The 56781-nt window shown below is 72.3% G+C and carries 54 protein-coding genes (2 of these 54 running past the window's edge); 25 read left to right on the top strand and 29 right to left on the bottom strand.

Annotated elements, in window-relative coordinates; translation table 11 throughout:
• The 3 genes from FHU40_RS09745 to FHU40_RS09755 all read left to right on the top strand — a co-directional run.
• A protein-coding gene (locus FHU40_RS09745; protein ID WP_183591989.1) for a sensor histidine kinase crosses the window boundary here: on the top strand, window positions 1-733 show its 3' portion. Its footprint begins 413 nt before the window's first position; only the last 733 of its 1146 coding nucleotides appear in the window; the start codon falls outside the window, past its left edge; its stop codon occupies window positions 731-733.
• Complete coding sequence (locus FHU40_RS09750) at window positions 730-1407, top strand: response regulator transcription factor (protein WP_183591990.1); 678 nt, start codon at window positions 730-732, stop codon at window positions 1405-1407. Before FHU40_RS09745 ends, FHU40_RS09750 begins: the two co-directional genes overlap by 4 nt.
• A 377-nt stretch (window positions 1408-1784) precedes the next feature.
• Entirely contained in the window at window positions 1785-2741 is a 957-nt protein-coding gene (locus tag FHU40_RS09755) for a DMT family transporter (protein WP_343057807.1), read from the top strand.
• Between the two features lie 91 nt (window positions 2742-2832).
• On the opposite strand, the gene FHU40_RS09760 is transcribed toward FHU40_RS09755, so the two are convergent.
• The 3 genes from FHU40_RS09760 to FHU40_RS09770 all read right to left on the bottom strand — a co-directional run bounded on the left by FHU40_RS09760 (window position 2833) and on the right by FHU40_RS09770 (window position 5038).
• Window positions 2833-3324: a type III secretion system chaperone family protein gene (locus FHU40_RS09760; RefSeq protein WP_183591991.1), complete on the bottom strand. Its 492-nt coding sequence runs from the start codon at window positions 3322-3324 to the stop codon at window positions 2833-2835.
• Window positions 3321-4595 (bottom strand): D-inositol-3-phosphate glycosyltransferase, encoded by a 1275-nt coding sequence (mshA, locus tag FHU40_RS09765; RefSeq protein ID WP_183591992.1) that lies wholly within the window; start codon window positions 4593-4595, stop codon window positions 3321-3323. Before mshA ends, FHU40_RS09760 begins: the two co-directional genes overlap by 4 nt.
• 62 nt (window positions 4596-4657) lie before the next feature.
• On the bottom strand, window positions 4658-5038 hold the full coding sequence (locus tag FHU40_RS09770) for a hypothetical protein (RefSeq protein WP_183591993.1): 381 nt from the start codon (window positions 5036-5038) through the stop codon (window positions 4658-4660).
• 100 nt (window positions 5039-5138) lie between these two features.
• Here FHU40_RS09770 and FHU40_RS09775 point away from each other — a divergent pair, with 100 nt between their 5' ends.
• Window positions 5139-5897: an SDR family NAD(P)-dependent oxidoreductase gene (locus FHU40_RS09775; protein WP_183591994.1), complete on the top strand. Its 759-nt coding sequence runs from the start codon at window positions 5139-5141 to the stop codon at window positions 5895-5897.
• Window positions 5898-5988: 91 nt separating this feature from the next.
• Here FHU40_RS09775 and FHU40_RS09780 read toward each other — a convergent pair whose 3' ends face one another.
• The 3 genes from FHU40_RS09780 to FHU40_RS09790 all read right to left on the bottom strand — a co-directional run bounded on the left by FHU40_RS09780 (window position 5989) and on the right by FHU40_RS09790 (window position 8338).
• Window positions 5989-7305: a protealysin inhibitor emfourin gene (locus FHU40_RS09780; protein ID WP_183591995.1), complete on the bottom strand. Its 1317-nt coding sequence runs from the start codon at window positions 7303-7305 to the stop codon at window positions 5989-5991.
• 83 nt (window positions 7306-7388) lie between these two features.
• The gene (locus FHU40_RS09785) at window positions 7389-7856 is read right to left on the bottom strand and encodes a lecithin retinol acyltransferase family protein (protein ID WP_183591996.1); all 468 of its coding nucleotides are present in this window, start codon (window positions 7854-7856) and stop codon (window positions 7389-7391) included.
• On the bottom strand, window positions 7853-8338 hold the full coding sequence (locus FHU40_RS09790) for a GtrA family protein (RefSeq protein WP_183591997.1): 486 nt from the start codon (window positions 8336-8338) through the stop codon (window positions 7853-7855). Before FHU40_RS09790 ends, FHU40_RS09785 begins: the two co-directional genes overlap by 4 nt.
• A 121-nt stretch (window positions 8339-8459) precedes the next feature.
• On the opposite strand from FHU40_RS09790, the gene typA reads away from it, so the two are divergent.
• From typA to FHU40_RS09805, 3 genes are all read left to right on the top strand, one after another.
• Window positions 8460-10340, top strand: a complete 1881-nt coding sequence (gene typA, locus FHU40_RS09795) for a translational GTPase TypA (protein WP_183591998.1) — start codon at window positions 8460-8462, stop codon at window positions 10338-10340.
• Window positions 10341-10626: 286 nt separating this feature from the next.
• Complete coding sequence (locus FHU40_RS09800) at window positions 10627-12648, top strand: InlB B-repeat-containing protein (RefSeq protein ID WP_183591999.1); 2022 nt, start codon at window positions 10627-10629, stop codon at window positions 12646-12648.
• A gap of 318 nt (window positions 12649-12966) precedes the next feature.
• The gene (locus tag FHU40_RS09805) at window positions 12967-13902 is read left to right on the top strand and encodes a LysR substrate-binding domain-containing protein (protein WP_183592000.1); all 936 of its coding nucleotides are present in this window, start codon (window positions 12967-12969) and stop codon (window positions 13900-13902) included.
• Here the strand turns inward: FHU40_RS09805 and FHU40_RS09810 are convergent.
• Together FHU40_RS09810 and FHU40_RS09815 are read right to left on the bottom strand one after the other, a co-directional pair.
• Window positions 13871-14527, bottom strand: coding sequence for a DUF1989 domain-containing protein (locus FHU40_RS09810; protein ID WP_183592001.1), 657 nt, complete (start codon window positions 14525-14527; stop codon window positions 13871-13873). The genes FHU40_RS09805 and FHU40_RS09810 overlap by 32 nt on opposite strands.
• Window positions 14528-14556: 29 nt before the next feature.
• Window positions 14557-16017, bottom strand: a complete 1461-nt coding sequence (locus tag FHU40_RS09815; RefSeq protein ID WP_183592002.1) for an APC family permease — start codon at window positions 16015-16017, stop codon at window positions 14557-14559.
• Window positions 16018-16291: 274 nt separating this feature from the next.
• On the opposite strand from FHU40_RS09815, the gene FHU40_RS09820 reads away from it, so the two are divergent.
• Window positions 16292-17272: a sulfotransferase family protein gene (locus FHU40_RS09820; protein WP_183592003.1), complete on the top strand. Its 981-nt coding sequence runs from the start codon at window positions 16292-16294 to the stop codon at window positions 17270-17272.
• Window positions 17251-18168 (top strand): glycosyltransferase family 2 protein, encoded by a 918-nt coding sequence (locus FHU40_RS09825; RefSeq protein ID WP_183592004.1) that lies wholly within the window; start codon window positions 17251-17253, stop codon window positions 18166-18168. The genes FHU40_RS09820 and FHU40_RS09825 overlap by 22 nt, the downstream gene beginning before the upstream one ends.
• Here the strand turns inward: FHU40_RS09825 and FHU40_RS09830 are convergent.
• Window positions 18157-20295, bottom strand: a complete 2139-nt coding sequence (locus FHU40_RS09830; protein WP_183592005.1) for a glycosyltransferase — start codon at window positions 20293-20295, stop codon at window positions 18157-18159. The genes FHU40_RS09825 and FHU40_RS09830 overlap by 12 nt on opposite strands.
• Before the next feature lie 198 nt (window positions 20296-20493).
• On the opposite strand from FHU40_RS09830, the gene FHU40_RS09835 reads away from it, so the two are divergent.
• From FHU40_RS09835 to FHU40_RS09845, 3 genes are all read left to right on the top strand, one after another.
• Entirely contained in the window at window positions 20494-22332 is a 1839-nt protein-coding gene (locus FHU40_RS09835; protein ID WP_183592006.1) for a glycosyltransferase family 2 protein, read from the top strand.
• Window positions 22329-23783: a glycosyltransferase gene (locus tag FHU40_RS09840; RefSeq protein ID WP_183592007.1), complete on the top strand. Its 1455-nt coding sequence runs from the start codon at window positions 22329-22331 to the stop codon at window positions 23781-23783. Before FHU40_RS09835 ends, FHU40_RS09840 begins: the two co-directional genes overlap by 4 nt.
• Window positions 23784-24013: 230 nt before the next feature.
• On the top strand, window positions 24014-25777 hold the full coding sequence (locus tag FHU40_RS09845; protein WP_183592008.1) for a hypothetical protein: 1764 nt from the start codon (window positions 24014-24016) through the stop codon (window positions 25775-25777).
• A 39-nt stretch (window positions 25778-25816) separates the two neighbouring features.
• Here the strand turns inward: FHU40_RS09845 and FHU40_RS29435 are convergent, their stop codons facing one another.
• Window positions 25817-26971 carry a family 16 glycosylhydrolase gene (locus tag FHU40_RS29435; protein ID WP_183592009.1) on the bottom strand — a complete coding sequence of 385 codons (1155 nt, stop codon included), beginning with the start codon at window positions 26969-26971 and terminating at the stop codon, window positions 25817-25819.
• Entirely contained in the window at window positions 26968-28152 is a 1185-nt protein-coding gene (locus tag FHU40_RS09855) for a glycoside hydrolase family 16 protein (RefSeq protein WP_183592010.1), read from the bottom strand. The genes FHU40_RS29435 and FHU40_RS09855 overlap by 4 nt, the downstream gene beginning before the upstream one ends.
• 150 nt (window positions 28153-28302) lie before the next feature.
• On the opposite strand from FHU40_RS09855, the gene FHU40_RS09860 reads away from it, so the two are divergent.
• A complete protein-coding gene (locus FHU40_RS09860; protein WP_183592011.1) occupies window positions 28303-29346 on the top strand; it encodes a sulfotransferase family protein in 1044 nt (347 codons plus the stop codon).
• A 5-nt stretch (window positions 29347-29351) separates the two neighbouring features.
• Window positions 29352-30347, top strand: coding sequence for a glycosyltransferase family 2 protein (locus tag FHU40_RS09865; RefSeq protein WP_221199547.1), 996 nt, complete (start codon window positions 29352-29354; stop codon window positions 30345-30347).
• Window positions 30348-30387: 40 nt separating this feature from the next.
• Here FHU40_RS09865 and FHU40_RS09870 read toward each other — a convergent pair whose 3' ends face one another.
• The 10 genes from FHU40_RS09870 to FHU40_RS09915 form a co-directional block, all read right to left on the bottom strand.
• Window positions 30388-31017 carry a hypothetical protein gene (locus FHU40_RS09870; RefSeq protein ID WP_183592012.1) on the bottom strand — a complete coding sequence of 210 codons (630 nt, stop codon included), beginning with the start codon at window positions 31015-31017 and terminating at the stop codon, window positions 30388-30390.
• 61 nt (window positions 31018-31078) lie between these two features.
• Window positions 31079-31993 (bottom strand): LLM class flavin-dependent oxidoreductase, encoded by a 915-nt coding sequence (locus tag FHU40_RS09875; protein WP_221199548.1) that lies wholly within the window; start codon window positions 31991-31993, stop codon window positions 31079-31081.
• 5 nt (window positions 31994-31998) lie between these two features.
• On the bottom strand, window positions 31999-32868 hold the full coding sequence (locus tag FHU40_RS09880) for a M23 family metallopeptidase (protein WP_183592013.1): 870 nt from the start codon (window positions 32866-32868) through the stop codon (window positions 31999-32001).
• 76 nt (window positions 32869-32944) lie between these two features.
• Window positions 32945-34342, bottom strand: a complete 1398-nt coding sequence (locus FHU40_RS09885; protein WP_183592014.1) for a glycosyltransferase family 2 protein — start codon at window positions 34340-34342, stop codon at window positions 32945-32947.
• 76 nt (window positions 34343-34418) lie between these two features.
• Window positions 34419-35525 carry a hypothetical protein gene (locus FHU40_RS09890; RefSeq protein ID WP_183592015.1) on the bottom strand — a complete coding sequence of 369 codons (1107 nt, stop codon included), beginning with the start codon at window positions 35523-35525 and terminating at the stop codon, window positions 34419-34421.
• Complete coding sequence (locus FHU40_RS09895) at window positions 35518-36675, bottom strand: adenylyl-sulfate kinase (protein ID WP_183592016.1); 1158 nt, start codon at window positions 36673-36675, stop codon at window positions 35518-35520. The genes FHU40_RS09890 and FHU40_RS09895 overlap by 8 nt, the downstream gene beginning before the upstream one ends.
• 48 nt (window positions 36676-36723) lie before the next feature.
• Window positions 36724-37317, bottom strand: a complete 594-nt coding sequence (locus tag FHU40_RS09900) for a dihydrofolate reductase family protein (protein WP_183592017.1) — start codon at window positions 37315-37317, stop codon at window positions 36724-36726.
• A 24-nt stretch (window positions 37318-37341) separates the two neighbouring features.
• On the bottom strand, window positions 37342-37908 hold the full coding sequence (locus FHU40_RS09905) for a class III extradiol ring-cleavage dioxygenase family protein (protein WP_183592018.1): 567 nt from the start codon (window positions 37906-37908) through the stop codon (window positions 37342-37344).
• Complete coding sequence (folP, locus tag FHU40_RS09910) at window positions 37905-38768, bottom strand: dihydropteroate synthase (protein ID WP_215525377.1); 864 nt, start codon at window positions 38766-38768, stop codon at window positions 37905-37907. Before folP ends, FHU40_RS09905 begins: the two co-directional genes overlap by 4 nt.
• Entirely contained in the window at window positions 38765-39640 is an 876-nt protein-coding gene (locus FHU40_RS09915; protein ID WP_343057808.1) for a glucosyl-3-phosphoglycerate synthase, read from the bottom strand. The genes folP and FHU40_RS09915 overlap by 4 nt, the downstream gene beginning before the upstream one ends.
• Window positions 39641-39743: 103 nt before the next feature.
• Between FHU40_RS09915 and FHU40_RS09920 the strand changes: the two genes are divergently transcribed.
• The 3 genes from FHU40_RS09920 to FHU40_RS09930 all read left to right on the top strand — a co-directional run bounded on the left by FHU40_RS09920 (window position 39744) and on the right by FHU40_RS09930 (window position 43837).
• Window positions 39744-42362 (top strand): OmpA family protein, encoded by a 2619-nt coding sequence (locus tag FHU40_RS09920; RefSeq protein WP_183592019.1) that lies wholly within the window; start codon window positions 39744-39746, stop codon window positions 42360-42362.
• Between the two features lie 152 nt (window positions 42363-42514).
• Window positions 42515-43123 carry a TetR/AcrR family transcriptional regulator gene (locus FHU40_RS09925; protein ID WP_183592020.1) on the top strand — a complete coding sequence of 203 codons (609 nt, stop codon included), beginning with the start codon at window positions 42515-42517 and terminating at the stop codon, window positions 43121-43123.
• Window positions 43124-43210: 87 nt separating this feature from the next.
• Window positions 43211-43837: a TetR/AcrR family transcriptional regulator gene (locus FHU40_RS09930; RefSeq protein ID WP_183592021.1), complete on the top strand. Its 627-nt coding sequence runs from the start codon at window positions 43211-43213 to the stop codon at window positions 43835-43837.
• Here FHU40_RS09930 and FHU40_RS09935 read toward each other — a convergent pair.
• Window positions 43830-44585 (bottom strand): N-acetylmuramoyl-L-alanine amidase, encoded by a 756-nt coding sequence (locus FHU40_RS09935; protein ID WP_183592022.1) that lies wholly within the window; start codon window positions 44583-44585, stop codon window positions 43830-43832. The genes FHU40_RS09930 and FHU40_RS09935 overlap by 8 nt on opposite strands.
• A gap of 61 nt (window positions 44586-44646) precedes the next feature.
• Here FHU40_RS09935 and galE point away from each other — a divergent pair, with 61 nt between their 5' ends.
• Window positions 44647-45618, top strand: a complete 972-nt coding sequence (gene galE / locus FHU40_RS09940) for a UDP-glucose 4-epimerase GalE (protein ID WP_183592023.1) — start codon at window positions 44647-44649, stop codon at window positions 45616-45618.
• A gap of 37 nt (window positions 45619-45655) precedes the next feature.
• Here the strand turns inward: galE and FHU40_RS09945 are convergent, their stop codons facing one another.
• Genes FHU40_RS09945 through FHU40_RS09955 form a run of 3 tightly spaced genes read right to left on the bottom strand, consistent with a single transcriptional unit; the run spans window position 45656 to window position 47060 of the window.
• Complete coding sequence (locus tag FHU40_RS09945; RefSeq protein WP_183592024.1) at window positions 45656-46219, bottom strand: TIGR03086 family metal-binding protein; 564 nt, start codon at window positions 46217-46219, stop codon at window positions 45656-45658.
• Complete coding sequence (locus FHU40_RS09950) at window positions 46216-46704, bottom strand: SRPBCC family protein (protein ID WP_183592025.1); 489 nt, start codon at window positions 46702-46704, stop codon at window positions 46216-46218. Before FHU40_RS09950 ends, FHU40_RS09945 begins: the two co-directional genes overlap by 4 nt.
• Entirely contained in the window at window positions 46701-47060 is a 360-nt protein-coding gene (locus FHU40_RS09955) for a metalloregulator ArsR/SmtB family transcription factor (protein WP_183592026.1), read from the bottom strand. Before FHU40_RS09955 ends, FHU40_RS09950 begins: the two co-directional genes overlap by 4 nt.
• Window positions 47061-47263: 203 nt before the next feature.
• Here FHU40_RS09955 and FHU40_RS09960 point away from each other — a divergent pair, with 203 nt between their 5' ends.
• The 4 genes from FHU40_RS09960 to FHU40_RS09975 all read left to right on the top strand — a co-directional run bounded on the left by FHU40_RS09960 (window position 47264) and on the right by FHU40_RS09975 (window position 50900).
• Window positions 47264-47413, top strand: coding sequence for a hypothetical protein (locus tag FHU40_RS09960; RefSeq protein ID WP_183592027.1), 150 nt, complete (start codon window positions 47264-47266; stop codon window positions 47411-47413).
• Between the two features lie 71 nt (window positions 47414-47484).
• A complete protein-coding gene (locus tag FHU40_RS09965; protein ID WP_183592028.1) occupies window positions 47485-48939 on the top strand; it encodes a sugar transferase in 1455 nt (484 codons plus the stop codon).
• Between the two features lie 25 nt (window positions 48940-48964).
• Window positions 48965-49945, top strand: a complete 981-nt coding sequence (gene gmd, locus FHU40_RS09970) for a GDP-mannose 4,6-dehydratase (protein ID WP_183592029.1) — start codon at window positions 48965-48967, stop codon at window positions 49943-49945.
• Between the two features lies 1 nt (window position 49946).
• Complete coding sequence (locus FHU40_RS09975) at window positions 49947-50900, top strand: GDP-mannose 4,6-dehydratase (RefSeq protein ID WP_183592030.1); 954 nt, start codon at window positions 49947-49949, stop codon at window positions 50898-50900.
• A gap of 156 nt (window positions 50901-51056) precedes the next feature.
• Here the strand turns inward: FHU40_RS09975 and rfbA are convergent, their stop codons facing one another.
• A complete protein-coding gene (gene rfbA / locus FHU40_RS09980; RefSeq protein ID WP_183592031.1) occupies window positions 51057-51920 on the bottom strand; it encodes a glucose-1-phosphate thymidylyltransferase RfbA in 864 nt (287 codons plus the stop codon).
• A 61-nt stretch (window positions 51921-51981) separates the two neighbouring features.
• On the opposite strand from rfbA, the gene rfbB reads away from it, so the two are divergent.
• Together rfbB and FHU40_RS09990 are read left to right on the top strand one after the other, a co-directional pair.
• Window positions 51982-52995: a dTDP-glucose 4,6-dehydratase gene (rfbB, locus tag FHU40_RS09985; protein WP_183592032.1), complete on the top strand. Its 1014-nt coding sequence runs from the start codon at window positions 51982-51984 to the stop codon at window positions 52993-52995.
• Window positions 52995-54389: a sugar nucleotide-binding protein gene (locus FHU40_RS09990; RefSeq protein ID WP_183592033.1), complete on the top strand. Its 1395-nt coding sequence runs from the start codon at window positions 52995-52997 to the stop codon at window positions 54387-54389. Before rfbB ends, FHU40_RS09990 begins: the two co-directional genes overlap by 1 nt.
• On the opposite strand, the gene FHU40_RS09995 is transcribed toward FHU40_RS09990, so the two are convergent.
• From FHU40_RS09995 to FHU40_RS10005, 3 genes are all read right to left on the bottom strand, one after another.
• On the bottom strand, window positions 54373-54666 hold the full coding sequence (locus FHU40_RS09995; RefSeq protein ID WP_215525388.1) for a DUF2516 family protein: 294 nt from the start codon (window positions 54664-54666) through the stop codon (window positions 54373-54375). The genes FHU40_RS09990 and FHU40_RS09995 overlap by 17 nt on opposite strands.
• Before the next feature lie 398 nt (window positions 54667-55064).
• The gene (locus tag FHU40_RS10000) at window positions 55065-55703 is read right to left on the bottom strand and encodes a hypothetical protein (protein WP_183592034.1); all 639 of its coding nucleotides are present in this window, start codon (window positions 55701-55703) and stop codon (window positions 55065-55067) included.
• A 6-nt stretch (window positions 55704-55709) separates the two neighbouring features.
• The gene (locus FHU40_RS10005) at window positions 55710-56084 is read right to left on the bottom strand and encodes a helix-turn-helix domain-containing protein (protein ID WP_183592035.1); all 375 of its coding nucleotides are present in this window, start codon (window positions 56082-56084) and stop codon (window positions 55710-55712) included.
• Between the two features lie 160 nt (window positions 56085-56244).
• Between FHU40_RS10005 and manA the strand changes: the two genes are divergently transcribed.
• On the top strand, window positions 56245-56781 hold the 5' end (the start) of the coding sequence (manA, locus tag FHU40_RS10010; RefSeq protein ID WP_183592036.1) for a mannose-6-phosphate isomerase, class I. Its footprint extends 702 nt past the window's final position; only the first 537 of its 1239 coding nucleotides appear in the window; its start codon is at window positions 56245-56247; its stop codon lies beyond the right edge, outside the window.

Consider the following 56781-nt stretch of genomic DNA (forward strand, 5'->3'; position numbering starts at 1 on the left):
CCGCACCCGCGAGCGCCGGGTCGAGGCCGTGCGCCGCGACTTCGTCGCCAACGTGAGCCACGAGCTGAAGACGCCGGTCGGCGCGATCCGGCTGCTGGCCGACGCCGTGCACGACGCGGCCGGCGATCCCGATGCGGTCAAGCGGTTCTCGGCGCGGATGCTGACCGAGAGCGACCGCCTCACGCGGCTGGTCCAGCAGGTGATCGAGCTGTCCCGGCTCCAGGGCGACGACCCGCTGGAGACGCCGGTGCCCGTCTCCATCGCCGAGGTGATCCGCATCGCCGTCGACACCAGCGCGATCGACGCCGCCTCTAAGCAGATCTCGGTGGTGACCAGCGGCACGCACGACCTCGACGTGCTCGGCAACGAGGAGCAGGTGACGGCCGCGGTCGCGAACCTGGTCGCCAACGCAGTGTCGTACTCCGAGCCGGGCTCCACGGTGCTCGTCTCCACCAAGGTGGACGACCAGCATGTCTCGATCTCCGTCGTCGACCAGGGCATCGGCATCCCCGCCGACGAGATCGACCGGATCTTCGAGCGGTTCTACCGGGTCGACCCGGCCCGGCACCGCTCCACGGGTGGCACCGGCCTCGGCCTGTCCATCGTCAAGCACGTGGCCGCCACGCACGGCGGGGACGTCCACGTATGGTCAGTCGAGGGTCAGGGGTCCACGTTCACCCTGTCCCTCCCCCGCTACCTCTCCGTCAGGGAGAGCCAGGAGGCAAGCCGGTGACCCGGGTACTCGTCGTGGAGGACGAAGAGAGCTACAGCGAGGCCCTCGCCTACATGCTCCGCAAGGAAGGATTCGAGGTCGCGATCGCGGCCGACGGGAACGCCGCCCTGACGGAGTTTGACCGCAACGGTGCCGACATCGTGCTGCTCGACCTGATGCTGCCGGGCATCCCCGGCACCGAGGTGTGCCGCCAGATCCGGCAGAGCTCGAGCGTCCCCGTGATCATGGTCAGCGCCAAGGACGACGAGGTCGACAAGGTGGTCGGCCTCGAGCTCGGCGCCGACGACTACGTGACCAAGCCCTACTCCCCGCGTGAGCTCGTCGCGCGCATCCGCGCGGTGCTGCGGCGCGGCCAGGAGCCCGACCTCGCCCCGGCGACGCTGGAGGCGGGCCCGGTGCGGATGGACGTCGAGCGCCACGTCGTGACCGTCGACGGCGCCGCCCAGCGGCTGCCGCTCAAGGAGTTCGAGCTGCTCGAGATGTTCCTGCGCAACCCCGGTCGGGTGCTCACCCGCGGCCAGCTCATCGACCGCGTGTGGGGCTCCGACTACGTCGGCGACACCAAGACCCTCGACGTACACGTGAAGCGGCTGCGGGCCAAGATCGAGCCCGACCCGAGCGAGCCCAAGTACCTTGTCACCGTGCGCGGGCTGGGCTACAAGCTCGACCTCTGAGCCGAAGGCGAGGAGGTCGAGCGCGCCGGCCGCGCAGCGACGGGCGAGGGACGAGCCCGACGCGTGGGCGCGGACTGATCGAGCAGCCCCGCCGCTGAGGGACGAAGCGGCGACCGGCGTGTCGAGATCGACCTCTGAGCCGAAGGCGAGGAGGTCGAGCGCGCCGGCCGCGCAGCGACGGGCGAGGGACGAGCCCGACGCGTGGGCGCGGACTGATCGAGCAGCCCCGCCGCTGAGGGACGAAGCGGCGACGGGCGTGTCGAGATCGACCTGTGACCCCGCAGAGGACACGGGTCGTGCCCACGTTGGCAGCGGATCGCGCAACCACGTCCGGAAACCGCGTGTCGGGGGTCGGCGGTCGTCCCTAGTCTGGGTCGGTGACGAGTACGACGACCCGGTCCAGCCAGCAGCCGACGAGCGCGCCGGCGACCTGGCTGCCACTGGCCGCGGTCGGGGTCACGCTGGTGTTCTGGGCGTCGGCGTTCGTCGGCATCCGACACCTCGGCCACGACTTCTCCCCCGGCGCCCTCTCGCTCGGCCGGCTCCTCGTCGGCACGCTCTGCCTCGGCGTCGTCGCGCTGCTGCTGCCCGGTGGCCTGCCCCGCCCGACCGGCCGGCAGTGGGTGTCGATCATCGCGATCGGCGTGCTGTGGTTCGGCGTCTACAACGTCGCGCTCAACGCCGGAGAGCGCCGGGTCGACGCCGGCACCGCCGCGATGCTGATCCAGGTCTCGCCGGTGCTGATCGCCGTGCTGGCGTCGATCTTCCTCAACGAGCGGTTCACCGCCTACCTCGCCGCCGGCCTCGCCCTGGCGTTCGCCGGCGTCGGGCTGATCAGCCTCTCGACCGCCCAGTCGTCCGGGGAGGGCAGCAACCACGACATGCTCGGCGTCGCGCTGTGCCTGCTCTCCGCGCTGGTCTACTCGATCAGCCTGATCCTGCAGAAGCCGCTGGTCGCCCGGCTGCCGGCCATCCAGGTCACCTGGCTCGCATGCACGGTCGGCGCGATCGTGTGCCTGCCCTTCATCGGGCAGCTGGTCGACCAGGCCCGGGAGGCGCCGGTGTCGTCCAGCCTGTGGCTGGTCTACCTCGGGGTCTTCCCGACCGCGATCGCGTTCACCACCTACGCCTACGCCCTGCGACACATGAGCGCCAGCAACCTCGGCGTCACCACCTACCTGGTCCCGCCGATCACCATCGTGATGGGTCTGGTCTTCCTCGACGAGACCCCGCCCTCGATGGCGTACGTCGGCGGCGCGCTCGCCCTGGTCGGCGTGGCCGTCGCCCGGCGCAAGGCCCGCCCGGCCGCCGCGCAGACGAGTGCCCCGGCCTGACCGTCGAGTCGTGACTTCTGGCCACCCGAGTCGGGAGTTCTGGTCAGGCCGGCGACCAGAAGTCCGGACTGAACTGGCCGAAAGTCCCGACTCAACCCTCGAGCCAGCCGCGGAAGGCCTCGAGGTTCGCGGTCGGCTCGCCACGCAGCTTGCGCCACTCCCACTCCTTACGGATCGAGGTGGCGAACCCGAGCTCGAGGATGGCGTTGAACGACTCGTCGGCGTAGGTCAGCACCGAGCCGAGCAGGCGGTCGAGCTCCTCGGGGGTGACGGCCGCGAGCGGAAGGCGCCCGTCGAGGTAGATGTCGCCGAGCCGGTCGAGCGCGAACGCCACGCCGTACATCCGCAGGTTGCGCTCGAGCAGCCAGCGGTAGACGCGCTCGTGGTTCTCGTCGGGCCGGCGGCAGACGAACGCGTGGACGCCGAGCGCGTGCGGGCCGACGTCGAGGCGGACGGCGGTCTGGAGCTTCTTCTCGCCCGGCAGCGAGAACGAGAAGACCCCGTCGGCGACCTCGTCGTAGGCCACCTCGGCCGAGGCGAGATGGTCGCGGATCACCTGCCGGGGGTCGGGGACGCTGCTCATGCCAGCGACTGTGCCATCTCGGCCCGCGCCCGCTCGTACACGGCGAGCGTGCCCTCGGCGGTGTGCCGCCAGGAGAACCGCCGGGCCTGGGCGAGCGCGCCACCCTCGAGCCGGAGCCGGAGCGCGTCGTCCTCCACCACCCGGCGCAGCGCGTCGGCCCAGGCGCGCGGGTCGTGTCCGTCGACGAGCAGCCCGCTGTGGCCGTCGCGCACCACGGTGGTCAGGCCACCGACCGCGGCGGCGACCACCGGCGTGCCGGTGGCCTGGGCCTCGGCGGCGACCAGACCGAAGGACTCGTTGTACGACGGCACCGCGACCAGGGTGGCCGCCGAGCACCATCGGGCGAGCTCGTCCTGCGCGACCGGCGGGACGAACCGGACGACGCCGTCGAGGCCGAGCGCGGTCGCCAGCTGGGCGAGCGACTCGGGGTGCTCGAGCCCGCTGCCGGAGGGGCCCCCGACGACCGGAACGACCAGCCGCGAGCGGAGCCCGGGACGCTGGTCGAGCAGCTCGGCGACCGCCCGGAGCAGCACGTCGGGCGCTTTGAGCGGCTGGATCCGGCCGGCGAACAGGAGGACGGCGGCGTCGACGGGGAGCCCGAGGTCCGCACGCGCCCGCGCCCGGTCGTGGGGCCGGAACACGTCGAGGTCGACACCGGGGTGCACCACCTCGACCCGGGCGGGCTCCGCGTCGTACAGGTTGATCAGCTGCTTGGCCTCGAGGTCGGTGTTGGCGATGAGCATGTCGGCCGCCCCGACGACCTGCTCCTCGCCGATGATGCGCGCCGACGGCTCCGGGGTGTCGCCCGCGGCGAGGGCGTCGTTCTTGACCTTGGCCATCGTGTGCATCGAGTGCACGAGCGGCACTCCCCAGCGGTCGCGGGCGAGCGCGCCGACCTGGCCGGAGAGCCAGTAGTGGGAGTGCACGACGTCGTAGTGACCCACCGGCTGCGCGGCCTCCGCGCGCAGCACCTCGCGCGCGAAGACGCAGAGCTGGCCGGGCAGCTCGGTCTTGGTCAGCCCCTCGAACGGGCCGGCGTGGATGTGCCGCACGGCCACGCCGTCGCCGCGGTCGACGATCGGGTCGAGGGCCGAACTGGTGGCCCGGGTGAAGATGTCGACCTCGATGCCCTGGCCGGCCAGGCGGCGCGCCAGCTCCATGACGTAGACGTTCATGCCGCCCGCGTCGCCGGTGCCGGGCTGGTCGAGCGGGGAGGTGTGCAGGCTGATCATCGCCACACGCCGGATCGGCTCCACGGGCACCTCGGTCATCTCGATTGACGGTCCGACACGGGTGAACACCGATCCGGCGCGGGGAATTCCCGCCGGTCCAGTCAGCGTGCGTGGGCGCCCCGGGCCCGGTGCCCGCCGGCGGCGGGGGCCGGGTGCGGCCGGCGGGCCATCACGATGCTGGCCACGACGACCGCGAACAGGCCGAGGCCGGCGTGCGCGAGCCGCTCGTCGCCGCTCCCGGCGACCAGCTGCACCAGGCACCAGACGAGCAGTGCGAAGCAGACGCCCACGGTGACCCGCAGCCATCTCGTCGAGCGGGAGACCAGGCCGGCGCCGGCCGCCACGGCGGCGGCGAGCAGGAGCGCCAGGCCGACCCACTCGACGACCTCGGCCAGGCCGGTCCGGTCGTTGCGCGCCAGCGCGAGGGAGCCGAGCCAGGCCAGCCCGCCGAGAAGCCCCACGAGGGCAGCAGGGGTACGCACCGTCTCTCCTTCCGGCCGTCTCAAGGCACGACCGGAGAGCATCCCTCGCCGGAGGCAGGATGAAACGTGTTCCTGGCGCCGGGTCGTCGAGAATGGCGACATGACCTCCCTCCCGACCCCGTCCCGGACCGCGGTCGTCACCGGCGCCAGCAGCGGCATCGGAGCGGCCACCGCCCGTCGGCTGGCTGCCGCCGGCTACCACGTGTACTGCGCCGCGCGACGCGGCGACCGGATCGCCGACCTGGCCGACGAGATCGGCGGCACGGCGGTGGCGTGCGATGTGACGAGCGAGGAGTCCGTCGCGCACCTGGCGTCCGTGGTCGGCGACCGGCTCGACGTACTCGTCAACAACGCCGGCGGCGCCTTCGGGGCGGCCCCGGTGGCGGAGGCGGACGGCGACGACTGGCGGCGGATGTACGAGGTCAACGTGATCGGCCTGATGCAGGTGACCAAGGCGCTGCTGCCGGCACTGGTCGCCACGGGCGCCGGGGCGATCCTCAACGTGGGGTCGACCGCTGGCCGGATCGCCTACGAGGGCGGGGCCGGCTACACCGCCGCCAAGCACGGCACCCAGGTCGTCACCGAGACGCTGCGGCTGGAGCTGTGGGACCAGCCCGTGCGGGTCATGGAGATCGCGCCCGGCATGGTGAAGACCGACGAGTTCGCGCTGGTCCGCTTCGAGGGCGACCGGGCGAAGGCCGACGCGGTGTACGCCGGGGTCGCCGCGCCCCTCACCGCCGACGACATCGCCGACGCGATCACCTGGATGGTCACCCGGCCGCCACACGTGAACGTCGATGAGCTGGTCATCCGGCCTCGGGCGCAGGCGGCGCAGCACAAGGTCCACCGCGAGGGCTGAGGCCGCGGGGGCCTGGCGTCGCCGGGATAGTCCGTCACGTTCTAGTTGTCGAAGCGCCCTCGGGGCAACCAGAACGTGACGGACTATCCCGTCAGTCGCGCCAGCGCGCTCCACGCGGGTCGGTGCGGGAGTCATCGAGGAGCAGGTCGGCGAGGCGGCGCAGGTCGGCGGTGAGGTGCTGCTCGGGCACGGTGGCGCAGTCACCGCAGAGGTCGAAGTCGTAGACGAACCGGTCGGGCCGGGGCGGGCCGCCGGCGACCGCGGCGAGGTCGACCCGGTCGACCAGCGCGGCGACCTCCGGGCCGCGGGGATCGTCGCCGTCGAGGTCGAGCTCGCCGACGGTGCGCAGCCCGGCGAAGCCACCGGTACGTCGCACCGAGACCCGCCGCGACGGCACGGTGCCGGACGCCGGGGCTCCGGCGATGGCGCCCGATCCGGAGGGCGCGACCCCCACGGCGTCCCAGGCAGCACCCACCGCGTCGGCCGAGGCGCCCGCCGCCGCGATCGTCGCCGCGGCGAAGCCCGCGAAGTCGGTGTCGCGGCCGACCGCGCCGCCGGTCAGCGCGTCGTACCAGATCCGCCCGGCGCCCTCCCAGGTCGCGCCGCCGAGGGCGACGGCGGCGAGCTGGAAGGCGCGGTTGGGGATGCCGGAGTTGAGGTGCACGCCCCCGTTGTCGTCGGTGGTCGACACGTAGTCGTCCATCGAGCCGACCTGCGGGTCCCGGCCCAACGCCGGGTCGTCGTACGCCGTGCCCGGCGCCGCCATGTCGCGCAGCGCCCGCGCCCGGACGCCCGGGAGGAAGAGGCCCTCGCCGATCAGCCAGTCCGCGCCGTCGGCGGTCTGCCCGAGCAGCCGCTGCTTGAGGCAGGACGCGAAGACGTCGGAGACCGATTCGTTCAGCGCACCGGGCTGGTCGCGGTAGACCAGCCCGGCCGTGTGCTCGGTGACGGCGTGGGTGAACTCGTGTCCGAGCACGTCGACCGGCCGGGTGAACCGGCCGAAGACCCGGCCGTCGCCGTCGCCGAAGACCAGCTGTACGCCGTCCCAGAAGGCGTTGTCGTAGTCCTGCCCGTAGTGCACCGTCAGGCTGACCGGCGCGCCCGCGTCGTCGTACGACGCGCGGCCGTAGACCTCCGCGAAGAGCGCGAGCGCCCCGGTGATCCCGTCGGCGGCCTCGTCGACCGCGACGTCACCGGACGCGGCGGAGCCGGCCGAGCGCACCGCCCGGCCGGGCAGGTCGGTGGTGCGGTCCGCCGAGTGCACCGTCCAGGCGGGCGCGGGTGCCGCGAGCACCGGGGAGCGCGCCGGCACGGGGACCGTCCGGCCCGCGCGCAGCGCCGCATCGATCGCCAGGCTCGCGGGGGCGACCCGGGCGAGGAGGTACGGCGGCACGAAGCGGCAGGTCACGACGGCACCCGGTCGAGCGGGAGGCCGATGGCGGCGATCCGAGACATGCTTCCACCGTAGGTGCGCCCGGGGACACCGTCGCGTCAGACGTCCTCGGTGGAGTCGGCGCGACGCTTCTGACGGGTGAGGGCGTAGGCGCCCACCCCCAGGCCGCCGACCAGCGCCAGGTGGACGCCGGCGGCGTCGGCGACGCCGAACGAGACGACGGCGCCCGGCGCGGCCATCGCCCACCGGCGCACCTGGCGGCTCGCCGGGGAGCCGGTCGAGGCCCAGGTCGCGAAGTGCTCGCAGTTGTTGCGCACCAGGTGGTAGCCGTTGGCGCCCAGGCGCGACTCCGCGTTGCGCACGATCTCCTCGACCGACAGGCGCTGGCGGTACTCGCGCGAGAACACCTCCGAGCCGCAGGCGAACGTCTCCCAGGAGGTCCGCTCGATGCGCCGGATCGACCCCCATCCGCCGACGTAGTGGATCACCGTCCCGTCGCCGCAGTCGATGCCGTGGTGGGTGTAGCGGCGGCCCCGGCGGACGAAGATGTGGTCGCCCCGGCTCATGCCGCCGGCCTGCAGGGCTCGGGCACCGCGACCTGCCCGAAGACGTAGCGCCGGAACACGAAGAATCGAGCCACGACGCTGAGGCCGAGCCCGACGACGTTCGCCGCCACGTTGTCGGCCACGGGACCGGTCAGCCCGAGGAGGTGCCGACTCACCCACAAGCAGACCACCGGCACGACCATCGTGAGCGCGCCGAGCCCGAAGAACCGGATCAGCCCGGTCGCGGGGTCCTGCACCTGACGGTCCCGGAACGCCCAGGCGCGCATGCCGACGTACGCCACGACGCCCGCCACGACGTTGACCAGCACGAACGTCATGATCGGCCGGTTCGCCAACGGAGCGGCCCCGATGAAGAGTCCGTGAACGAGGACGTTGAACCCGACCAGCGACACCAGCGTGGCGGCGCCACCGACGGTCAGGAAGCGCAGCACCTCACCGAGGAGGGCGCGGACCTTCGTGGTCGTGGCGACGGGCGTGTTCACCCAGCCGAGGGTATCCGCGTCGTCCCACGCGGCACGATGCGGGTCGAGGGGGCCGGCGCCCGTAGAATCTCCGAGGCCCGGTCGGGCCGACTCAGCCAACCCGAACGGACCCAGCAGGCGCATGGCCACTCCCCGCACCGATCTCCGCAACGTCGCGATCGTCGCTCACGTCGACCACGGCAAGACCACGCTCGTCGACGCGATGCTCCGCCAGGCGGGAGCCTTCACCGAACACGAGGCCGAGAGCGTGGCCGAGCGGGTCATGGACTCCGGGGACCTCGAGCGCGAGAAGGGCATCACGATCCTCGCGAAGAACACGGCGATCCACTACAACGGCCCGTCGGCGCCCGAGGGCATGACGATCAACATCATCGACACCCCGGGTCACGCCGACTTCGGCGGCGAGGTCGAGCGCGGGCTGTCCATGGTCGACGGCATCGTGCTGCTGGTCGACTCCTCCGAGGGCCCGCTGCCGCAGACCCGCTTCGTGCTGCGCAAGGCGCTGAACGCCGACATGCCGGTCATCCTGGTCGTCAACAAGACCGACCGCGGCGACGCCCGGATCGCCGAGGTCGTCGACGAGACCTACGAGCTCTTCATGGACCTGCTCGACGACGGCCACCGCCAGGACGCGCTCGACTTCCCGGTCGTCTACGCGTCGGGCCGCGCCGGCGTGGCCGGCCTCGAGCAGCCGGCCAACGGCGAGCTCCCCGACTCCCCGGACCTCGAGCCGCTCTTCAAGACCATCCTCGAGACGATTCCCGCCCCGACGTACGACGAGGGCGCGCCGCTGCAGGCCCACGTCACCAACCTCGACTCCTCGCCGTTCCTCGGCCGCCTGGCACTGCTGCGCATCAAGCAGGGCAACCTCAAGAAGGGCCAGACCGTCGCGTGGATCCGCCGCGACGGCGAGGTCAAGAACGTCCGCATCACCGAGCTGCTCATCACCGAGGGCCTCGAGCGCAAGCCGGGCGAGTCGGCCGGACCCGGCGAGATCGTCGCGGTCGCGGGCATCCCCGACATCACCATCGGCGAGACGCTCGCCGACCCGGAGAACCCGATCGCACTGCCGCTCATCCACGTCGACGAGCCGGCGATCTCGATGACGATCGGCACCAACACCTCGCCGCTCGTCGGCAAGGTGAAGGGTGCCAAGGTGACCGCCCGCCTGGTCAAGGACCGCCTGGACTCCGAGCTGATCGGCAACGTGTCGCTGCGGATCCTCCCGACCGAGCGCCCCGACGCCTGGGAGGTCCAGGGCCGCGGCGAGCTCGCGCTGGCGATCCTGGTCGAGCAGATGCGCCGCGAGGGCTTCGAGCTGACGGTCGGCAAGCCGCAGGTGGTCACCAGGGAGGTCGACGGCAAGGTCCACGAGCCCGTCGAGCGCCTCACCATCGACGCACCCGAGGAGTACCTCGGCGCGATCACCGAGATGCTCGCCACCCGCAAGGGCCGGATGGAGCAGATGACCAACCACGGCACCGGCTGGGTGCGGATGGAGTTCCTGGTGCCGGCGCGCGGCCTGATCGGCTTCCGCACCGAGTTCCTCACCACCACCCGCGGCACCGGCATCGCCCACCACATCTCCGAGGGCTACGAGCCGTGGGCCGGCGAGATCCGCTCGCGCGCCTCGGGCTCCCTGGTGGCCGACCGCAAGGGCGCGGCCACGGCGTACGCCATGACGTCGCTGCAGGAGCGCGGCGTGATGTTCGTGGAGCCGGCCACCGAGGTCTACGAGGGGATGATCGTCGGCGAGAACTCCCGCGCCGACGACATGGACGTCAACATCACCAAGGAGAAGCAGCAGACCAACATCCGGTCCGCCACCTCCGACAACTTCGAGAAGCTCATCCCGCCGCGCAAGCTCTCCCTCGAGCAGTGCCTGGAGTTCTGCCGCGACGACGAGTGCGTCGAGGTCACCCCCGACTCGGTGCGGATCCGCAAGGTCGTGCTCGACGCCAACGAGCGGGCGAAGATCGCTGCCCGCGCGAGGCGCCGGTGAGCGAGCTTGCGAGCCCACCGATCAGCGCCGAAGGTCGAGACGTCGCGTCTCGAAACCCGGAAGGCGAGCAGTAGCGCCGGCGGCAGCGGCTCTGACCAATCCCGGGTAACGGACGCGTTTCGTCGCTAGGATCCGGGCTGTCCCCGCGTCGCCGGCATCCCGTCGAGCAACGCGCGGCCCCGGCGCTGCGCCAGGGGCGTCGAGGGGCACCGATCGCCTCACCAGGGAGCTCTCGACGATGATCGGCTCGCCACGCCCAGGAACTCCCCGCCGGCACCGCACGGTGGTGTCCGCCGGCCTGGCCACGGCGGTCGTCGCCTCGGGCCTGGCACTCGGCGCGGGCCTGCAGACCCCGGCCGCGGCCGCCCCGGGAGACGACCTGGGCGACCTGACGGCGCTGCTCAGCAGCTGCAGCGGCGATCCGACCACCCCCACCGTCGTCGCGCTCACCACCTCTCTGACCGATCCGGCCGCGACCCTGACCGTCGCCTGCGACGCCCGGATCGACCTGGCCGGCCACGACCTGACCGTCCGCAACATCCGCGTCGACCCCGGCGAGTCCCTCGACGTCACCGACACCTCCACCACCGGCACCGCCGGGCACCTCACCGCCGACGCCGGCGCCGCCTGGCACACCGCGGGCATCGAGAACACCGGTGCCACCCTCACCACCCACGGGCGTGCCCGGGTCACCGCCGTCGGCGGCGAGGGTGCTGCCGGCATCGGCGGCGGATACCTGGCTGACGGGGGAGTCACCACGAGCAACGACACGTCCGTCGTCACGGCGGCCGGCGGTGAGAACAGCGCGGGCATCGGCGGCGGAGACGACGGCGGATCGGGCGGTACGACCATCGCCAACCACGCCTCGACCATCACCGCCACCGGGGGCCCGAACGGCGCCGGCATCGGCGGCGGAGACGACGGACACGCCGGCATCACCATCGCCAACGACACCGCCACCATCACCGCCACCGGCGGTCCGGACGGCGCCGGCATCGGCGGCGGAGACCTGGGCGACGGCGGTCTCACGACCGCCCACGACACCGCCACCGTCACCGCCACCGGCGGCCCGAACGGCGCCGGCATCGGCGGCGGAAACCGAGGTACGGGCGGCGTCACGACCGTGACCGGTGGCACCGTGACCGCGGTCCCCGGCACCGACGCCGAGCCGGTCGGCCCCGGGAAGGGCGCATCCCTCCACCACCGGCTGACCGTGTCCGGTGGTGTCCTCCGGCTGCCGTCGGGCACCCAGAGCGTTCCCGCGACCAGCACCACCGCGTCACCGCTGTTCGAGATCGGCGTGGCCGGCAGGGTCACCGGCGGCCCCACCACCGCGGCCACGATCACCGGCACCGGTGTCCTGGTCAACCACGGCACCCTGACCCTGCCGACCACCAACATCCAGACGAAGGTGTCCGACCGCCACTACCGGATCGCCTTCGACCTCAACGGCGCCACCGGCACCGCCCCCGACGCGGTCACCGCCTACGCCGACACGCTTACCCGCGGCGACCGCGTCCTGCCCGCCGCTCCCACGCGCCCCGGCCACACCTTCGTCGGCTGGAGCAGCACCGCCACCGGCACGGGCACCCCGATCACCGCCACCGGCGATCTGACCCCGCTCGGCTCGAGCACCGACGGCACCCCCGTGGCGATCACGGCCCATGCCCGATGGACGCCGGACCCCACCGGCCCGGTCACGGATCTCCCCCGGCTGCCCGGCATCGACACCCAGGTGACCCCCGCCGAGCGCCCCCGGATCGGCACGGCGGTCCGGGTCACCACCACACCACCTGACGTCCCCGGCGCCACCAGCACCTACCAGTGGCAGCGCACGACCCGCAAGATCGGCAAGGCCTGGAAGCACCTGCCCCGCTCCTGGGTCGACATCCCCACCGCCACCAGCGCCAGCTACACCCCACGGCCCGCCGACCGGCTCCACCGGATCCGGCTGGTCATCACCACCACCGCGCCCGGTCACCAGCCCCGCACCACCGTCACCCGCCTCCCACGTCGGGTGCTCAAGGGCCACCTCCGCCGCCCCGATGCCCGGATCACCATCCGTGGCAGCCGCGACCTCGGCAACACCGTGCGGCTCGCCGGGCTCGCCCACTACCGCGACCAGCTCCTCGCCGGCGCGAAGGTCACCATCGTCTGGTACGCCGACGGAGCCCGCCTCCCTCGCGCCACTCGACGCACCTACACCGTCGGGCCCGCGGCCCTCGACAAGCGCCTCCACGCGACGATCACCATCACCGCACCCGGTCACCACGACCGCCATCTCACGACCCCACGAACCGGACGGTGACCGGCGTGCGGCAGCCCCGTCGTACCTGACCGGAGTGCTGCCTTCCGGGCGGATCCACGACACCTAGATGACTAATTCCAAGGCCTCGCACGCTGCGCGACGCTCATCATCCGCTCCGGCGGCGTTGCCGACGCTTGAAAGACGTCCAGTCTGCCGACGCATCGGCGCCTTGCCGGAGCGGCGCTGAGCGCCGCTCGCTTGCACGATCCCTTGGAATTACTCATCTAGGTCAGGTACGACGAGTCGCCTCCGCACGAACGGCGGACCCGGGCGGGCGGATCCCCGGTCCCGGCCCCGTCGGTGGTCTACGATCCCGGCGTGGAGGTCCGGCAGTTGCGCTACGCCTTGCTGGTGGCCGAGGAGCTGCACTTCGGGCGGGCGGCGGAGCGCGCGTTCATCACCCAGTCCGCGCTCAGCCAGCAGATCGCTCGGCTGGAGCGCTCCCTGGGCACGCGGCTGTTCGACCGGGGGTCGACCGGGGTCCGGCTGACCGCCGCCGGCGAGCGGTTCGTCGAGCGCGCCGCCGTGGTCCTGACCGGTCTCCACGACCTCCAGGCCGACCTGAAGGCGATCGCCGACGGCTACACGGGGCTGCTACGGATCGGGCTCTTCGGGGCGGCCGCCGCGGAGCTGACGCCGCTGATCATGGGCGCCTACCGCGAGGCGCTGCCGTCGGTGGCCGTGGAGTTCCACGAGCTCTCGATGACCTCGCAGGCCGAGGCGCTGACCAGCGGCACCGTCGACGTGGCCCTCCTGCACCCGCTGTTCGACGACGACGCCCTCGACTGCACGCCTCTCATCGACGAGCCACGCTGCGCCGCCGTCCCCGCGCAGCACGAGCTCGCCGCCGCACCGTCCGTCTCCGTGTGCGACCTCGCCGACGAGCCGTTCGTCACCGCCCGGTCCGGCACGCCGGGGCGCTGGCGCGACTTCTGGACCTGCGGGGACCTGTGGGGTACGCCGCCGCGGACCCGCGCGCAGATGAGCTCGGTCTCGGAGGGCCTGGCGGCGGTCGCGCACCTCGGTGTCGTCGACACCGTGCCGAGCTCGTCGACGCGCTACTACCGCCACCCCGGCGTCGCGTTCGTGCCGCTGTCCGACGCGAGCTACTCCACCGTGGCCGTGGCCCGACGGCGCGGCGACCCGAGCCCTGCCGTCACCAGCTTCGTCGAGCTGGCGGTCAGCCTGGCGCGCCAGCACCACGCCGTCGTGCCCGGAGCGGTCATTCCGCCGGCGTGGCCGGCACGCTCCTGACGACCTCGAGCCGGATCCCGGTGAGCCGGCCGCCGTTGCAGTCGTTCGTGTCCCCGGCGCACGCCGAGACCGCCACCACCAGCTCACGCTCCGCGCGCAGCGTGAGCTGGTCGCCCGGCCGGCTGGTCGGCGGCAGGATCGTCATGTGCTGGTCGGCGCCGATCCGCGTGTGCATGAAGACGTTGAACGGATCGGTCACCTGCGCGAAGCCGATGCCGTACGGCGCGAGCGCGGTCGTCAGGTGCTCGCGGCAACCGGTCTTGCCGCTGACGCCGAAGACCCGCTCGTACATCATCGTGTTGCACGGCGGGAACAGCAGGTCGTGCACGCCCACGGTGTCCTCGACCACCGTCAGCAGGGCGTCGCCGCCGGCCGACAGCAGGCTGTCGCCCAGCCGCACGTCGACCCGGTCCCACAGGAGGCGGGTGAAGCCCTGCGAGAAGGACACGGCGTGGTCATGTGCGTCGTAGGCCACCAGGTCGGCGACCTGGCTGCCCTCGACGTCGATGACCCGCAGCAGGTCACCCGGCGCCAGCTCGACCGCCTCGGCCGAGCTCGGCGCGATCTCGATCCGGGTCGTCGACCCGACCTCCGGTCGCTCCGCGTCGGACGTCTGCGCTGCCATGTCTCCGGTCCTCCTCATGCCGTCCGACCTCATGCCGGCCGGCCCGTGTCGTGCACCACCTCGGCCGGGGCACCGGCCGAGTCGTCCTCCCGGAGCCAGGCGGGCGGCCGCCCCGGCTTCCACAGGACACCGATCAACGCCGCCACGAGCAGCAGGGCCGGCAGCCACGGGACGAGGCCGCCCGCGTCCATCGTCTGCAGGTCCCAGTTGCGGATCATCAGCACCACCTCGGCGGCCAGCGCGAGGAACGCCAGGGCCGGGCAGACCAGCGTGACCCACGGGTTGCGCTCGAGTCCGGTACGGCGGAAGTAGACGATCACCGACAGCGACGTCAGTGCCATGAGTGCCATCAGGCCCACCGCGCCGAGGGCGATCAGCCAGGTGAACATCTGCTCGTAGGGGTCGGCACCGGCCAGGCTGAAGGCGAGGACGACGACGGCGGCGACGACCGTCTGCACGAGGCTCGACACGTGCGGGGACCCGTGCTGGGGGTGGATCCGCATCAGGCTGCGCGGCGCCCAGCCGTCACGGGCCAGAGAGAACTGGTAGCGGGCGATCGCGTTGTGGAAGCCCAGGTTGGTCGCGAAGGTGCTGATCAGGAACAGGACCAGCATGGTGTTGACGCTCCAGCCGCCGAGGTACTGGTCGGCCGCACCGAAGACGAAGCTGCCGGGATCCTCCAGGGCCACCGTCGCCACGTCGTCCACGCCCCAGGCCATCGCCAGCGACCAGGACGTGAACATGTAGAACGTCGCGATGATGGCGACGGCGAGGATCGCCGCGCGCGGGATGGTCTTGCGCGGCTCGCGCGCCTCCTCGGAGTAGATGGCGGTCGCCTCGAAGCCGATGAACAGGTTCAGCGCGAACATCAGTCCGATCGCCGGGTTCTGGGCGAGGAACTCCCCGGCCGTGAACGGGGCGACGTTCAGGCCCGCGCTGCCGCCCTGGACCACGATCGACACGTTCATCAGCAGGATGATCGCGACCTCGAGAACCACGGCGACGCCCAGGATCTTGGCGCTCACGTCGATGCTCAGGTAGCCCAGGACGCCCATCACCAGGATCCCGCCGAGCACCCAGACCACCCACGGCAGCTCGAACCCGAAGTTGTCCGCGGTGAAGATGTTGCAGAAGAACCCGAAGGTGCCCCAGATCGCGACCTGGAAGACGTTGTAGGCGAACAGCGCCAGGTATCCGGCGCCCCGCCCGGCCCGCTCGCCGAGGCCCTTGCCGATGTAGACGTAGAAGCCACCCGCGCTGGACATGTGACGGCTCATCGCCATGTAGCCCACCGTGAACAGCACGAGCACGACGGCGATGATCGCGAACGCCGCGGCCGTGCCGGCGCCCGTGCCGAGGCCGAAGGCCAGCGGCAGGGCGCCCATCGTGCCCGACATCGGGGCGACGGTGGCGATGATGAGAAACACGATGGCTGCCAGGCTCAGCGAGTTCGGTCTCAGCGAGCCCCTCGCCTCGGGGGTGTCATTCATGCAGGACACCCTGGCGGCGATCCACGGCCGTGGCCATCGCGAGTCACTGATCGACCGATCAGCGGCGCTACTCGACGTGGCCGCCGGCGGGCGCCACGACCGCGGCGTACCCCAGAGTCGGGAGAAGGATGCAACCGATGGGCACCCTCCGTACGTCCTCTGTATCATGCAGGCACATGTCCACAACAGCACCGGACACCGGGCGCACCGACCGCCACCGCTCGACGGGGGCCAGCCGGTGGTCCGCCTAGCTCGACAGCTCTCGGGGGAGACCATGGCGCAGGCGCGGCGCAACGCCGTCCTCGTGCTCGGCGCGGAGCCGACCGGCCCGGCCGCGGCGGCCGGCGTCCTCCGGATCCTCGGCATGCACGCGCCGACGCTCGAGCCCGACTCCGCACGCTGGGTCTCCGACCTCCACGAGCGGCTGCTCGCCCGGGCCAACGTCGCCACCGACGACGCGCGCCCGGAGGCGTGGTTCGACGCCGGGCGGATGAGCACCCAGGACCAGCACCGTGAGCGCGTGGAGCGATGGCTCGACGGCCTGCTGACCGGCGACGTCGACGAACTGGTGATCGAGGACGCCGGCCTGCCCTGGTTCCTCGACCTGTGGTCCGGAGCCGGCGCTCGTCTCGACGTCGACATCGCGTACCTGCTGATGGTCGCCCCGCCCTGGCAGGTGATCTCCCACGGGCGCGACGACCGGAGCCCCCTGGGCCAGGCGATCTCGTGGCTCAACCTCGTGCTGCACACCGAGCGGGCGACCCGGAGCGGCCGCCGGGTGGCCGTCCGGCAGGCCGACCTCCTCGAGGACTGGACGGTCCCGATCTACGCCCTCGGCGAGCAATGGGGGCTGCGGTCGGTCGTCGAGGCCAACGCTCGCAACCTGCGCGCCGTGCACGACTTCGTCGACAGGACGCCCCGCCCCGGGCCCAGCGGCGAGCTGCTGCTGCCCGAGCCGGTGCAGGAGCTGATCCACGCCACCAGCGCCGCCCTCGATCGACTGGTCGAGGGCAAGGACGACGAGCTGCTCCACCGCGAGCTCGACGACCTCCGGCTCGCCTTCATCGACCTCTACGAGCAGGCCGCCGAGATCGCCGACTCGTCGGTGCGCGCAGCCGAGCGCCGCCTGCGCCGGGCCAAGGACCGCTTCGAGAAGGAGCGCCGCGAGCTCACCCGCGATCGCGAGCCGGGCGGCCGGCCCCACCTGCTCCCCACCCGGAAGGGGGGCCTGCCGTGGCGTCGACGTCCGGCCTGAGCGCCGTCCCCTTCCAGGCCGAGCTCCCGGGCCACCAGCCGGCCCGGCGCACCGGCGTGCCGACCCCGGGCGTCACGGCGGTGCTCCGCGTCCGCAACGAGGCGCACTCACTGCCGTGGTCGCTGCCCCAACTGCTGCGCGCCACCGACGAGGTGCTGCTGGTCGACAACCGCTCGACCGACGAGACGCCGGCCATCGCCGTCGAGATCGCCTCCCGCCACGGGCTGTCCGACCGGCTGCGGGTCGTCGAGTACCCCTACCGGCTCAGCCGTTGCGGCCCCGAGCACCTCGACACGCCGCCGGAGTCGGCGCACAGCCTGGTCCACTACAACAACTGGGCCGAGTCGCTGGCCACCACGTCGTACGTCGTGAAGTGGGACGGCGACATGGCGCTCACCCGCGACGGCGAGCGGGCGCTGTCGGCGTTCGGCTGGCAGGTGCAGCACCGCCGGATCAACCTGCGGCTCCCCCGCCACCCGCTGTACGTCGAGAGCGACCGGGTCGCCTACCTCGACCTGGCGATGCGCAACCGCGAGCACTTCGGGCACCCCGTGCTGCCGGGCTTCTCCTACGCCAAGGCGTTCGAGTGGGAGTTCCTGCTGTACCCGGAGGGCACGCCGCACCACAACCTGCCCGAGGGCTCGTGCGTGGAGCTCAAGCACCTCGACGACGACGAGTTCGGCCACTGGACCGACCCGGACGCCTTCCTCACCAGCGCACGCACCCAGCGCAAGCGCCGGGAGTACATGACGTTCGACGCGGTGCGCTCCGGCGACTGGCGACAGATCCCCGGGCTGCATCGCATCGAGGCACCCGAGGGCGTCCACGTCATCGAGCACGTCGTGCAGACCTGGCTGCCGCAGGCGCGGCGGCCGCTGGACGCCTCAGCCTCGTAGCCCCCGCACGGCCTGCAGCAGCTCGCGCGCCCGGTCGTCGAAGGAGAGGCCCGCCTCGGCGACCGGCAGCGCCGGAGCGGCGAGAGCGGCGTCGTACCCCGCGCGCAGGTCGGCGGGACCGCGGCACACGCGCACGCGCCCCGGGAACATCTCGGCCACGCCGGACACCTCGTCGCACAGCACGTGGGCGCCGCTGGCGACGGCGTCGAAGACCCGGTTGGCGACGAAGCCGTGCCGGGCCATGTCGGGCCAGTGGTCGGCGATCACGACGGCGTGCGCGCGGTAGACCTCCCCCAGTCGGTCGTTGGGCAACTGCGCGGCCCGCCACGCGTCGGCGGGCAGGTCGTCCCAGCCGCGGCCGTAGACCGCGACCGGCACGCCGGCCTCCACCGCCCAGTGCACCATCGGCCGGGTCCGGTCCTCGGCGTTGCCGACGAAGACCGCGGTTGGCGACCGGTCGCCGCCACCGTCGACCGACGGCAGGCCGGTCGCCTGGAGCAGCGGCCGCACCGGCCGGCCCAGCGCACGCGACCGCTCCTGCGCCCAGGTCGTCGAGGCGGCGCAGACCAGGTCGAAGCCGGTCAGCTCCTCGTCGGCGATCTCGTCGGGGTGGCTGATCACCCACAGCACGGAGGTCTGCTCCGGAGCCGGTCGACCGGGGTAGGTGCCGCGCAGCACCAGGCTCACGTCGTCGTACGCCGTGCTGGCCGCGTCGTGCGCGTCGCGTCGGTGCACCACGGCGTCCTGGCCGAGGCGGCGCAGCGCGCGAGCGAGCTCCTCCGCGAAGTGCGTGTCGCCCCACACGTCGCCCCAGTGGCCGCCGGTCGACGGGATGCGCAGCCCCCAGCGCAGCCGGTCCGGGTCGCGCCGCAGCCGTCCGGTGACCACCGGCCGGGCCACCGGCACCGGCTGGCCGTCGTCGGCCACCGGGAGCGCGAGCCGCCAGCCGAGCTCGGCGTACACCTCGGGCTCGGGCGCGGGCAGCCGGTCGCGCCAGCGCTCGACGAACAGCCGGCGGTTGTCCATCGCCTTGGCGAACCGGCCCGGCGACTGGCTCTCGTAGTGGGTGACGACCGAGCCGGTGGCGACCCGGAAGCCACCCGGGCGCAGCTCCAGGGCGCGCAGGCAGAGGTCGACATCCTCGAAGCCGTTGCGGTAGGCGGGGTCGAAGCCGCGCAGGGCCACGACGTCCTCGGCCCGCATCGCCAGCGCCGCCGCCGTCGCGACGGAGAACCGACGCCCCTCGACGGCGTCGGCGTCCTGCCGCGGATGACCGACGAGCAGGTGGCTCGGCAGCAGGCCCTCGGCCGGGAACACCGTGCCCGCGGCCTGGATGGTGTCGTCGGGGAAGACCAGCAGCGACTGGGATCCGGCGACCTGCGGGTCGTCGAGCGGCGCCAGCAGCGGCGGCAGCCAGCCGTGCCGCACGCGGGTGTCGTTGTTGAGGAACACCACGCGGTCGCCGGTCGAGCGGGCGAAGCCGACGTTGGAGCCGCCGGCGAAGTTCGTGTTCTGCGGCAGGTGGACCACCCGGATCGCGTCGTCGCCGACGAACGCGCTGGCCAGTGCGCCGGCCAGTGCGAGCGCGACGTGCGGCGGCGACCCGTTGTCGACGACGACGACCTCGACGTCCGCGGCACCGCTCTCGACGAGCACGGCGGTCGCGGCGCGCACGGTCATGAACCAGTCGTCGTACGTCGGGATCACCACCGAGGTGCGTCCCGGGACGCGCTCGGCCAGCCGGGCGAGCTCGGCGTCCCAGTCGACCAGGGGGTCGGGCAGCGACGTGCGGCCGCGGGCGCCCAGGCCCCGGGCGACCTCGAGCAGCGTGGCGCGGGTGCGCTCGTCGTACGCCGGCAGCCCCTCGGCCTCGAGGTGCTTGAGGACCACACCGACCTTGCCGGCGCGGAACGCCCGGCGCACCGGCTGCGGCAGCCGCGCGAAGTCCACGAACGGGTTGAAGCTCAGGCGCTGGGGCATCCCCTCGGTGACGGCGTGCAGCGCCGCGTCGTCGTCGGTGTCGAAGGACCCGCCGACGAGGGCGCCGTAGAACTCGACGTCGAGCAACCCCGAGCGCACCAACCGCGCCGCGCGCCGCTGGACCGGCTCCGCCTCCGTCCCCGTCACGGCGCAGACCCTACGCTGCGGTCCGCGCACGGCAGTCGAGCGCGCCGCCGGTGGTCGCCCTCGGTAGGACTTCTCGGGCGCTCCCTGGGGTTCTCGGGTGTTGCATCGGCCGCGAAATGCGGGAATACCCGGCCCACCGGGTGTTCCCGCAGAGCGCCGGGACCACCCCGACCACAGCCGTGTCCTAGGATCCGGACGATGGCTGACCCGGCACTCACGAAGCTCATCGACGGCGCCTCCGAGCCCGTCGTGGTGCTCCACGACCCCGAGGTGCGGCTCCAGGGCCTGCCGGCGGGCGTGTCGCTGTCCACGACCGGGCACGACCTGCCGGACCTGCCCCACCGGTGGGGACTGGTCGTGCTCGCCTGCAGCGACGTGCTGTCGCTGCGCCGCTGGTCCTCGGTGCTGCCCGGTCTCGGCCGCACCCGGGTGGTCGCCTGCTGGCTGGCCGAGGCGGAGCAGCCGGTCGCGCTGGTGCCCCGCCCCGAGTGGCCGGCGCTGACCGCGCTGAACGCCCGCCGGGTCGCCAGCGGAGCGGCGCTGACCGTGGCCCGCTTCGAGAGCGGCGTGCGCGCCGAGCTGGTGCTCCGCGAGCTGGGGCGGGTCGCGGCGCCGGGGCGCGCGGCGTACGCCGGGCTGGTGGCCGCCACCACCGGGCCCGACCCCGCGGTGGCACCGCCCGCCGACCCGAGCCTGCAGGTGCTGGGCCGGGCGGCCGAGGCGGCCGACCCCGACCGCACGATCCCGCCCGACGTGGTGCTCGGCGTGGTGCTCGGCGACACCGGCGCGCTGCCCGCCCACCACGTGATCGACCGATCGCCGGCGACGACGACCGACCCGCTGCTGCTGGGCGCACCGGTCGACGAGGCGGTGCTCAACCCCGCCGGCTACCTCAAGGACCCCGAGCACGGCATCGCCACGCTGGCGTCGGCCTCCGCCGAGGTCCTGACCCTGCGCGGCGACGGGCTCGACCACGAGCTGCGCGCCGACGGCGGCGCCACCCCGACCGCGGTGCGGCTGCTGCGCGGGCATCGCGGCGTCCGGGTGTGCTGGCCGCAGGCCGCCCCGGAGCGCCTCGCGCACACGGTCGCGGGTCTGGCCGCCGCGGGCGTGCCGCTGGTCGCCGACGACGTGCCGGCCGGCGCCCGGGCCGCGCTCGGCGACCGCATCGCCGACCTGCTGCTGGCCGGGCCGGACCTCGCGGCCTCGCTGCCCCGCGACGAGCACAGCGTGCGCCTGCGGCGAGCGGGCCTGCTCGAGCACTCCACGATCGCCTGGCGGGGCCGGCTCGCCGCCGCGGCCGGGCTGCCATACCAACCCTTTCCGAGCGTCAGCGTGGTGCTGGCGACCAAGCGCGAGCACATGCTCGAGCACGCGCTGCGCCAGGTGGCCAAGCAGCGCGGCGCGGAGGTCGAGGTCGTCGTGGCCGCCCACGGCTTCGAGGCCGACCCGGCCCTGGTGCGCGCGCACGTCGGCGACCGGTTCGCGCTGCGCGGCTTCGACGAGCCGACGTTCTTCGGCGACGTGCTCAACGGTGCCGTCGCCGCGGCCTCCGGCGACCTGGTGCTGAAGATGGACGACGACGACTGGTACGGCCCCGACTTCGTCGCCGACCTGCTGCTCGCACGGCACTACTCCGGCGCCGAGATCGTCGGCACCACCGTCGAGTACGCCTACCTGGCGCCGATCGACCGCACCGTGCGGCGCCGCGACGACAGCGAGCGGATCGCCCAGTTCGTCGCCGGCGGCTCGATCATGACCGACCGCGACTCGCTCGCCAAGGCCGGCGGCTTCCGGCGGGTGCGCCGCTACGTCGACGCGCAGCTGCTCGACGCGGCCCGCCAGCAGGGCCAGTCGATCTACCGCAGCCACGGACTCGGGTACATGCTCCGGCGGACGGCCGCCGGCCACACCTGGGACCCCGGGCTCGACTACTACCTCTCCGAGGACCGGCTCGAGGAGTCGTGGGACGGGTTCCGGCCGAGCGCGCTGCTCGAGTACGCCGACGCGGAGCTGCCCGCGGAGGCGAGGGGGTGAGCCGCCAGCCCCGGCTGAGCGCCAACGACTGGCGACCGCTCGCTCCCCCGCGGCTGGGCGATTGGGAGCCGCGGCTGTCGGTCACCGTGGTGATCCCGGCGTACCGGCCGCACCGGCTGCCGCTCGTGCTCGCCGCGCTGGCCGCCCAGAGCTACCCGGACCACCTGCTCGAGGTCGTCGTCGTCGACGACCACTCCGACCCGCCCGTCGAGCTGCCGGAGGTCCGCCCGGCCAACACCCGCCTGCTGACGACCGAGCATCGGTGGTCGAAGTCCAACACCTGCCGCACCGGCATCGAGCGCAGCGACGGCGACGTCCTCCACTTCCTCGACAGCGACATGGTGCCCGACCACCGCGAGGTCGAGGCGCACCTGCGCTGGCACCACCTGATCGACTACGCCGCGGTGCTCGGCTTCCGGACCTTCGTCGCCGAGGACGCGCTCGACCACGTGACCCCGGCGGCCCTGCGCGACCACGTCGCCGGTGGCGCCGACGTGCGCGCGCTGGTGACCGGTGACCAGGTGCCGCAGGAGTGGACCGAGCGGATCCTCGCCGAGACCGACGACCTCGCGAGCGCCGGCCCACGGGCCATGCGGCTGCACGTGGGCGCCTCGACGTCGGTCACCCGAGCGCTGGCCTCCAGCTCCGCCGGCCTGCCTCCCGAGCTCGACCTCGGCGAGGACATCGTGTTCGGCTACCGCCTGCGGGAGGCCGGCGCAGTCTTCGTGCCGGACCGGGCCGCCGCATCGGTCCACCTGGGCGAGTCGAGCGTGATGAGCCGGACCGCGCAGGTCAACCGCTTCAACCATCCCCACTTCGCCCAGCTGGTCCCGGAGTTCCGTGGACACCGCCGGGCGGTGCCGCGCTCCTACGCCGTGCCGTACGCCGAGGTCGTGCTGCCGGCAGACGGTGCCACCGCGGAGGAGGTCTGCGCGGTCGTCGACGCACAGCTCGCGTCGACGCTGCCGGACGTCGTGGTCACCCTGGTGGGCTCGTGGGACGACCCGGAGACCCGAGGACCGGTGCTGGACGACCCGCGGCTCGAGCAGCGCCTGGTGCGGGCGACGTACGAGCACGAGCCGCGCGTGCGCCTGGTGGCCGAGCCCGCGCAGCGGTCCGACGCGACCTTCCGCATCTCGCTCCCGGATGCCACGGCGTACCCCGTCGGCAAGGCCCTGGCGCAGCTGCTGCGGCGCATGGAGCTGGAGCACCTCGGGTGCGTCGACGTCGACCTGCCGCACGGCGGCACCGCGCGGGCGCTGCGCACGGCGGCGCACGCCCGGGCCCTGCGCACCGGCGCCGGCCCGGAGGAGTACGACGAGGCGCTCGCAGCCAGCTACCCGACCACGCGGATGCCGGCCGCCGACGCCGGCTTCGTCGCCGCCGCCGACGCACCGCCGGTCAAGCAGGTCCGCGGCCTGGTCGCCTGGGGTGTCACGAAGGCCGAGTAGGCCGGTGACGGCCGCCGGGACTGACCCGCCCTGCGGGTCGACGCGGATCCACCACCGACGACACGCACCGCTGCTACGGTCGTTCGACCATCACCGCGCTCGGGAGGCACCGGTTGCGATTCTCACGGACGGTCTCCGTCGTAGCTCTCGTCGCCGGAGCGCTGGCGATGAGCACGTCTCCCTCCGTGGCCACTCCCCCACCTTCGACCGAGTGGACGAACCCGCAACTGTTGTCCAATGACGACGAGCCGTTCGGGCTGGCGATCGCGCCCGATGGGTACGCCGTCGCCACCACCTGGCAGCCGAAGCCGAACGGTTGCGACGCGGAGCACTGCCCACCTGGAGAGTTCATCAAGGTCTGGGGACGCGAACCGGAGGGTCGATGGCTCAACGGACAGAACGTCGGCTCGAACGGTCTACAGGTCGCATTCGACGCGGCGAGCAACGGATGGGCGGCCTGGATCGACCAGGGGTGGTCCACGCCCGCGACCCTGATGGTGGCCAGTCGACCCGCCGGTGGCCAATGGGCCACCCGCGAGACCGTCGCCAGCGGACCCTCGGTGAGCGACTTCCGGCTCTTGGTCACGGACACCTCGACACCGGTGCTCTGGCGATCCGCACCCGCGACGGACGGCTACCAGCTCGACACCATGTCGCGGACCTCGACCGGGTGGGAAGCGACGACCAAGGCGACGGCCGGCCCCGCAAGTCTCCGGGCCGGGGTCGCCGGCACGCTGCGCGCGGTCTGGGTGCAGGGGTCCACCGGGCAGGGCAGCGCACTGGTCGCGACGGAGCGACGGGCAGACGGCACCTGGACACGGGACATGGTGGTCCTGCGGTCGAGCTCCGGTCTGTCCGATCCGGCCTGGATCGGACCTCACGCCGTGGCGCTGACCACGAGCGCCGGCGGTCGGGTGATCGCCACCGAAGGCCCCGACGGGTCCTGGGAGACGCATCCGGCGTTCCCCGCGAAGCCTCACTGGTCGGCTGCATACGAGGCCGCCGGAGTGGTGACCGTCGCGTGGCTGACCCCCGAAGGCGAGGTCCGGGCGCGACACGGCCGGGTCGACGGCCGATGGTCCTCACCGAAGACGCTCGGGCGGTTGGCGAGGTCGGCCCGCCTCGTCGTCGACTCACGGGGCAATGCGAGCCTGTTCTGGGTCAAGGACGACGACGACTACAGCACCCGCTACGCCCAGCGTCCCGTCGGCACCGGGTGGACGGCGACAGGTCGGCCGCCTCCTCCCGTCGACCGTGGCGGCGTCATGTACGGCTACGTCGTCGCGGCGGTGGATGGCGCCGACACCGTCACCGTGGCCGCCGCAAGCTCGGAGAACCCGGGCTGGCCCTACCTCCACACGGCCGATCTGGTCACCCCCGTGGCGCTCACCCGGATCCGCGCCACACCGCCAGGCAACTGGGCGACGTCGACCTCGTTCCGGGCCGGGTGGCGGACGACCTGGCTGCGAGCCGGGAACCACGACGTCCGTGCTCGGGTGCGGTCGATCGACGGCCGGACCACCGGCCCGCGCCGGCTGGCCAGCGGTGTCCGGGCCGGCACGAAGATCCTGCACGCGAAGTCCGGGCGCACCTACTGCCTGAGCGCCCGCGCCCACGCCGGACCGACGACCGGGCCGTGGGGAGAGGAGACGTGCGTGTCCACACCGCTGGACGACCGGGCCCTCTCCCGCAGCGCCGGCTGGACCCGCGCCGGCAGCACGAGCACGACCCGAAGCCGCGGCGCGACGCTGGTCAGTCCTCGGATCCGGGGCAGCCGCTTCGCGCTGCTGGTCCGGCCGTCGGCCGACGCGGGCACCGTGCGGGTCACCTTCGACGGCCGCCGCCTAGGCACCCGCCGGCTGATCGCGGGCCGCCCGGGCCGGCCCCGCGTGATCGCCCTGGGCGGGTTCAGGAGACCACGGCACGGCAAGCTCGCCATCACCGTGGTCTCCTCCGGCGAGCCGGTCCGCATCGACGGGATCTACGCCCGCTGACCGAGCGCAGCCGACCGGTCGAGGACGAGGACGAGGACCTCAGTCGGTCCAGACCCGGACCCAGTCGACGTCGGTCGTCTGCGGCAGGTCCGACGCGGACGGCAGGTGCTCGAACTCGTAGTTGGAGCTGAGGTTGCTCAGGATCAGGAACTGGTCCACGCCGGAGACCCCTTCGTCCAGGGTCGTGGTCACCTGTCCGTCGATCCGGAAGGTGTACCCGTCGGGCGTCCACTCGACGGAGAACACGTGGTAGCGCTTCCACCAGTTGTCGCCGAACCGCTCCGGATCCTTGATCCAGTTGCCGCTCTTGACCCGCTCGCCGCCGTCGATGTAGTGGACGTAGCTGGCCAGCCCCGAGTGGTGCGGGTGTCCGAACCACTCGATGACGTCGATCTCGGCGCCGGTCTCGGCGGCGTCGCCCGTCGCGGCGCCCGCGCTCGGCTGCATCCAGAAGGCGGAGTGCTGCCCGCGCTTCTCGTGGAACTTCATCCGTGCGGCGGCGAAGCCGTACTGGAACCCATAGCTGCCCTGGGTGCCGATGTTGGAGTTCAGCCGGAAGGCGTACTCGTCCCCCTGGTAGGTACACGTGTCGTCGCGCTCGGGGTCCAACGCGACCGACAGCTCGACGACGCCGTCGCGCACCTCCACCATGCTCGGGTCCGACTTCGAGCAGGACCGCGCCTCAACGGTGTCGTACCCCTGGAGACGCTGGTTCCAGACGGGCTGGAGCTGGTCGCCCTCGAACTCGTCGCTGAAGTCGAGCCGGTCGTCCCACATCGCCGTGTCGAGCTTGTCGCTGTGCTCGTCCCCGGTGACGAGTCGGTAGCTCTGCGGCTCGCCGTCGACGAGGTACGGCGCGGAGAAGGTCACCGCGCCGTCGTCATCCTGCTTGGCCGTGTCGAGGTCGCTCCAGTCACCGCCGTCGCGCACCTGGAGCGTGACCTTCTCGCCCTCGGCCGCAGGCTCGACGACGCCCTCGACGACGACGTCGGCCCGGTCGGCCGGCCGGGCCTTCTTCCCGGAGTCGCTCAGCGGGGGGAGCAGGCGGGCCTGCACCGCAGCGCCGTCACCACCGCCTTCGTCCTTCTTGTCGTCGGAGGAGCACGCCGCCAGGGCCAACGCGGCGGTCGCCGCGACCACGAGGGTCGCGGCGACCGGTCGACGTGCCCGCGTCGCGCGAACGGGGCGCGTCACAGGTCCCAGACCCGCACCCAGTCGACGGACGAGCCCTGGGGCAGCTTGCTCTCGCTCTTCAGGTACTTGAGCTGGTAGTCCGAGCTCAGCTGGCTGAGCAGCAGGAACTGCTCGCGACCGGAGACGCCCTTGTTGATGACGCTGGTGACCTGGCCGTCGATGTAGAACGTGTAGGACTTGGGGGTCCACTTCACGGAGAACACGTGGTACTTCTTCGACCACTTGTTGCCGTACTGCTGCGGCTGCTTGATCCAGGAGCCGACCTTGACCCCCTTGCCCGGCTTGGGCACGTAGTGGATGTAGCTCGAGAGACCACCGGAGGGGTGCCCCTCACCGAACCACTCGATGACGTCGATCTCGGCGCCGGTCTTCTTGGCGTTGCCGTGCTCGGCGTTGCGGGAGTTCGGCTGCAGCCAGAAGCCGAAGTGCTGGCCGCGCAGGCTGTTGAGCTTCACCCGCGCGGCGGCGTAGCCGTACTTGAAGGCGAACGCACCCTGGGTGCCGATCATCGCGTTGGTACGCCACGCGTAGCTCTTGCCCTGGTAGCTGCACCGGCCGTTCTTCGTGGTGTCCTTGGCGACCATCAGCCGCGCGACGCCCTTCGACACCGACGTGTTGGCGGCGTCCGTGCGCGAGCACTTGCGCAGTGCGGCGTGGCCGTAGTCCTGCTCACGGAAAGACCACGGCGTGGGGTCGATGGTGCTGCCGGAGAACTCCTCGGAGAACTTCTCCTTGTAGGTCCACTTCAGCGTCGAGACCGACTTGCTGAGCGTGGTCTTCATGCCCGAGCCGGTCGACCGCAGCCGGTAGGTGACGGCCTTGCCCTTGACGAGGTACGGCGCGTTGAACAGCACGGCGCCCTTCTGGTCCTGACGGGCGGTGCCTGCCTTGACCCACTTCTTGCCGGCCTTGCGGTCGAGGATGACCGTGCGTCCCGCCTTCTTCGGCCGGAACGTTCCCGTGACGACGACCTTGGCCTGGTCGGCGCTGCCGGCACGCTTGCCCGCGCCGGAGATAGGTGGCAGCAGGTCGATCTTGACCCGCTGCGCGTTGGCCTTCTTCTTCTGGACGTGCTTGACACTGTCGGGCGCGGCACCGGCGGGTGCCTCGACGGCGGCGACGGCGAGGCCGGCTCCGACGGTGAGCGCCAGCGCAGCGGCGAAAGTACGGAAGGAAGTCATGAGGTCCAATCGGTCAGTCGAGCTCTGCACCCGACGGGCGGTGAGTAGATCTCGGCAGGGGCAGCGCCATGATAGGTACATTCAAGGGCGTGACCCCAACTGGCGGCGCACGTCGGTGTGCCGCGCCGGGGACGACCAGAGGGAGAGTTCATGACGGAGATCGCACGCCCGGCGACGTCGGGCCGGCGGGTCGTCATGATCGTCGGATCGGGTCGCAGCGGCACCAGTGTGATGGCCTGCACGCTCCAACAGCTAGGCATGCGGGTACCGCAGCCCGAGGTGCCGGCCGACGAGACGAACCCCAAGGGGTTCGGCGAGTCCCAGTGGCTGGTGGACTTCCACGACCGGCTGCTCCAGCGGGCCAACGTCACGGTCTCCGACGCCCGTCCGCGGGCCTGGTTCTCCACGAGCAAGCAGAGCACGCACGAGCGCTTCCGGCGCCAGGCGAGCATGTGGCTCGAGCGCCAGTTCGAGGAGGCCGACGAGGTCGTCCTCAAGGACCCGCGGCTGGTGTGGTTCCTGGGCCTGTGGGAGAGCGCTGCGCTGCACCTCGGCGTCACTCCGGTCTTCATCAGCATGCTGCGGCCGCCGGCCGAGGTGATCGGCAGCAAGCACCACCACTACTCCTCGCGGGTCAGCCTCGAGAGCCGGGCCGCCTCCTGGGTCAACCTGGTGCTGCACACCGAGCGCGCGACGCGCGGCAAGGCCCGGGCATTCGTGCGCTACCACGACCTGCTCTCCGACTGGACCGTCCCCGTGCACCGGCTCGGTGAGGACTTCGCCCTCGACGCCGTGCTCTCGGCCTCCGCGAAGGACCTGCGCGGGGTCTACGACCTGATCGACCCGTCGCTCTACCGGGTGCGCTCGGCGGACCTGGAGGTGCCGATCCGGGGCCGCCTCAAGGTGCTGATGGACGGCACCCAGGAGCTTGCCGAGCGGCTCGCCGACGGCAAGGACGACGCCGAGGCGCACGCCGCGTCCGACGAGCTGCGGGCCGACTACCTCGACCTCTACGAGCAGGCGGAGGCGATCGCCGACTCCACCACGCAAGCGGTGGGCCGCAAGCTGCGCAAGCGACACGCCCGGACCATCGAGCAGGCCGTCGCCGAGGCGCTCGAGGCGAGGTCCGAGTCCGCTGCGACCGCGGAGCCGCTGACCCGACGCCAGCGCAACCTCCTGCGACGAGGGAACTGACCACTATGACCGCACTCACGACCGGCATCGGCATCCCGGGGACCGCCGACGACTCCGACGTCTCCGACGACCGGGTCACCCGCAACCGCGAGGGTGAGCCCGCCTACGACATCCACTGGCCCTGGCACCGCCCCCAGCGTCCCGGCCTGACCGCGGTGCTCCGGGTGCGCAACGAGGCCCACAACCTGCCCTGGGTGCTGCCGCCGCTGCTGGAGGCCGTGCCCTACGTCGTCATCGTCGACAACCAGTCCTCCGACGGCACTCTGGAGACCGCACAGCGGATCGTCGCCGATCTCGGGGCGTCGGACCGCGTGACGCTCACGTCGTACCCCTTCGTGGTCAGCCGCTGCGGCCCCGAGCACCTGGCCACCCCAGCCGACTCGGTGCACAGCCTCACCCACTTCTACAACTGGTCGTTCTCGCACGTGACCACGGCGTACGCCATGAAGTGGGACGGCGACATGGTGCTCACCCCCGAGGGCGTCGCGGCGGTGCGCGACCTGTCCTGGCAGCTCGAGGGCGAGGAGGTGATGGTGCTCTTCCCCCGCCTGCCCCTCTACATCGAGTCCGAGTCGGTCGGCTACCTCGACGCCAGCTCGCGCAACATGGAGCCGTGGATCCACCCGGTCGGACCGGCGTACACCTTCGTCAAGGGCTTCGACTGGGAGGTCTGGCAGCACCCCGACGACATGGAGCGCCTGGTGATGCCCCTCGGCACGTTCGTCGAGCTGAAGTGGCTCGACCACGACGAGTTCGCGCACTGGACGGACCCGAGCGCCTTCACCGACAACCGGTCGCCGCGCAAGGTGCGGGAGTACCACGTCCACTCCACGCTCCGCGACGGTCGCGCCGACGAACTCGACCACGTCTTCCGGATCGAGGCGCCGCCCGGCGTGCACATCGTCGACCACGCCGCCCGAATCTGGCTGCCGCGGCACGCGCGCGGGCTGCCCCAGCCGGCCCGACGCGGCAACGCCGACGGCGAGGGCGAGGAGTCGTAGCCGATCGGCAGGACCGGAGCCGCAGGGCGGCGCGGATCGCTCACTCCAACCGGTGCCGCCAAGCGGGCGACGTCACGTGGATCGCCACGCCCGCCATGCCGGCGACGAAGAGCAGGATCGTCGCCTTGGCGAACCAGTCGGGCAGCAGCGTCGAGACCAGGACCGTCGCGACGTGCAGGATCAGCGCGAACGGGATCCAGCGGGCCACCGTGCGGGCGCGGAGCAGGGCGATTCCGAGCAGCAGTTCGCCGGCGAGGAAGCCGACGATCCAGGCGTACAGGAAGACCAGCAGACCCGTGTTGTGGGCCACCTCGTCGAGGCCGCCGTCGACGATGGTGTCGGTCTCGACGAGGGCCCGGAAGAAGACCATCAGCATCGCGAAGCCGGCGGTGCCGATGAAGCCGAGCTCCAGCACCACCGCGCTGACCAGACCGAGCATCCGGCCGCGGTGCTCGAAGAGCGTGACGATCGCGGGGAGCCCGAGCGTCAGGCAGACCGAGGCGACGAAGTAGATCGCCGCGGCCGCCATCCAGACCCCGCCCCGCTGCTGCACCACGCGCAGCGTCTCCGCCGTGCCGTCGCTCGACGGCAGCAGGATGGAGCCGAGCGCCAGGGCCAGGGCGCCGGTGAGCAGGAGCGCCGCCGAGACCGGCAGCCAATCCGTCCGCACTGCCACACCGTAGAGGCACGACGGATCGCCCAGCCACGAATCGCCGAGCAGAGCCGCTCAGCTACACCACGTGGGTGAAGGAGTCGGTGAGGGAGTCGCCGAGGCGGTGCACCTTCCCGACCGCCGAGTCGGTCGGGATCAGCTGCACCTCGTCGCACCCGAGGTCCTCGATCCGGCGCAACAGGTCGCGCAGCTCCTCGGGGGAGCCCGCGAACCCGGCCGAGGCGGCGAGCGCGTCGACGTGCCGCTCGGGGATCCAGTTCATGTAGTGGCGCAGGTGCCGGCGGAGTTGCTCGCGCGCCTCCTCCGGTGGGCCGAGCGCGAACCAGAACGACGTGGTCAACCGCGGCGCGGGCCGCCCGGCCTCCGCCCAGGCGGATCGGGTGAGGTCGAAGACCCGCGACATCTCCGCCAGGTCGACGTCGAGCGACATCCCGGCGAGGCCGTCGGCCCAGGCCGCGGCGCTGCGGATCGTGCGCGGGCCGAGGGTGCCGACCAGCAGCTCCGGCCCGCCGGCCTGCACCGGCAGCGGACCGATCGGACGGGTCGCCTCGACGACCTGCTCACCGGCCCACACCCGCTTCATCACCGCCACCCGTGCGGCCATCTCGGCCATGGTCTTCGTGGTCGGCGAGGCGCCGGCCGCGCGGTAGTCCTCCTCGCGCCCGCCGACGCCGAGGCCCACCGTGAGCCGTCCGTCGCAGAGCTGGTCGCCGGTGGCGAGCGCCTTGGCGAGGGAGACCGGGTCGTGCAGCTGCGGCACGACGACCGTGGCGGTCAGGCGCACCCGCGCCGTCCAGGCGGCCACCGCGCCGAGCAGGGTCAGCGAGTGCGGGTTGTCGAAGGCCATCCGCTCGCCCCAGCACAGCGACGACCATGGCCCGTCGTCGATCGCCCGCGACCACGACTCGAGGGTCGTCGCGCCCGAGGCCCAGACGTCGGGCTCCATCACCGGCAGCGTCATTCCCACCTGCATGCCGGTCACCCTCCCACGACCGCCTCGAAGATCCGTCCGTTCTCGGGAACATCGTCGAGCGCGGTCGAGCGTCGCGCTCCGGTCGCGCGGGCGGGGTCGGTCTCGTCGAGCTCGGTCACGCCGCACCACCGCCACGGCAGGCCGGCGGCGCCGGTGACGTACGGCGCGTCCATCAGCTGGAAGTGCAGGTGCGGCTCGGTGGTGTTCCCGGTGTTGCCCACCTCGGCGAGCTGCTGCCCGCCTGCTACCCGGTCTCCGACCCGTACGACGGCGGAGCCGCGGCGCAGGTGGGCGTACGCCGACCACACGCCGTCGCCGTGATCGACCACGACGTGGTTGCCGAGGATCCTCGACGCGCCACCGAGCTCGCGGAAGAAGGCCTCGACCACCATCATCCAGACCAGCGTCGGCCAGGTGTCACGACCGCGGTGGTCGCGCAGCCGGTCCCGCACCGTCACGACCGTGCCGGCGGCGACGGCGTACACCGGCTCACCGTAGGACGAGTACGCCGTGGCCGGCCGCGTGCGCAGCCCCCACCCGAGCCTCGGCTTCACGGCGGTGCGACTCGGGTGCAGCAGGTCGACGGCGTACGCCTGTCCGTAGGAGCGCACCCCGTGGCTGGGCACTCGGCTGCCCGGTCCGTTGACGGCGACCCAGCGTCCGTGCACCGGCGACCCGGTCTCGACCGGACCCCGACCGGCCCGCGGCGGACCGACGAAGGCCAGCGCGAGGATGGCCACCAGCACGACGAAGGTGGCGGTCCACGGTGTGTCCAGGACCGTCGAGGTGAGCACCACGCCGGCCACGAACAGCGCCAGCCAGAGTCGGCGCATCCGCGCGACGCGGCGCCGGACGGAGTCGAGCGGGGTGTTCATCGGTGTGCTCCTCGGGCGATCGACATCAGGAACTCCTCGGGGCGGCGGGCGACGAGGTCGCCCTCGCGCAGGTTCGTCACGGGGCGTCGGGGCGACCCTGGACCGGAACCGTCGTGCGCGCGCCGGCGAGGTCGGCCGGGAGCGGGAGCACGGACCAGACCGTGCCTCCCCGCGGGCGGACCAGCAGGCTGACCTGCGAGAGATCGGCGGCCGGCCCGGCCGGGCACGAGATCTGGAAGCCGCAATCCGGGGGCGCGCCCGGGTGGACCCGAGCGACGTCCGGGCGCGAGGTGCGGAGCACGGCGTCGGGCGGCCATTCGTGGCCGGCGGCGTCGCGGAACGCGAACTCCAGCTCCGAGTCGGTGTTGACGAAGTAGGCCCAGCCGGCCACGTTAGCGGCACCGCCCTCGGCCCGGCTCACCTCGTCGACGTGCCACTCGAGATGGTGGTCCCACCCTGGATATCGGCGGTCGAGCTCGGGCACGGACAGGCCACGGAAGGCGCCGCGCAGCCGCTCCATGACGCCCCGATCGGCGACCGCCGCCTCGAGCACGGACTCGGCGCGACGACGTACGTGCAGCTCGGCGTCCTGCACCAGCTCGTCGACACCCGCCGCCGCTCGGAAGCGAGCCAGCGCCTCGAAGTAGTCGGTCAGCCCCGGTGTCGGTAGGTCCAGGCCCAGGGTGGGACCACGGTACGCGACGTACCCGCGACGATTCGTCCGGTACAGCGAGTCGGTCGGTGACCGGCGGATCACCTTCGTCAGGGAGCCGACGTACTCGGTCTCGGACCGGTGGATCGCGTGGAGCACGAAGGCCTCCGGCAGCCGGTCGGAGTCGACCCGGTGGTCCGCCGGCACGAAGCTGCCCCACTGCTGCGCCCGCTCGTCGACCAGGGGGAACGGGTCGCGGACGAGCAACCGGGTGCCCGAGGTCGTCCGGGCCGTGTGCGGCCGGAACTGGACGGCCCGGTCGTCGAGGCGGACGACGGACTTCACGTGCGGATCCGGCCGGACCCGCGTCGGGTCCGCGAGCGGGTGGCTGAACGCCGCACGGGCGTGGTCGGGGACATCGAGGTACCACGGGAACGACACGACGTTGACCTCGGAGTCGCCGGGCAGGAAGTCGTGGATGCCGGACGCGAAGTCGCGCGGCAGCCAGTACTCGTCGAGGTCGAGGAACGCGATGTGCGTGTAACCCTCGCGGGCCGCCTTCCTCGCCTGCCTGGTGTAGGCGCGGTACTGGAAGTACTTGCCGCGGTGGACCGAGTCCTTCAGGAGGTCGTCCGCGTCGCGGAGCTCGACCCGGTCATCGACCGCGCGGAGGCCCCGCAGGATCTGCAGCGACGGATCGTGGGACCCGTTCACCCAGATCTCGACTCCGTCGAAGCCGAAGCGGAGGTGGTGGAACACCCAGTCCACGAGGTAGGGACCCTCGTTCATGGCGATCGCGCACAGCTTCACGCGCCCCGACATCGCGTCAGGGTACCCCTCACGGCGGGGACGGCCGCAACCCCCGCGCGCCCCGGCGTCGAGAGCAGGAGCACCGGCGTCAGCCGCGCCGGAACCACCGCCGCCGCGTCGGCTCGGTGGCGTGGTCGCGCTCGAGCGCGCGGATCCGGCGGCGCAGTCGCGAGACCCGCTTGCGGGACCACTCGAGCTGGCGGGCGACCTGGGCGAGCTCGGCGCGCGCGGCGATCTCGCGGGCGCCGGCCTCCGCCGCCTGCACGCGCAGTCGCCGCACCGTCGCCCGCAGCTCACCGACCTCACCGATCTCGCCGGCCCCGGGTCCGTCACCCGGCTCGCCCAGCGGGCGGCCGCTCAGGTCGACCCGGTCCTTGTACTGGTCGCGGCAGGCCAGCCGGTAGTCCGCCAGGGTGTCGCCGAAGTCGACCTCGGCCAACCGCTCGCGGAAGCGGCCGATCGCCCACTCGTAGAGCTGGAGGTCCCAGGTGCACACCTCGTGGACGACGTCGATCTCCTCCTGCGTCCACTCCTGCAGCAGCGGCCGGTGCGCGTTGCGCATGTCGGTGTGCCAGGCCGGCACGGACGGCAGCCCGCAGATGGCGGCGAAGGCCAGCACGCTCTCCTCGAAGTGCTCCGCGATCCCGAACCACGCCACGTCGCGCTCGATGTTCGCGATCGCGCGCTCGAGCTGCTCGGCCTGCGGCACCGCCGAGGGGTGCGGGGCATCCGGACCGTAGCCGATCGCGAACTGGCTCATCTGCGAGTGGTCGACACCCCGGGTGCCGCGCACCCAGTCGACGAAGCTCGGGAACGGCGCTCCGGGCTCGGCGCGCTCGGCCTTGTCACGCAGCCACTGATAGCAGGAGCGTGCCCGCGGCAACGGGTTGCGGAAGCCCGTCAGGAGCACCTGACGCTCCGGGTGCACGGGGTAGTCGCCGTACAGGTAGTGGCCGGCGAAGAAGCCCCGACCCGGCGCGTCGAGCCGCTCGCGGATCAGCCGCAGCCCGGCGCCGCGATAGGTGCACACGAACTCGTCGGCTCGCCCCGCCGCGGCGTACCCGCCGTACAGGGCCTCGGTCATCGCCATCGAGCCGCTCTTGTTGACCCCGTGGTAGACGACCTGGTCGGCCCGGAGGTGCTCGAGCCCCCGGACCGTCACCGGGAACAGCTCCGGCCCGCCGGCCTCAGGCACGACGGGCCACCAGGCGTACGACGATCGGGTCCTGGTCGCCCCGGGGCGCAAGCCCGGCGGCTTCGACGATCGACTCGACCTCGAGCCCGGCGGCAACGACCCGGCGCTCGAGCTCGGCCGGCACGGCGTACCGCCGGTAGTGCCCGTCGATCCGCTCGGTGCGGCTGAGCACCTCGCCGCGACGGGCCCCGCGATCGTTGATCGAGAGGCACTCGACGTAGACGCGACCGCCCGGCCGCAGCACCCGCGGCGCCGCCGCCCAGAGCTGCTGCTCCTCGTGCTCGGTCATCGCGTGCAGCACGAAGCGGGCGTGGACGGCGTCGAAGGCATCGGCCCAGGCGTCGGCGTGCTCGTCGATGCGCCCGGTCACCCAGGTACAGCCGGCGCCGGAGCGATCGTGCCGGGCTCGCTCGATCGCGGCGGGCGAGGCGTCCAGGCCGACCACGCGGTGGCCGAGCCCGGCCAGGTAGGCACTGTCGCGGCCGTCGCCCGAGCCGACGTCGAGCACGTCTGCGCCGGCGGGCAGCGCGTCTGCCACGACCCGCCCGAAGGGCGACGGCTCGGCGATCGCCGGCTCGGTCGAGTAGCGCTCCGCCCAGTACGCCGCACGGCCGTGGTCGGGGTCGACGACCGGGGTCGCGAGCACGGCCTCGACGATGCGCGCCGCCGCGTCCCGCGGGGTGACCGCGCCGTGGTTGGCGATGCGCAGGTCGGGATCGGTCGGCTCGTCGTAGGACGACTCCAGGTCGGGCTTCCCGCGGTAGACCCCCTTGGTCTCCGCGTCGCGGGCGAGCCGCACCTCGCGCGGCACGTCCAGGTAGGCGATGAACACACCGGGCACGTTCGCGCGCACCCACTGCCGGACCTCGTCGAACATGGCGACGGCGGAGATCACCACGACGGAGCCCTGGCTGGCGAGATGGCTGCAGAGCCGGAAGTAGACCCGGGCGAGCTCGCGACGGTCGGCGTCCTCGTATCCCCAGCGTCCGGCGAGGATGCCCCGCAGGTCGTCGCCGTCGAGGCACACGACCGACCGGACGCGCTCGCGCAGCGCGGCCTCGACGTGGCGCGCGACCGTCGTCTTGCCGGCACCGGAGTAGCCGGTGATCCAGACGACGCCCGGCCTCTCGACCGTCCCGGCGTGGCCCACCCGATCTCCCCTCTCCGGACAACCGTCGGAGGGTACCAACGCTGCGGCTCAGACCAGCCAGCGCGCCAGCAGGGTGCCGTCCTGCTCGAGCAGGGTGTGCAGCCGCAGCGGTACGTCGACGGGCGGGCCGGCCACGATCCGCGGATGCTCCCCGCCGATGACGCGCGGCACGATCGTCGTGCACAGCTCGTCGACCACGCCCGCGGCGAGCAGGTCGCGCAGCAGCGACGGCCCGCCCTCGCAGAGGATGTTCGACCAGCCGCGGTCGGCCAGCCCGCGCTTGAAGGCGGCGGCGTCACCGAGCGGCTCGACGAGCACGGAGCCGGGCGGCGCGCCACGGAGCCCCTCCGGCACCTCGCCGCTCCGGCTGATCACGACGATCGGCCGGTCGGCGGGCCCGTAGCCCTCGACGCGGGCGGTCCCGGCGCCGACCACGATCACGTCGGCGAGCGCACGGAGCCGGTCGAAGACCTGCTGGTCGACGGCGTTGTTGATCGAGCCGCTCCGGCCGGAGTCTCCGGTCGCGGCGCCGTCGAGCGTGGTGATCATGTTGACCCGCAGCCAGGGACCGTCGGTGCGGTCGGCCGGCACGGCGTACAGCTCGTCGAGGTCGTCGGTGTCGGGCCCGATCAGCACCCTCACCACGACCACCTCACCACGACCACCTCACCACGACCACCGCAGCACCCAGTACTGCACGCCGAACGGGTCGGCGTCGTAGTCCACGGTCGCCCGGTACTCCGCCGGCAGCACCTCGCGCAGCCGCCGGATCCCGTCGAGACTCCCCAGGAGGGTCTCCCCGAGGTCGAGCGGGGGCCAGTCCCGGTGGCTCGATGCCAGGGCGGCTCCCAGGGCGGCGTCGAAGTCGTGCGCCCGCTCGTCGAGGTGGCCCGGCGCCTTCTCACTGCGGCAGGCGGACCCGTTGCCGACGACGAGGTAGGAGGTCGCACGGGTGGTGGGCTCGAGGCTCGTCGCTGGCGCTCCTCGCACCTCAACCACCGATGACGGTGGTTGAGGTGCGAAGGCGTTCTGCGCCTGAGCCTCGAAACCACCCGACTCCTCGAGCAGGTACGCCGCCACCCGGGCGCCCTGATCGTCGGCCAGCACGGTGACGTCGGACCCCAGCCAGCGCACGGCGTCCAGGCACACGGCCCGCAGCTCGGACACGGGGTCGTCGAGCGACGCGTACTCGGGCAGCAGCGCGAGCACCCCCGGCACGAGGACGGCCCTCACTGCAGCCCCCGGATCGCCCGCCGCGGCGGGCGGCGCCCGGCGATCGACGACACCATGTCGACGACCTGCCGGGTCTCGACGACCTCGTGGACGCGGTAGATGCGCGCGCCGGCGAGCGCGCAGACGGCCGTGGCCGCCAGCGTGCCGACCAGCCGTGAGCCCACCGGCAGGTCGAGCGTCTCGCCGACGAAGTCCTTGTTCGACAGGGAGACCAGCACCGGCCAGCCGGTGTCGACCAGCTCCCCGAGCCGACGGGTGACCTCGAGCGAGTGGAAGGTGTTCTTGCCGAAGTCGTGGGCCGGGTCGATCACGATCGACTCCCGCGGCACACCCGCGTCGAGCGCGCGGGAGGCGTACGCCGTGGTGTCGGCGATCGCCGCGGCGACCACGTCGTCGTACTCGATCCGGTAGGGCCGGGTCCGTGGCGTCACGCCGCCGGTGTGGGTGCAGACGATCGCGGCGCCGCCCTCGGCGGCCGCGTCGACGAGCTCGGGGTCGGCGCCGCCCCAGGCGTCGTTGATCACGTCGGCGCCGGCCGCGCAGACCGCGGCGCCGACCGACGCGCGCCAGGTGTCGACGGAGATCACCAGCGAGGGGTACGCCGCGCGCACCCGGGCCACGAAGTCGACGACGCGGTCCTTCTCCTCGGCCTCGGAGATCTCGATGCCCGGCGCGGCCTTGATGCCGCCGATGTCGACGATCTCGGCGCCCTGCTCCGCGACGAGCGCGACCCGCTCGAACGCCTTGTCCTCGGCCCAGGTGGCGCCCTTGTCGTAGAAGGAGTCGGGCGTGCGGTTGACGATCGCCATCATCAGCGTGGCGTCGTCGTCGAAGGTGTGCCGGCCCAGCCGCAGGGTCACGGCGCCTCCACCGACGCCGCCGGCGGCCGCTCCTCGACCTGCGGACCGGTGCCCGCCCGGGCGAGGGCGGCCGCGAGGATCTGGGTGGCCATGCCGCTGAGATCGCGCAGCGACTGGTGCCGGTGGGCGCGGACGCCGAGGTCGACCTGGGCGATCGCGTCGAGGCCGCGGCTGCGCTGGGTGTCGACCAGCGCGGCCAGCTCCACGGCGTACTCGTGCGGCACGTGCAGGCTCTCGAAGAGCGACCGACGCACCGCCCACTCCCCCGCCAACGGCTGGTGCAGACCACCCAGCTCGGGGAAGAGCAGCCGGATCAGCGGCCGCGCGACCAGCTCGGTGACCCGGCCGCCCTCGAACGGGACGACGGACTCTCCCGAGACGAGCGGCCGCTCGTAGAAGCCCTTGACCAGCTCGACCCGGTCGTCGGAGAGCAGTGGGCCGAGCAGCCCGGGCACGAAGTGGGTGTCCCAGTCGACGAGGTCGGCGTCCATGAAGACGATCAGCTCGCCACGGGTGACGAAGAGCGACTTCCACATCGCCTCGCCCTTGCCCGGACGGGAGCCGAGGTCGGGCCGGATCTCGGCGGAGCGGTGCACGATCGCGCCGGCGTCGGCGGCCACGGCGTAGGTCTCGTCGGTCGAGTCGGAGTCGATCACGACGATCTCGTCGACGAGCTCGACCGTCTCGACCAGGGCGCCGCGGACCTTGGCGACGACGTCGCCGACGGTCGCGGCCTCGTTGCGAGCGGGGACCACGAGGCTGACGACCCGGTCGCGCTTGGCCGTCGTCAGCGCCTCACTGGTCCAGTCCGCCCAGTGGTGAGTGTGCCGCCGCGACCACCCGTCGAGGTCGGGCTGAGCGGTCACAGGCACCTGGCGAGGGTATCGGGCGACGAGAACCGCCCGCGCACCGCTCAGGTGTCGGCGCCGACCGCCGATGCCACGTGGGTCACCACTCACTCAGCCAGGAGCAACCGTGCGCACACCCACCCGCGTCACGACCGTCCTCGCCCTCGCCCTTGCCGCAGCGTCGCTGTCGGCCGCGGGCGCGGCGACATCGGCGTCCGCCTCCGCAGCACCTCCGATCGTCCAGGTCGTCGACACCGTCGGCACCGAGTTCTGGACCGCGATCCCGATCACGCTCGGGGAGGCGTCGGTCGAGCAGACCCTGTACGCCTCGCCCACGGCCGACGGGACCGTCACCTTCTCCCGCACCGACGGGACCCTCATCGAGACGCGCAGCCTGGTCGCGGGACAGGTCGAGGCGTTCACGATCCCCAATACCCTGCAGGTCGACGACGCGGACGGCGTCGCCGACCAGGGGATCCACATCGTCTCCACCGCGCCGATCTCGGTCTACGGCGTGGTCTACAGCTCGGGCGCATCGACCGGCTACCAGGCCTTCCCGGTGGACGCGCTCGGCACCACCTACCGGCCGCTGGCCTACGGCGGCCTGGGCACCACGGTCTCCATGGCCAGCCACCTGACCGTCGTCGCCACGGCCGACGGCACCACCCTCACGGTGACCCCGCAGACCACGCTCGGCGCGCGCGCCGCCGGCACGTCGTACGCCGTGACGCTCGACGAGGGTCAGACCTACCAGCTCAGCGGCACCACCGCCGCGCAGGACGTCACCGGCACGCTCGTCGAGGCCGACCGCCCGGTCGCGGTGCTGGCCGGCACCGGGTGCTCCAACGTGCCCACTGGCTCCTTCGCCTGCAATCCGCTCCTGCAGCAGATGACCCCCACCTCCGCCTGGGGCACGACCTTCGTCAGCGCCCGCATCGCCACCCGGACCAAGGGCGACACCTACCGGGTGCTCGCGGACCACGACGACACCGTGGTCAGCGTCGGCGGTGTCCAGAAGGCCACGCTCGACGCGGGCGAGTTCTACGAAGCTGTGCTCCCCGAGGGCGCGACCGACGCCAGCCTCGCCGGCGTGCTGATCGAGACCAGCGAGCCGAGCTTCGTCTCGCAGTACGGCAACGGGATGTCCTACGACAGCTCCCCGGGCGACCCGATGATGATGAGCGTGCCGCCGGCCGGCCAGTACCTGCGGGAGTACGTCGTGGCCGCCCCGGACGTCGATGCCATGCCGGCGATGACGGGCTATCTCAACCTCGTCGCCCCGACGGCCAGCATCGGGCAGGTGCGGGTCGACGGCGACCCCGTGCCGGCCGAGGACTTCGTCGCGGTCGCGGGCTCGGACTTCTCGGTGGCCCAGCTCGAGGTACCGGTCGGACAGCACTCGATCAGCTCCCCGGAGCCGGTCGGCGTCAACGTCTACGAGCTCGGTCAGTACGACGGCTTCGGCTTCACCGGCGGCCAGGCGGCCGAGTCGATCGCGCTCCCGCCGGGCCCGACCGCGACCCCGCAGACCTCGTCGGGGGACGCGGAGGGGCCGCAGTCCGTCACGATCGCCGTCCCGGACGGCCAGACGATCACGCTCGTGGACGGCGACGTCGAGACGACGACCGTCACGGTTCCCGGGCAGGGCACCTACACGCTCGACCCGGTCACCGGCCGCATCACCTTCGCGCCCGTGCCGGGCTTCGCCGGCGCCGCGACCCCGGTGACCTTCCGGGTCAAGGACGGGTTCGGCCGCCACGCCGACGCGACGTACGGCCCGAGCGTGACGCCCCCGGCCGGCCCGCAGGCACAGCCGCTGACGTCCACCGGCAAGGGCGATCAGTCGGTGACGCTCCGGGTGCCGGCCGGTGGCCGCGCGGCGCTCCTCAGCGGCGGGGTCGAGACCAACACGGTCGTCGTCCCCGAGGGCACCTACCTGCTCGACCCGGCCACGAACACCATCTCGTTCGTGCCCAGGCCGGGCTTCACCGGCAAGGCCTCGCCGGTGACGTTCCGGATCCGCGACGCCTACGACCAGTTCGTCGACACGACGTACGTCGCCGAGGTGACCGCCCCGGCCACGACGACCCCGACGGCTCCGGTCTCGCCGGGCGTCGCGGTGAAGCTTCCCCGCCTGGCCAAGGCCAGCGCCGGCGCCGCCGCGTCGGTCCCGGTCACCTGCCAGGCGAAGCGCACCAAGGTCCGCTCCTGCACGGTCACGCTGACCGCACGCGTCGGGGGCACCACGACGGTGATCGGCAAGGGCACCTGGAAGGGCACGCACGGCCGAGTGAAGCTCAACAGCGTCGGCCGGGCACTCGTCGCGACCCCGGGCGGCACCAAGGTCACGGCTCGGCTCGTCGCCCGCACCGCCGACGGCGTCCTGCACGCCGAGCGGTCCAGTCGGGTCGTCAGCAAGCGGTTCACGCTCGTGCGCACCGTCCGCTTCGCGCCGGAGTCGGCGCGGGTCGGTGCCGCCGACCGCACCTGGCTCTCCCGCGTCGGCAGGTCGGCGGGGAAGGCCGCCTCGGTCACCTGCGTCGGCCACGCCGACGCCCAGGGGTCGGCGGCCTGGAACCTGGCGCTGTCGAAGCAGCGAGCGGCCGCAACCTGCGCCGCTCTCGACCTCCCGGGTCGGGTGCGCGTGGTCGTCCGCGCCATGGGTGAGCGCCAGCCGGTGGGCGACAACACCACCTCCGCGGGCCGCGCGCTCAACCGGCGGGCCACGGTGACGTTCCGCTACTGATCGCCCGCACGCAGCATCGCCGAGGCCGTCGTCCCGCTCGGGGACGGCGGCCTCGGCGTGCGTCGGCGGGCGTCCCCACCACCAGCACGCCTCTCCCACAATGGCCGATCCGGGCCATTTCCGACCGCATCCGTCGCGTGTTCAATTCCTATATGACCATGGGGGATGGGGCGCGACGGGGCCGGGGGCGCCCACGGTCGCCCGGCGCCGAGGAGAAGATCCTGCAGGCGGCGCTGGAGGAGTACACCGAGCATGGCTGGTCCGGCTTCACGATGGACGGGGTCGCCCGTCGCTCCGGGTTCGGCAAGTCCACGCTCTACCTGCGCTGGCCCGACAAGGACACGCTGCTGACCGAGGCCGTACGCCGACGCACCCGCACGGTCGCCGAGGCCGACACCGGCTCGCTGCGCGGTGACCTGACGGCGCTGGCGACGGGGGTGTTCCGGGAGTTCGCCGACCCGGAGGGGTGGGCCGGGTTCCGGATGGTCGTGGAGACCGCCAGTGCGTCGCAGGCGCTCGGTGGATTCACCAGCGAGGTGAGCGGATCCCACCGCGAGGTCATCGAGGCGGTCTTCCGCAGGGCTCGGGAGCGGGGCGAGATCGGCGCACGGATCGAGCCCTTCGCGGTCACCGACCTGATCTACGGCGCGGCCCTGTTCTTCGTCCTCGGGCGCCGTCTGGACCACCGGGAGGTCACCGAGGAGGATCTCTCCACCCGGGTCGAGCAGGTCGTCGAGGTCATGCTCGGCGGGCTGCGCTGAGGCGGCCCCGGCGTACGTCGGCCCGATCCCGGGAGATTTGACCAGATTGGGCATACCGACGGTCCCTGTCTGGTGTTTGAATCAGCCATGACCACGGGGGAGGGACCGCGGCGGGGACGAGGTCGACCACGCACTCCGGGCGCGGAGGAGCGGATCCTGGACGCCGCCCTGGCGGAGTACGGCGAGCACGGCTGGTCCGGCTTCACGATGGACGCGGTCGCGCGCCGGGCCGGGGTCGGCAAGTCGACCGTCTACCTGCGCTGGAGCGACAAGGACGCGCTGCTGACCGACGCGGTGGCCAGCCACGGGCTGGAGCTGACCGCGGTCGACACCGGCTCGCTCGCGGGCGACCTCACCCAGCTCGCGCTGAACCTGCTGCGGCACTTCCACGGCGCCGCCGGCTGGGCCGCGCTGCGGATCACCTTCGACACCGCCAGCGTCGACGACCGCCTGGGCGACTTCGCCGAGGCGGTCAACGAGGTCCACGGTCGTCAGGTCGAGCAGATCTGCCTCCGGGCGATCGAGCGCGGAGAGATGGCCGAGGACATCCCGATCACCGCGGTCACCGAGACGATCTACGGCGCCGCGATGGTCCACGCGCTCTCGGAGCGGCTCGAGGCCCGCGCCGACAGCGACGTCGAGGTCGAGGCCCGGGCCCGGCACATCGTCGCGATGATCCTGCCCGGCATCTCGACCATGCCCGGCACTACCTGAGCAGGTCGACGACCGCGGCCGTCAGGGCCCGGGCGTACGTCGCGCGCCCGCGCGCGGAGGTCATCCGCGCCGCGTCGACGGGATCGCGCATGTTGCCCAGCTCGACCATCGCGGTCGGGATCCGCGAGAGGTTCAGCGTGGCCAGGTCGGTGCGCACGTCGAGCCCGTCGCCGCCGGCGAGGTAGGTGGCCACCCGGAGGCCCTCACCGCGCAGCTCCGCGCGGACCGCCCGGGCCAGCCGACCGGAGCCGCGCGCCGCGTCGGGAGCGACGATCACGTGGAACCCCCGAGCGCCGCGGGCGAGGCTGCCGTCGGCGTGGATGCTCAGCTTCAGGTCCGCCCGCGGGCGGTTGCCGGCGCGGCCCCGCGCGTCGACGCACGGACCCCACCGGCGGTCGCTGTTGCTGCTCCGGGTGAGCCGCACGGTCGCGCCCATGCGCTCGAGCCGCTCCCGCACCAGCCGGGCGACCTGCCAGTTCAGGGTCGCCTCCGGGTAGCCGCGGTTCGTCGACGTCCCCGTGGTGTTGCAGGCCTTGCGACCGCCGCGTCCGTCGGGGACCGGCCGGTTGATCCGGCGCGGGAAGTTGTGATTGCCGAGCTGGTGCCCGGGGTCGAGCACGACCACCCGGCCGGCCAGTGCCGCACCGCCCTCGCGGTGGGCCGGCTCGGGCTCGACGCGCTCGGCGTACGCCGGCGCCGCGGCCAGCAGCAGCGCGAGGAGCGACGGCCCGAGACGGCGCAGGAACATCCGCCAACCCTAGATGAGGCGTTCCCCGGGGCGCTCGGTCCGGCTGGCTATTCTCGGCGCCATGAGCTGGCTGGTCACGGGTGGAGCGGGATACATCGGGTCGCACGTCACGAAGGCGCTGCTGGAGGCGGATCTGCGACCCGTCGTCATCGACGACCTGTCCTCGGGCCACGCCGAGTTCGTGCCGGCGGGTGTCCCGTTCGTCGAGGCGTCCATCCTCGACGAGGCCGCGGTCGCCGACGCGCTGCGCAGCCACGAGGTCGAGGGCGTCATCCACCTGGCCGGCTTCAAGTACGCCGGGGTCTCGGTGTCGCGGCCGCTGCACACCTACGACCAGAACGTCACCGGCACCGTGCACCTGCTCCGGGCCATGGAGACGGTCGGCGTGCGGTGCCTGGTCTTCTCCTCGAGCGCGGCGACCTTCGGGACACCCGACGTCGACCTGGTCACGGAGACCACGCCGACCGGCCCCGAGTCGCCGTACGGCGAGAGCAAGCTGATCGGCGAGTGGCTGATCGCCGACGTGGCCCGGACGAGCGGGCTCCGGCACACCTCGCTGCGGTACTTCAACGTCGTCGGCTCCGGCTCGCCGAGCCTCTACGACACCAGCCCGCACAACCTCTTCCCGCTGGTCTTCGACGCCCTGGTCGAGGGCCGGGTGCCGCACATCAACGGGACGGACTACCCCACGCCAGACGGCACCTGCGTGCGCGACTACGTCCATGTCGGCGACCTGGCCCACTCCCATGTGGTCGCCGCGCGCCGGCTGCTCGCCGGCGACGCACTGGAGACCGTCTACAACCTCGGCAGCGGCGACGGCGCCTCGGTGCGGCAGATCATGGACACGGTGCGCGACGTGACCGGCATCGACTTCGAGCCCGAGATCCGCGACCGCCGGGCCGGGGACCCGGCCCGGATCGTCGCGAGCGGCGAGCTCGCCGCCCGCGACCTCGACTGGGAGATGCGGCACGACCTGCGCGAGATGGTGCGGTCGGCGTGGGAGGCCCGCCGCCAGGCGGCGGCGCCGGCCTGAGCCGCTCCGATGCCGGCTCCGGTCGATCCGGACCGGCTCAGCTCGGTCGCCACGCCGGATCGCGGCCGATGAACCCCAGCATCCGGGTCTGCACGTCCGCGTCGGCGGGCACGTCGACGCGCGCGCCGTACTGGCCGCTGCCGCGCAGCACCTCCTCGATCGGCTCCATGCCGGCGAGCAGCTCGGCGCACGTCTCCGGGTCGAGGGTCTCGTCCTGGCCGGTCGCCCGGGCGAGGTCCCACGTGTGCATGAAGACGTCGCTGGTGTAGAAGCGGTCCACGGCCTCCGGCAGCGCCACCTCGCCGATGTGCGGGTTGCTGAGTACCCGGCCGCCGGTCGCCGGGTCGTCCAGCAGCGCCTGCACCGCCTCCGCCTGGGACCGCCAGGCACCGACCGGGTCGTCGTCGGCCGACGGACCGGAGGGCAGGCTGACATCGGAGCCGGACGCCAGGAAGCCGGGGAACCACTCGCCGAGGTGGCGGACGACGTCCCGCGCCGTCCAGCCGTCGACCGGCGCCGGCGCGTCCCAGTCCGTCGTGCCCTCGACCCGTCGCGTGAACCCCGCCGCCACCTCGCGGTGCCGCTCGGCGGGGTCGCTCATGCCTCGGACTCCAGGAGCGCGTCCAGCTTCTCGTAGCCCTCGACCACCCCGACGTCCATGCCGCTCGCGACGATCTGGTCGCGGAGCTCGATCGACTCCACCACCGAGGTCGCGACGATCCGGCAGCGGTCGTCGTCGAGCGCCTCGAACGCCATCGCCTCGAGGCTGACCCCGTCGGGGGCACCCTCGAACGAGAACGTCTGCACCAGCCGCTCGGGAGCCCGCACCTCGTGGAAGGAGCCCCAGAAGCCCATCTCGAAGGATCCGGAACCGTCGCGTGCCGTGTAGCGCCACTCCCCTCCGGTGCGGGCGTCCCACACGTCGACGGTGGTGTCGATGCTGCGCGGCCCGATCCACCGGACGAACAGCTCCGGGTCGGTCCAGGCGCGGAAGACCCGCTCCCGCGGCGCGTCGAACTCTCGGATGATCCGGATGACCGGCAGGTCCGGGTCCGCCTCGATCCGGGTCGGGTTCCGTGTCTTCATGATGCCTCTCCTTCTGCTCGGGCCGGCGACTCCGTCGCGGCCATCTCCTCCAGCACGGCGTCGAGCCGGCTGAACCGTTCCTCGGCTTGGCGCCGGTAGCGCTCGATCCAGGCGGTCATCAGGTCCAGCACCTCCGCCTCGAGGTGCACCGGCCGGCGCTGGGCGTCACGGGAGCGGCTGACCAGACCGGCCTCCTCGAGCACCTTGAGGTGCTTGGAGACGGCCTGGACGCTCACGGCGTACGGCGCCGCGAGCTCGCCCACGGTCGCGTCGCCGCTCGCGGCGAGCCGCGCGACCAGATCGCGCCGCGTGGGGTCCGCCAGGGCCTGGAACACCCGGGACAGCTGGTCGGCCACCGCGACCTCCTTATTCAACTGATTGGTTGAGAAGACCGTAGGCGCGCACTCCACGAGTTGTCAACCATCAGGTTGTGAACGATTCCCGGCGGATCGCTCAGGTCCGACCGGGTCGCGCCGATGGACGGGGCGGCACTGTGAGTGGAAGCGAGGGGTTGATGCACCCGATGCTGACGGACGGCGGCGAGCCCGAGGAGTCCCCGGTGACGTCCTTCGAGGACTGGTGCGCGTCGATGGAGCTGCACCCCGAGGACTCCCGCGCCTGGCCGCTCTACGAGGCGCGGACGGGCGCCGAAACCTGTCCGAACCTTGTCGACGACTTCCCTCAATCGCCTGCGCATCCCCAGAATTAGGTAAAGGATCGTAGCCGTTTGACGGGGCCCGGCCGTGCCGACGAGCCGGGGCGATGACTCATGGGACTGGTATGACGCTGCTCTCGGTCAAGGGGACCGGAACACTCGGACCGCCCAGCCGCGCCCTGCGCTACCTGCCCGTCTCCGCGCTGCTGCTCGACCTCGCCGTGATGGCCGGCGTCTTCGCGCTGGCCGTTCTCGGCCGCAGTCGCCTCACCCTCTTCGACAACCTGGCCGACGTGTCGGCCGACGTGATGGTCGTCGGGCCGCTGGCGCTGCTCGGCTGGCTGGTGCTGATCGCGGCGCTGGGCGGCTACCGCGACGACCTGTTCGGCGCGGGCACCGACGAGTACAAGCGGGTCCTCCACGCCAGCCTCGCCGCCGCCGGCCTGCTCGGGGTCGGCTGCTACCTGGCCAAGTTCCAGCTCTCGCGTGGCTTCTTCGTGCTCGCCTTCGGTCTCGGCATCCCGGCGCTCCTGTTCGGCCGCTACCTGCTCCGCCGGGCGGTGCACCGGGCCCGCCGCCAGGGTCGGCTCCGCTACCGGGTGCTGATCGCCGGCTCGCCCACGCACGTCGACGAGGTCGCCGCGGTGCTCCGGCGCGAGTCCTGGCTCGGCTACCACGTCGCCGGCGCCCTGGTGCCCGCCAAGGACGTCGGCGAGGAGACCGCGGCCGGCATCCCGATCCTGGGTGCCACCGAGCGGGCCACCGAGCTTGCGCGCGCCCGGGACGCCGACGTCATCTTCTTCGCCGGAGGCGCCCTCACCTCGCCCACCCAGCTGCGCCGGATCGCGTGGGACCTGGAGCGCGACGAGGTCCAGGTCGTGATGGCCCCCAGCGTCACCGACGTCTCCAACGAGCGGGTCCGGATGCGACCGGTCGGCGGGCTGCCGCTCATCCACATCGACCCGCCCCGGGCGACCGACGCGTCACGCTGGGGCAAGCGGCTCTTCGACATCGTCGGCTCGGTCGCGCTGATCGTGGTGTTCTCACCGATCTTCCTCTTCGCCTCGGCCCGGGTCTGGATGCACGACCGCGGCCCGATCCTCTTCCGGCAGACCCGGATCGGTCGCGACGGAGGGGAGTTCACCTGCCTCAAGTACCGCACGATGGTCGTGAACGCCGACCGGTTCATCGCCCGGATGCAGGCCGACCTCGGGCAGAGCGCGCTGCTGTTCAAGGTGAAGGACGACCCGCGGATCACCGCACCCGGCAGGTGGCTGCGCCGCTACTCGATCGACGAGCTCCCGCAGCTGTTCAACGTGCTCCGCGGAGACATGAGCCTGGTCGGGCCGCGCCCCCAGGTCGCCCGCGAGGTGGCGCTCTACGACAGCGCGATGGCGCGACGACTGAGGGTGCGTCCCGGCATGACCGGGCTGTGGCAGGTCTCCGGCCGGAGCGAGCTCAGCCTCGAGGAGGCGATCCGGCTCGACCTCTACTACGTCGACAACTGGTCGATGCTGCAGGACCTCTCGATCCTCGGCCGCACGCTCGGCGCCGTGTTCAGCTCGCGCGGCGCCTACTGATCTCGCCATCCGGCACAATCGCCCCATGCCGACCGCGCTCATCACCGGGATCACCGGCCAGGACGGGCTCTACCTGGCCGAGCTCCTGGTGGCCAAGGGGTACGACGTCCACGGCCTGATCCGCGGCCAGAACAACCCGAAGCTCGACCTGGTGCGCCGACTGCTGCCCGAGGTGCGGCTGCACCACGGCGACCTCACCGACATGTCGAGCCTGATCCGGGCGCTGCGCGAGTCCCAGCCCGACGAGGTCTACAACCTCGGCGCGGTCTCGTTCGTCGCCTACTCCTGGGAGAACGCCGCCCTCACCACCGACGTGACCGCCAAGGGCGTGCTCAACATGCTCGAGGCGGTGCGCCTGCACGCCGGCGACCGCCCGGACTCCGTGCGGTTCTACCAGGCGTCGAGCTCGGAGATGTTCGGCAAGGTGCAGGAGGTCCCGCAGCGGGAGTCGACGCTGCTGTGGCCGCGCTCGCCGTACGGCGTCAGCAAGGTCTTCGGCCACTACATGACGATCAACTACCGCGAGTCCTACGGGATGCACGCCTCGTCGGGCATCCTCTTCAACCACGAGTCGCCGCGGCGCGGGCCCGAGTTCGTCACCCGCAAGATCAGCGAAGCGGTGGCGCGGATCAAGCTCGGTCTCCAGGAGGATGTCGTCCTCGGCAACCTGGACGCCGAGCGCGACTGGGGATACGCCGGTGACTACGTCGAGGCGATGTGGCTGATGCTCCAGCAGCCGACCGCCGACGACTACGTGGTCGCGACCGGCGAGACGCACTCGATCCGCGACTTCCTCGACGTCGCCTTCGACCACGTCGGCGTCGACGACTGGACGTCGTACGTGCGGCAGGACGAGCGGTTCATGCGCCCCGCCGAGGTCGACCAGCTCATCGGCGACGCCAGCAAGGCGCGCGACGTGCTCGGCTGGAAGCCGAAGGTCCCCTTCGAGGCACTGGTGACCATGATGGTCGACGCCGACCTCGCGGCGATCCAGCAGGGCTGGTGAGATGGCCCGCGCGTTCGTCACGGGAGCCACCGGGCAGGACGGGTCCTATCTCGTCGAGCGCCTGCTGGCCGAGGGCGTCGACGTGCACGCCCTGGCCAGCCCGCACGAGCCCGTCCCGGCCATCGAGGGCGTCGAGGTGCACGTCGGCGACCTCCTCGACGGCGAGCGGATCCGCACGCTGCTCCTGGAGGTCTCGCCCGACGAGGTCTACAACCTCGCCGCGCTGAGCTCGGTCGCCCGATCCTGGGAGCAGCCCGACCTCACCGCCCGGCTCAACGGCACGGCGGCGGCGGCACTGATGGAGTCCGCCTGGCAGCTGCAGGAACACACCGGCCGCGCCGTGCGCTTCGTCCAGGCGTCGAGCGCCGAGATCTTCGGCGAACCCGAGCTCGCGCCGCAGGGCGAGCGCACACCGGTCCGGCCGCTCAACCCCTACGGCGCCGCCAAGGCGTTCGCACACCTCTCCGCGCACGTCTACCGGCAGCGCGGGCTGCACGCCACGAGCGTGATCCTCTACAACCACGAGTCGCCGCGCCGACCGCGCCAGTTCGTCACCCGCAAGATCACCTCCACGGTTGCCGAGATCGCGCTCGGGCGTGCCGAGACGCTGACCCTCGGCAACCTCGACGCCCGGCGCGACTGGGGCTGGGCCCCCGACTACGTCGACGCGATGGTCCGGGCCGCCCGGGCGGACCAGGCCGCCGACTTCGTCGTCGCCACCGGCGTGAGCCACTCCGTCCGAGACTTCGCCGCCGCCGCCTTCGACCGCGCCGGAGTGCCCGACTGGGAGGCGCGACTGCTGGTCGACGAGGCACTCGTGCGACCGGCCGACGCGACGGAGCTGGTCGGCGACGCCTCGCGGGCGCGCGACGTCCTCGGCTGGGCACCGACGGTGCCGTTCGAGGAGCTGGTCGGCCGGATGGTGAACGCCGACCTCGCCGCTCTCGCCGACTGAGCGCGCGAAGGCCGGCCCTCCCCCAGGTCGCGATGGCGGCGCAGCGTCGCGTGGGGTCGACCCCTCGGGCGATCCCTGCGGTTCTGGGGTGTTGCATCGGCCGAGAAGCGCAGGAATACCCGGTGAACCGGGAATTCCCGCACAGACGCCGACCCGTCAGTCCTCCAGCAACCGCAGCAGGTAGCGCCCGTAGCCGCTCTTCAGCAGCGGCTCGGCGCGGGCGGCGAGCTGCTCGTCGTCGAGGAAGCCCATCCGCCAGGCGGCCTCCTCGGGCGCCCCGATCTTGGTGTCCTGCCGGTGCTCGATCGCCCGCACGTAGTTGCCCGCGTCGTTGAGGTCGTCGAAGGTCCCGGTGTCGAGCCAGGCGACGCCGCGCTGCAGAACCTCGACCTGGAGCCTGCCCTCGTCGAGGTAGGTGCGGTTCAGGTCGGTGATCTCGAGCTCGCCGCGCGCGGACGGCTGCAGCGCCTTGGCCCGCTCGACGACGCTCGCGTCGTAGAAGTAGAGGCCCGGCACCGCGTAGCTGCTCTTCGGCTTCGCAGGCTTCTCCTCGAGCGAGACCGCGCGCATCTCGTCGTCGAACTCCACCACGCCGTACGCCGTGGGGTCGGCCACCCGGTAGCCGAACACGGCCGCGCCCTCGAGGTCGCGGAACCGACTGAGCTGGGTGCCGAGGCCGGGGCCGTAGAAGAGGTTGTCGCCGAGCACCAGGCCGGCGACGCTGTCGCCGACGTGCTCCTCGCCGATGATGAAGGCCTGCGCCAGCCCGTCCGGGCTCGGCTGCACGGCGTAGCTGATCGCGATGCCGAACTGGCTGCCGTCGCCGAGCAACCGGCGGAACTGCTCGGCCTCGTGCGGCGTCGTGATCACCAGGATGTCGCGGATCCCGGCCAGGATCAGCGTCGACAGTGGGTAGTAGATCATCGGCTTGTCGTAGACCGGCATCAGCTGCTTGCTCACGGCGAACGTGATCGGGTGCAGCCGCGAGCCGGTGCCACCGGCCAGGATGATTCCGCGCATGGTGCCCGATCGTACGGTTCTCGAATCGGCGGCGGGGTGACTGCCTCATAGGATCACCCGCATGGACCGCATCCTCGTGACCGGCGGCGCCGGCTTCATCGGCTCCAACTTCGTGCACCACGTGGTCGCCAACACCCGGGCGCACGTGACCGTGCTCGACAAGCTCACCTACGCCGCGACCCAGGAGTCGCTCGAGGGGATCCCCGACGACCGGGTCACGCTCGTCGTCGGCGACATCGCCGAGCCCGACGTGGTCGAGCCGCTGGTGGCCGAGACCGATGCCGTCGTGCACTACGCCGCCGAGTCGCACAACGACAACAGCCTCTCCGACCCCGGCCCCTTCATCCGGACCAACGTGGTCGGCACGTTCACGCTGCTGGAGGCGGCCCGCAAGCACGACAAGCGCTTCCACCACGTCTCCACCGACGAGGTCTACGGCGACCTCCCCCTGAGAGAGGAGAGCCTGGACGACCCCAAGCGATTCACCGAGGACACGCCGTACAACCCGTCCTCGCCGTACTCCGCGTCCAAGGCCGGCTCCGACCACCTGGTCCGCGCGTGGGTGCGCTCCTTCGACGTGCGCGCGACGATCTCGAACTGCTCGAACAACTACGGCCCGTGGCAGCACATCGAGAAGTTCATCCCGCGCCAGATCACCGAGGTCATCGACGGCCGGCGCCCGCGGGTCTACGGCGACGGCCGCAACGTCCGCGACTGGATCCACACCGAGGACCACTCCTCCGCCGTGCTCGCGATCCTGGAGCGCGGGCACATCGGCGAGACCTACCTGATCGGCGCCGACGGCGAGCGGAACAACCTCGAGGTCGTGCAGGCGATCCTGCGTCACTTCGGCCGCAGCGTCGACGACATCGAGTTCGTGCGCGACCGTGCCGGGCACGATCGTCGCTACGCCATCGAGTCCGGCAAGCTGCGCCACCACCTGGACTGGCACCCGCAGTACCAGGACTTCGACGCCGGCCTGAAGGCGACGATCGAGTGGTACGTCGCGAACGAGGCCTGGTGGCGGCCACACAAGGACGCCGTCGAGGCCGCCTACGCCGCGAAGGGGCAGTGATGAGCCTGCCGGCCCTGGAGACCACGCCGATCCCGGGACTGGTGGTGCTCCGGCTGGACCTGCGCGAGGACGCCCGCGGCTGGTTCAAGGAGAACTGGCAGCGCGAGAAGATGGTCGCGCTGGGGCTGCCCGACTTCGGCCCGGTGCAGAACAACATGTCCTACAACGCCAAGCGCGGCACCACCCGCGGCATCCACACCGAGCCGTGGGACAAGTTCGTCTCGGTGGCCAACGGCCGGGCCTTCGGCGCGTGGGTCGACATGCGCGAGGGCGAGACGTTCGGCGCGGTCCACACGGTCGAGCTCGACCCCGCCACGGCGGTGTTCGTGCCCCGAGGCGTCGGCAACAGCTACCAGACGCTCGAGGACGGAGTCACCTACTCCTACCTGGTCAACGAGCACTGGCGTCCGGCCACGGCCTACCCCGCCCTCGACCTCGCCGACGAGACGGCCGCGATCCCGTGGCCGATCCCGCTGGACTCCCCCGAGGCCGAGATCTCGGAGAAGGACCAGCGCAACCCCCGCCTCGGCGACGTCACGCCGATGCAGCCGAAGAAGACGCTCATCATCGGCTGCCACGGCCAGCTCGGTCGCGCGCTGCAGGCCGACTTCCCGGGCTCCGACCTCGTGGACCTCGCTGAGCTCGACGTCACCGACGCCGACGCCGTGGCGGCGTGGCCCTGGCACGAGTACGCGCTGGTGCTCAACGCCGCCGCCTACACCGCCGTCGACGCGGCGGAGACCGCCGAGGGGCGGCGTACGGCGTGGGCCGCGAACGCGGGCGCCCCGGCCACCCTGGCGCGGCTGGCGCGCGAGCACGGCTTCACGCTGGTGCACTACTCCTCGGAGTACGTCTTCGACGGGACCGCCGAGGAGCACGCCGAGGACGAGCCGCTCTCCCCGCTCGGGGTGTACGCCCAGACCAAGGCCGCCGGCGACATCGCCGTCGCCACCGCGCCGCGCCACTACCTACTGCGCACGTCCTGGGTGATCGGGGACGGCAACAACTTCGTGCGCACCATGCAGCGACTCGCGGCCGACGGCGTCTCACCGAGCGTGGTCGACGACCAGCGCGGCCGGCTGACCTTCACCACGGAGCTGTCCCGGGCGACCCGGCACCTGGTGGACACCGGCGCGGCGCACGGCATCTACAACCTCAGCAACGGCGGACCCGTGCGGTCGTGGGCCGAGATCGCGAAGGCCGTCTTCCGGCTCTCCGGGCGAGACGAGGACGACGTGACGCCGACGACCACCGCCGAGTACTTCGCCGGCAAGACGGCGTACTCCCCGCGGCCACTCAACAGCGCGCTGAGCCTGGCCAAGATCGAGGCGACCGGCTTCGTCCCGGAGGACGCGACGGCGGCCCTGGAGCGCTACGTCAGCGCCGGCGGGTGAGGTTCGTGAGCGCCGGGCGCACGTCGGCGAGGTAGACGAACGCCGCGATCGTGAACACCAGGTTGAGCAGGCCGATCGGCCCGCCGCCGAGGATCAGCTGCACGGCCAGCCCGAGCCCGAGGATGATCGTCCACGCCGGCTTCGTGAGCTTGCCGGCCGCCGTGTAGTGCTCCGCCGACCACATCAGCGAGCTGATGAAGGCGAAGAGCTTCACCGCGAGCAGCACGAGCTCGACGACGAGCATCACGCCCATCTCGAAGTTCATCACCGTCAGCACACGCACAGCCTACGTGCGATCGAGGTGGTTGCGCCCACGGTGGTTCAGGAAGGTGCGCCAGCGCCTGTCTCGAAACCCACCGCGCAGGCCACGGTGGTTGAGCCCTGCGCACGGTGGTTGAGGAAGGTGCGCCAGGGCCTGTCTCGAAACCCACCGCGCAGGCCACGGTGGTTGAGCCCTGCGCACGGTGGTTGAGGAAGGTGCGCCAGGGCCTGTCTCGAAACCCACCGCGCAGGCCACGGTGGTTGAGCCCTGCGCACGGTGGTTGAGGAAGGTGCGCCAGCGCCTGTCTCGAAACCCACCGCGCGCAGGCCACGGTGGTTGAGCCCTGCGCACGGTGGTTGAGGTGCGAGGAGCGCCAGCGACGAGCCTCGAAACCACCGCAGGACCTGAGAGCGTCAGTCGCCGACCTTCGCGGCGGCGTCGGCGGTCGCCTTGGTCGCCTTGGTCGCCTTGGCGGCAGTCTTCTTCGCCGCGGTCGTCGTGGCCTTCGCGCTGCTCCGCGGCGCCTTCGACGTCTTCTTGGCCGTCGAGGTGGCCTTCTTGGTGGTGGCCGCCGTGGTCTTCTTCGCGGCCTTCGTGGCCTGGGTCCTGGTCGTCTTGGCCTTGGCGACCGTGGTCTGCGCGGCGGCGGCCGTCTCGTCGGTCGACTGCTGGGTACGGATCCGGCGGACCAGGGTCTCGCCGCGCTGGGTGAGGTCGGCGTACGTGGCGTTGGCGTCGGCCTGGAGCTCGGCGACCCGCTTCTCGACCGCCTCCCGGCGTGCCTGGGCGTCCTTGGAGAGCGCGTCGACCTGGGCGGTCACGACCGTGACGGCCTGGTCGCGCAGCGCCTTCGGCTCGAGGTCGAGCCCGGAGATACGGGTCTGGACGTCGTGCTGCACGTCGGCGAACCGCTTCTGGAGGTCGGCAACCGCCTCGCGGACGTAGCCGACGACGACGTCGGTCGCACCGACACCGGCGTACAGCGGGCGGGCCACCTCGGCCGGGAGCTCGAAGCCGGCCAGGTCGAGGGTGGGCAGTTCGAACCTGGGCATGGGGGGTTACTCCTTCGGTTGGGTCGTCGCGTTGAGAGCGAGGAACGACGCGTAGACGTCGAGCAGCGACTGCTTCTGTCGCTCGGTCAGCGCGGAGTCGCCGAGGATGGCGAGCTCGACGGAGCCGCCGGCCCACTCCTCGGGACTGACGATCCCCGCCCGCACGTAGAGCTGCTCGGCGGAGATGCGCAGCGCCTTGGCCAGCTGCTGCAGGACCTGGGCGGACGGCCGGCGCAGGCCGCGCTCGATCTGGCTCAGGTACGGGTTCGACACGCCGGCCTGCTCGGCGAGCTGACGCAGCGACAGCTCGGCGCTCTCGCGCTGCTGTCGCAGGTAGTCGCCGAGGGTTTCGACGGTCTTGCCGACCTTTCCCTTCGCCATGCCTCCACTGTGCTTGCTGCTGCTAGCACATGCAAGCCACGAAGATGTGAGACCGTCCACAGAAAAAGCCGGATGGGTGCGAACACCAGCAAGCACCCCGGGCACTTCAAGAGTTCTTCAAGGCGGTGCCCCACCCTGGCCGCTCGCCTACCATCGAGGCGTGGACAGGCTCACCTGTGCGACCCGCGACTACGCCTGGGGATCGACCTCGCTGATCCCCCGGTTCCTCGGGGTGACCCCCGATGGCCTTCCGCACGCAGAGCTGTGGGTCGGCGCGCACCCGGGAGACCCGGCCGGCCTGCCCGACGGGACCCGGCTCGACGACCACATCCGCGACCACGCAGAGTCGAGCCTGGGCGCCCCGACCCTGGAGACCTTCGGACCCCGCCTGCCCTACCTGGTCAAGGCGCTCGCGGCCGCCGAGCCACTGTCGCTGCAGGTCCACCCGACCAGTGAGCGCGCCCGCATCGGCTACGACCTCGAGGACCAGGCCGGCATCCCGCTCGGCGCGCCCGAGCGCAGCTACCAGGACCGGTTCCACAAGCCCGAGCTGATCGTGGCGGTCACCCGCTTCGAGGGGATGGCGGGCTTCCGCGACGTCGAGAAGACAACCCGCATCCTGCGGATGCTCGAGCACCCGTGGGCCGACCGGGTCGCCAAGGAGCTCGACGCGGCTCCGCCGTTCCAGGCCCTGCAC

The organism is Nocardioides soli (genome assembly GCF_014191495.1).
In the GTDB taxonomy this organism is placed as follows: domain Bacteria; phylum Actinomycetota; class Actinomycetes; order Propionibacteriales; family Nocardioidaceae; genus Nocardioides; species Nocardioides soli.

Bases quoted from the DNA above. Each gene is read 5' to 3' on its own strand.
- FHU40_RS09760 (WP_183591991.1), bottom strand. From the start codon at position 3,324: ATGAGCAGCGTCCCCGACCCCCGGCAGGTGATCCGCGACCATCTCGCC.
- mshA (WP_183591992.1), bottom strand. From the start codon at position 4,595: ATGACCGAGGTGCCCGTGGAGCCGATCCGGCGTGTGGCGATGATCAGC.
- FHU40_RS09775 (WP_183591994.1), top strand. From the start codon at position 5,139: ATGACCTCCCTCCCGACCCCGTCCCGGACCGCGGTCGTCACCGGCGCC.
- FHU40_RS09785 (WP_183591996.1), bottom strand. From the start codon at position 7,856: ATGAGCCGGGGCGACCACATCTTCGTCCGCCGGGGCCGCCGCTACACC.
- typA (WP_183591998.1), top strand. From the start codon at position 8,460: ATGGCCACTCCCCGCACCGATCTCCGCAACGTCGCGATCGTCGCTCAC.
- FHU40_RS09810 (WP_183592001.1), bottom strand. From the start codon at position 14,527: ATGGCAGCGCAGACGTCCGACGCGGAGCGACCGGAGGTCGGGTCGACG.
- FHU40_RS09815 (WP_183592002.1), bottom strand. From the start codon at position 16,017: ATGAATGACACCCCCGAGGCGAGGGGCTCGCTGAGACCGAACTCGCTG.
- FHU40_RS09820 (WP_183592003.1), top strand. From the start codon at position 16,292: ATGGCGCAGGCGCGGCGCAACGCCGTCCTCGTGCTCGGCGCGGAGCCG.
- FHU40_RS09835 (WP_183592006.1), top strand. From the start codon at position 20,494: ATGGCTGACCCGGCACTCACGAAGCTCATCGACGGCGCCTCCGAGCCC.
- FHU40_RS09855 (WP_183592010.1), bottom strand. From the start codon at position 28,152: ATGACTTCCTTCCGTACTTTCGCCGCTGCGCTGGCGCTCACCGTCGGA.
- FHU40_RS09860 (WP_183592011.1), top strand. From the start codon at position 28,303: ATGACGGAGATCGCACGCCCGGCGACGTCGGGCCGGCGGGTCGTCATG.
- FHU40_RS09865 (WP_221199547.1), top strand. From the start codon at position 29,352: ATGACCGCACTCACGACCGGCATCGGCATCCCGGGGACCGCCGACGAC.
- FHU40_RS09875 (WP_221199548.1), bottom strand. From the start codon at position 31,993: ATGCAGGTGGGAATGACGCTGCCGGTGATGGAGCCCGACGTCTGGGCC.
- FHU40_RS09880 (WP_183592013.1), bottom strand. From the start codon at position 32,868: ATGAACACCCCGCTCGACTCCGTCCGGCGCCGCGTCGCGCGGATGCGC.
- FHU40_RS09885 (WP_183592014.1), bottom strand. From the start codon at position 34,342: ATGTCGGGGCGCGTGAAGCTGTGCGCGATCGCCATGAACGAGGGTCCC.
- FHU40_RS09925 (WP_183592020.1), top strand. From the start codon at position 42,515: ATGACCATGGGGGATGGGGCGCGACGGGGCCGGGGGCGCCCACGGTCG.
- FHU40_RS09930 (WP_183592021.1), top strand. From the start codon at position 43,211: ATGACCACGGGGGAGGGACCGCGGCGGGGACGAGGTCGACCACGCACT.
- FHU40_RS09935 (WP_183592022.1), bottom strand. From the start codon at position 44,585: ATGTTCCTGCGCCGTCTCGGGCCGTCGCTCCTCGCGCTGCTGCTGGCC.
- galE (WP_183592023.1), top strand. From the start codon at position 44,647: ATGAGCTGGCTGGTCACGGGTGGAGCGGGATACATCGGGTCGCACGTC.
- FHU40_RS09945 (WP_183592024.1), bottom strand. From the start codon at position 46,219: ATGAGCGACCCCGCCGAGCGGCACCGCGAGGTGGCGGCGGGGTTCACG.
- FHU40_RS09950 (WP_183592025.1), bottom strand. From the start codon at position 46,704: ATGAAGACACGGAACCCGACCCGGATCGAGGCGGACCCGGACCTGCCG.
- FHU40_RS09965 (WP_183592028.1), top strand. From the start codon at position 47,485: ATGACGCTGCTCTCGGTCAAGGGGACCGGAACACTCGGACCGCCCAGC.
- gmd (WP_183592029.1), top strand. From the start codon at position 48,965: ATGCCGACCGCGCTCATCACCGGGATCACCGGCCAGGACGGGCTCTAC.
- FHU40_RS09975 (WP_183592030.1), top strand. From the start codon at position 49,947: ATGGCCCGCGCGTTCGTCACGGGAGCCACCGGGCAGGACGGGTCCTAT.
- rfbA (WP_183592031.1), bottom strand. From the start codon at position 51,920: ATGCGCGGAATCATCCTGGCCGGTGGCACCGGCTCGCGGCTGCACCCG.
- rfbB (WP_183592032.1), top strand. From the start codon at position 51,982: ATGGACCGCATCCTCGTGACCGGCGGCGCCGGCTTCATCGGCTCCAAC.
- FHU40_RS09990 (WP_183592033.1), top strand. From the start codon at position 52,995: ATGAGCCTGCCGGCCCTGGAGACCACGCCGATCCCGGGACTGGTGGTG.
- FHU40_RS10000 (WP_183592034.1), bottom strand. From the start codon at position 55,703: ATGCCCAGGTTCGAACTGCCCACCCTCGACCTGGCCGGCTTCGAGCTC.
- FHU40_RS10005 (WP_183592035.1), bottom strand. From the start codon at position 56,084: ATGGCGAAGGGAAAGGTCGGCAAGACCGTCGAAACCCTCGGCGACTAC.